At 74.5% G+C, this 55673-nt stretch carries 51 protein-coding genes, 2 tRNA genes, 1 pseudogene and 1 riboswitch (1 of these 55 running past the window's edge); of the genes and pseudogenes, 25 read left to right on the top strand and 29 right to left on the bottom strand.

The features are described from left to right. Positions 1 to 743: the 5' portion of a hypothetical protein gene (locus tag ACIO5D_RS22045; protein WP_400797158.1), read on the bottom strand. It extends 376 nt beyond the left edge of the window; only the first 743 of its 1119 coding nucleotides appear in the window; its start codon is at positions 741 to 743; its stop codon lies off the left edge, out of view. A gap of 74 nt (positions 744 to 817) precedes the next feature. Between ACIO5D_RS22045 and ACIO5D_RS22040 the strand changes: the two genes are divergently transcribed. Further along, complete coding sequence (locus ACIO5D_RS22040; RefSeq protein WP_400797155.1) at positions 818 to 1276, top strand: RICIN domain-containing protein; 459 nt, start codon at positions 818 to 820, stop codon at positions 1274 to 1276. A 49-nt stretch (positions 1277 to 1325) separates the two neighbouring features. On the opposite strand, the gene ACIO5D_RS22035 is transcribed toward ACIO5D_RS22040, so the two are convergent. Further along, positions 1326 to 2054 carry a tyrosine-protein phosphatase gene (locus ACIO5D_RS22035; protein ID WP_363611037.1) on the bottom strand — a complete coding sequence of 243 codons (729 nt, stop codon included), beginning with the start codon at positions 2052 to 2054 and terminating at the stop codon, positions 1326 to 1328. An 85-nt stretch (positions 2055 to 2139) separates the two neighbouring features. Next, the gene (locus ACIO5D_RS22030) at positions 2140 to 2910 is read right to left on the bottom strand and encodes an SDR family oxidoreductase (RefSeq protein WP_400797154.1); all 771 of its coding nucleotides are present in this window, start codon (positions 2908 to 2910) and stop codon (positions 2140 to 2142) included. 182 nt (positions 2911 to 3092) lie between these two features. Here ACIO5D_RS22030 and ACIO5D_RS22025 point away from each other — a divergent pair, with 182 nt between their 5' ends. The 11 genes from ACIO5D_RS22025 (at position 3093) to ACIO5D_RS21975 (ending at position 14882) form a co-directional block, all read left to right on the top strand. Further along, entirely contained in the window at positions 3093 to 3785 is a 693-nt protein-coding gene (locus ACIO5D_RS22025; RefSeq protein WP_400762973.1) for a DNA polymerase beta superfamily protein, read from the top strand. Between the two features lie 111 nt (positions 3786 to 3896). Then, positions 3897 to 3972, top strand: a tRNA-Lys gene (locus ACIO5D_RS22020). Between the two features lie 303 nt (positions 3973 to 4275). Next, positions 4276 to 5031 carry a hypothetical protein gene (locus tag ACIO5D_RS22015; protein WP_400797152.1) on the top strand — a complete coding sequence of 252 codons (756 nt, stop codon included), beginning with the start codon at positions 4276 to 4278 and terminating at the stop codon, positions 5029 to 5031. A 412-nt stretch (positions 5032 to 5443) separates the two neighbouring features. Then, on the top strand, positions 5444 to 7168 hold the full coding sequence (locus ACIO5D_RS22010) for an LCP family protein (RefSeq protein ID WP_400762970.1): 1725 nt from the start codon (positions 5444 to 5446) through the stop codon (positions 7166 to 7168). 109 nt (positions 7169 to 7277) lie between these two features. Continuing rightward, the gene (locus ACIO5D_RS22005) at positions 7278 to 7736 is read left to right on the top strand and encodes an SRPBCC domain-containing protein (RefSeq protein ID WP_363611027.1); all 459 of its coding nucleotides are present in this window, start codon (positions 7278 to 7280) and stop codon (positions 7734 to 7736) included. Between the two features lie 223 nt (positions 7737 to 7959). After that, positions 7960 to 8745 (top strand): VOC family protein, encoded by a 786-nt coding sequence (locus ACIO5D_RS22000; protein ID WP_363611025.1) that lies wholly within the window; start codon positions 7960 to 7962, stop codon positions 8743 to 8745. An 87-nt stretch (positions 8746 to 8832) separates the two neighbouring features. Next, entirely contained in the window at positions 8833 to 9582 is a 750-nt protein-coding gene (locus tag ACIO5D_RS21995) for an HAD family hydrolase (protein ID WP_400797149.1), read from the top strand. After that, entirely contained in the window at positions 9579 to 11987 is a 2409-nt protein-coding gene (locus ACIO5D_RS21990; RefSeq protein ID WP_400657194.1) for a glycoside hydrolase family 65 protein, read from the top strand. Before ACIO5D_RS21995 ends, ACIO5D_RS21990 begins: the two co-directional genes overlap by 4 nt. Positions 11988 to 12142: 155 nt before the next feature. Then, the gene (locus tag ACIO5D_RS21985) at positions 12143 to 13876 is read left to right on the top strand and encodes a pyruvate dehydrogenase (RefSeq protein ID WP_400797146.1); all 1734 of its coding nucleotides are present in this window, start codon (positions 12143 to 12145) and stop codon (positions 13874 to 13876) included. 119 nt (positions 13877 to 13995) lie between these two features. Continuing rightward, positions 13996 to 14631, top strand: coding sequence for an XRE family transcriptional regulator (locus ACIO5D_RS21980; protein WP_363611017.1), 636 nt, complete (start codon positions 13996 to 13998; stop codon positions 14629 to 14631). 32 nt (positions 14632 to 14663) lie between these two features. Continuing rightward, positions 14664 to 14882, top strand: a complete 219-nt coding sequence (locus ACIO5D_RS21975) for a DUF6126 family protein (protein WP_363611015.1) — start codon at positions 14664 to 14666, stop codon at positions 14880 to 14882. A gap of 8 nt (positions 14883 to 14890) precedes the next feature. On the opposite strand, the gene ACIO5D_RS21970 is transcribed toward ACIO5D_RS21975, so the two are convergent. The 3 genes from ACIO5D_RS21970 to ACIO5D_RS21960 form a co-directional block, all read right to left on the bottom strand. Beyond that, complete coding sequence (locus tag ACIO5D_RS21970; RefSeq protein ID WP_400657172.1) at positions 14891 to 15478, bottom strand: NADPH-dependent F420 reductase; 588 nt, start codon at positions 15476 to 15478, stop codon at positions 14891 to 14893. Positions 15479 to 15540: 62 nt separating this feature from the next. Further along, a complete protein-coding gene (locus ACIO5D_RS21965; protein ID WP_400797143.1) occupies positions 15541 to 16983 on the bottom strand; it encodes a PLP-dependent aminotransferase family protein in 1443 nt (480 codons plus the stop codon). Between the two features lie 111 nt (positions 16984 to 17094). Then, a complete protein-coding gene (locus ACIO5D_RS21960; RefSeq protein ID WP_400762964.1) occupies positions 17095 to 17724 on the bottom strand; it encodes a maleylpyruvate isomerase N-terminal domain-containing protein in 630 nt (209 codons plus the stop codon). A 98-nt stretch (positions 17725 to 17822) separates the two neighbouring features. On the opposite strand from ACIO5D_RS21960, the gene ACIO5D_RS21955 reads away from it, so the two are divergent. Further along, positions 17823 to 18524, top strand: coding sequence for an alpha/beta fold hydrolase (locus ACIO5D_RS21955; RefSeq protein WP_400797140.1), 702 nt, complete (start codon positions 17823 to 17825; stop codon positions 18522 to 18524). Positions 18525 to 18594: 70 nt separating this feature from the next. Here the strand turns inward: ACIO5D_RS21955 and ACIO5D_RS21950 are convergent, their stop codons facing one another. Beyond that, entirely contained in the window at positions 18595 to 19386 is a 792-nt protein-coding gene (locus ACIO5D_RS21950; RefSeq protein WP_363611005.1) for an NRDE family protein, read from the bottom strand. A gap of 248 nt (positions 19387 to 19634) precedes the next feature. On the opposite strand from ACIO5D_RS21950, the gene ACIO5D_RS21945 reads away from it, so the two are divergent. After that, a complete protein-coding gene (locus ACIO5D_RS21945; protein ID WP_363611003.1) occupies positions 19635 to 20108 on the top strand; it encodes a carboxymuconolactone decarboxylase family protein in 474 nt (157 codons plus the stop codon). Between the two features lie 18 nt (positions 20109 to 20126). Beyond that, positions 20127 to 20939 carry an isocitrate lyase/phosphoenolpyruvate mutase family protein gene (locus tag ACIO5D_RS21940; protein WP_363611001.1) on the top strand — a complete coding sequence of 271 codons (813 nt, stop codon included), beginning with the start codon at positions 20127 to 20129 and terminating at the stop codon, positions 20937 to 20939. A 58-nt stretch (positions 20940 to 20997) separates the two neighbouring features. Here the strand turns inward: ACIO5D_RS21940 and ACIO5D_RS21935 are convergent, their stop codons facing one another. The 10 genes from ACIO5D_RS21935 to ACIO5D_RS21890 form a co-directional block, all read right to left on the bottom strand. Beyond that, the gene (locus ACIO5D_RS21935) at positions 20998 to 21249 is read right to left on the bottom strand and encodes a hypothetical protein (protein WP_363610999.1); all 252 of its coding nucleotides are present in this window, start codon (positions 21247 to 21249) and stop codon (positions 20998 to 21000) included. 101 nt (positions 21250 to 21350) lie between these two features. Further along, complete coding sequence (locus ACIO5D_RS21930; protein WP_363610997.1) at positions 21351 to 22457, bottom strand: cytochrome P450; 1107 nt, start codon at positions 22455 to 22457, stop codon at positions 21351 to 21353. Next, entirely contained in the window at positions 22421 to 23905 is a 1485-nt protein-coding gene (locus ACIO5D_RS21925; RefSeq protein ID WP_363610995.1) for a cytochrome P450, read from the bottom strand. The genes ACIO5D_RS21930 and ACIO5D_RS21925 overlap by 37 nt, the downstream gene beginning before the upstream one ends. Continuing rightward, a complete protein-coding gene (locus ACIO5D_RS21920; RefSeq protein WP_363610993.1) occupies positions 23902 to 24528 on the bottom strand; it encodes an ATP/GTP-binding protein in 627 nt (208 codons plus the stop codon). The genes ACIO5D_RS21925 and ACIO5D_RS21920 overlap by 4 nt, the downstream gene beginning before the upstream one ends. Beyond that, the gene (locus tag ACIO5D_RS21915; protein ID WP_363610991.1) at positions 24506 to 24853 is read right to left on the bottom strand and encodes a DUF742 domain-containing protein; all 348 of its coding nucleotides are present in this window, start codon (positions 24851 to 24853) and stop codon (positions 24506 to 24508) included. Before ACIO5D_RS21915 ends, ACIO5D_RS21920 begins: the two co-directional genes overlap by 23 nt. Then, entirely contained in the window at positions 24850 to 25263 is a 414-nt protein-coding gene (locus tag ACIO5D_RS21910; RefSeq protein ID WP_363610989.1) for a roadblock/LC7 domain-containing protein, read from the bottom strand. The genes ACIO5D_RS21915 and ACIO5D_RS21910 overlap by 4 nt, the downstream gene beginning before the upstream one ends. Next, positions 25247 to 26566: a sensor histidine kinase gene (locus ACIO5D_RS21905; protein WP_363611065.1), complete on the bottom strand. Its 1320-nt coding sequence runs from the start codon at positions 26564 to 26566 to the stop codon at positions 25247 to 25249. The genes ACIO5D_RS21910 and ACIO5D_RS21905 overlap by 17 nt, the downstream gene beginning before the upstream one ends. 273 nt (positions 26567 to 26839) lie before the next feature. After that, positions 26840 to 27409, bottom strand: a complete 570-nt coding sequence (locus ACIO5D_RS21900) for a TetR/AcrR family transcriptional regulator (protein WP_400762958.1) — start codon at positions 27407 to 27409, stop codon at positions 26840 to 26842. Positions 27410 to 27467: 58 nt separating this feature from the next. Continuing rightward, on the bottom strand, positions 27468 to 28295 hold the full coding sequence (locus tag ACIO5D_RS21895) for an alpha/beta fold hydrolase (protein WP_400797137.1): 828 nt from the start codon (positions 28293 to 28295) through the stop codon (positions 27468 to 27470). A gap of 133 nt (positions 28296 to 28428) precedes the next feature. After that, the gene (locus tag ACIO5D_RS21890; protein WP_363610983.1) at positions 28429 to 28719 is read right to left on the bottom strand and encodes a YiaA/YiaB family inner membrane protein; all 291 of its coding nucleotides are present in this window, start codon (positions 28717 to 28719) and stop codon (positions 28429 to 28431) included. Between the two features lie 245 nt (positions 28720 to 28964). Beyond that, positions 28965 to 29123, top strand: a riboswitch (cyclic di-AMP (ydaO/yuaA leader). A gap of 12 nt (positions 29124 to 29135) precedes the next feature. Between ACIO5D_RS21890 and ACIO5D_RS21885 the strand changes: the two genes are divergently transcribed. After that, complete coding sequence (locus ACIO5D_RS21885) at positions 29136 to 29996, top strand: M23 family metallopeptidase (protein WP_363610981.1); 861 nt, start codon at positions 29136 to 29138, stop codon at positions 29994 to 29996. Positions 29997 to 30060: 64 nt separating this feature from the next. Here the strand turns inward: ACIO5D_RS21885 and ACIO5D_RS21880 are convergent, their stop codons facing one another. Next, complete coding sequence (locus tag ACIO5D_RS21880; protein ID WP_363610979.1) at positions 30061 to 30936, bottom strand: hypothetical protein; 876 nt, start codon at positions 30934 to 30936, stop codon at positions 30061 to 30063. 62 nt (positions 30937 to 30998) lie between these two features. On the opposite strand from ACIO5D_RS21880, the gene ACIO5D_RS21875 reads away from it, so the two are divergent. From ACIO5D_RS21875 to ACIO5D_RS21860, 4 genes are all read left to right on the top strand, one after another. Continuing rightward, complete coding sequence (locus tag ACIO5D_RS21875) at positions 30999 to 31607, top strand: GNAT family N-acetyltransferase (RefSeq protein ID WP_400797135.1); 609 nt, start codon at positions 30999 to 31001, stop codon at positions 31605 to 31607. Between the two features lie 112 nt (positions 31608 to 31719). After that, a complete protein-coding gene (locus ACIO5D_RS21870; protein ID WP_400657152.1) occupies positions 31720 to 32511 on the top strand; it encodes a sensor domain-containing protein in 792 nt (263 codons plus the stop codon). 114 nt (positions 32512 to 32625) lie between these two features. Further along, the gene (locus ACIO5D_RS21865) at positions 32626 to 33405 is read left to right on the top strand and encodes a hypothetical protein (protein ID WP_400797132.1); all 780 of its coding nucleotides are present in this window, start codon (positions 32626 to 32628) and stop codon (positions 33403 to 33405) included. A gap of 36 nt (positions 33406 to 33441) precedes the next feature. Next, complete coding sequence (locus ACIO5D_RS21860; RefSeq protein ID WP_400657149.1) at positions 33442 to 33888, top strand: GNAT family N-acetyltransferase; 447 nt, start codon at positions 33442 to 33444, stop codon at positions 33886 to 33888. A 20-nt stretch (positions 33889 to 33908) separates the two neighbouring features. On the opposite strand, the gene ACIO5D_RS21855 is transcribed toward ACIO5D_RS21860, so the two are convergent. The 8 genes from ACIO5D_RS21855 to ACIO5D_RS21820 all read right to left on the bottom strand — a co-directional run bounded on the left by ACIO5D_RS21855 (position 33909) and on the right by ACIO5D_RS21820 (position 43892). Then, positions 33909 to 34976: a hypothetical protein gene (locus ACIO5D_RS21855; RefSeq protein WP_400797129.1), complete on the bottom strand. Its 1068-nt coding sequence runs from the start codon at positions 34974 to 34976 to the stop codon at positions 33909 to 33911. 440 nt (positions 34977 to 35416) lie between these two features. Then, the gene (locus ACIO5D_RS21850; RefSeq protein WP_400797126.1) at positions 35417 to 36181 is read right to left on the bottom strand and encodes a hypothetical protein; all 765 of its coding nucleotides are present in this window, start codon (positions 36179 to 36181) and stop codon (positions 35417 to 35419) included. 190 nt (positions 36182 to 36371) lie between these two features. Beyond that, positions 36372 to 36445 (bottom strand) — tRNA-Met (locus ACIO5D_RS21845). Positions 36446 to 36509: 64 nt separating this feature from the next. Continuing rightward, positions 36510 to 37814 carry a PrsW family intramembrane metalloprotease gene (locus ACIO5D_RS21840; RefSeq protein WP_400797123.1) on the bottom strand — a complete coding sequence of 435 codons (1305 nt, stop codon included), beginning with the start codon at positions 37812 to 37814 and terminating at the stop codon, positions 36510 to 36512. Between the two features lie 115 nt (positions 37815 to 37929). Continuing rightward, entirely contained in the window at positions 37930 to 38760 is an 831-nt protein-coding gene (trmB, locus tag ACIO5D_RS21835; RefSeq protein WP_363610959.1) for a tRNA (guanosine(46)-N7)-methyltransferase TrmB, read from the bottom strand. Between the two features lie 122 nt (positions 38761 to 38882). After that, the gene (gene lhgO, locus ACIO5D_RS21830) at positions 38883 to 40118 is read right to left on the bottom strand and encodes an L-2-hydroxyglutarate oxidase (protein ID WP_400797120.1); all 1236 of its coding nucleotides are present in this window, start codon (positions 40116 to 40118) and stop codon (positions 38883 to 38885) included. Positions 40119 to 40276: 158 nt separating this feature from the next. Next, on the bottom strand, positions 40277 to 41854 hold the full coding sequence (locus tag ACIO5D_RS21825) for a TROVE domain-containing protein (protein WP_400797117.1): 1578 nt from the start codon (positions 41852 to 41854) through the stop codon (positions 40277 to 40279). A 610-nt stretch (positions 41855 to 42464) separates the two neighbouring features. Further along, positions 42465 to 43892, bottom strand: coding sequence for an MFS transporter (locus tag ACIO5D_RS21820; protein ID WP_363610952.1), 1428 nt, complete (start codon positions 43890 to 43892; stop codon positions 42465 to 42467). A gap of 719 nt (positions 43893 to 44611) precedes the next feature. Between ACIO5D_RS21820 and ACIO5D_RS21815 the strand changes: the two genes are divergently transcribed. The 3 genes from ACIO5D_RS21815 to ACIO5D_RS21805 all read left to right on the top strand — a co-directional run bounded on the left by ACIO5D_RS21815 (position 44612) and on the right by ACIO5D_RS21805 (position 48229). Then, a complete protein-coding gene (locus tag ACIO5D_RS21815) occupies positions 44612 to 46762 on the top strand; it encodes an asparagine synthase-related protein (protein WP_400797114.1) in 2151 nt (716 codons plus the stop codon). A gap of 113 nt (positions 46763 to 46875) precedes the next feature. Next, on the top strand, positions 46876 to 47397 hold the full coding sequence (locus ACIO5D_RS21810) for a universal stress protein (protein WP_363610948.1): 522 nt from the start codon (positions 46876 to 46878) through the stop codon (positions 47395 to 47397). 127 nt (positions 47398 to 47524) lie between these two features. Next, entirely contained in the window at positions 47525 to 48229 is a 705-nt protein-coding gene (locus tag ACIO5D_RS21805) for a DsbA family oxidoreductase (protein ID WP_400657140.1), read from the top strand. A gap of 69 nt (positions 48230 to 48298) precedes the next feature. Here ACIO5D_RS21805 and ACIO5D_RS21800 read toward each other — a convergent pair whose 3' ends face one another. Together ACIO5D_RS21800 and ACIO5D_RS21795 are read right to left on the bottom strand one after the other, a co-directional pair. After that, entirely contained in the window at positions 48299 to 50527 is a 2229-nt protein-coding gene (locus ACIO5D_RS21800) for a sigma-70 family RNA polymerase sigma factor (protein ID WP_400797111.1), read from the bottom strand. A gap of 338 nt (positions 50528 to 50865) precedes the next feature. After that, positions 50866 to 51795: a TetR/AcrR family transcriptional regulator gene (locus ACIO5D_RS21795; protein ID WP_400797109.1), complete on the bottom strand. Its 930-nt coding sequence runs from the start codon at positions 51793 to 51795 to the stop codon at positions 50866 to 50868. Between the two features lie 531 nt (positions 51796 to 52326). Here ACIO5D_RS21795 and ACIO5D_RS21790 point away from each other — a divergent pair. Beyond that, positions 52327 to 53790: an FAD-dependent oxidoreductase gene (locus tag ACIO5D_RS21790; RefSeq protein WP_363611061.1), complete on the top strand. Its 1464-nt coding sequence runs from the start codon at positions 52327 to 52329 to the stop codon at positions 53788 to 53790. Between the two features lie 173 nt (positions 53791 to 53963). Next, positions 53964 to 55241, top strand: a pseudogene (locus ACIO5D_RS21785) (PP2C family protein-serine/threonine phosphatase); the annotation flags it as partial. A gap of 205 nt (positions 55242 to 55446) precedes the next feature. On the opposite strand, the gene ACIO5D_RS21780 reads toward ACIO5D_RS21785, so the two are convergent. Further along, positions 55447 to 55673, bottom strand: a 227-nt coding sequence (locus ACIO5D_RS21780; protein ID WP_400797106.1) for a hypothetical protein, incomplete at its 5' end; no start/stop codon positions are given.

Raw genomic sequence — 55673 nt, 5'->3', positions numbered from 1 at the left:
AACTGGAAGTTGTCGCTCAGCCCGTCCATCCGCAGCAGGTACCCGGTGCCGGTGGGCCGGTCCAGCACCAGCAGCGGTTCGTCGTCGAGCGTCCTCGCCAGGTGGACCAGGCACTTGAGGTCGTGCCGGCCACCGCTGTACCGGTCGGCCAGTTCGACCAGGACGTCCGTCACCCCGGACGCCTGGGCCGAGGTGCGGACGGCGGCGTACGAGTACACCGCGAACGAGGCCATCTGCCAGAGGTGCAGCGTCCACCAGCCGATGACGGCCCGCTGGGCGTGCCACTCGTCCAGGCGGTCCGGGTCCTCGATCCGTCCGAGGGCTTCGGCCGGGTTGTCCCGGTCCGGGTCGGGCAGCTCGCCGCCGTCCGTCTCCTGCCAGCGCTCCACCAGCAACTGCGCGGCGCCGAGCGCTTCGCGCAGCCCGGCCAGCACGTGATCGGCGCAGGCCACCGGGTCGGCGCCGCGCTCCACGCACGCGCCCACCATCATCGCCAGCCGCGACCGGGGGAACGGCGGAGTGTCCGGCAGCAGGGTGGCCAGCCGCGGACCGACCGCCGCCGACTCGCGGGGCCCGGCAGGCCCCAGCAGGCCGCCCACCAGCCGGAGCACGTCGCCGAAGCGCTCGTCGTCGGCGGCTTCGACCGCCGCCGCCAGATCGGCCACCGCCTCGTCGAGGGTCGGCTGCTGACGGCCCGACGGGTCGGCGGACCCGCCGTGCGAGGGATTTCGGTCGGACACCATTCGCCGCAGCATAGGCGCCCCGTCGGACACCCGGCAGCGGGGGCTCTGTCGGACCCTGGTGGGACACTCCCACCGTGACTGACCATGTGATCGCGGACGGCCTGTACCGGGTGCGCAACGTCGGCAGCGGTCTGCTGCTGGAGGTCGCCGACGGCAGCCGCCGCAGCGGCGCCAAGGTCCAGCAGGGCGAGGACAGCGGCTCCGACGCCCAGCTCTGGCGCCTCACCGCCGTCCATCCCGGCGGTGCCCTCCACCACTTCGAGAACGTCGCCAGTGGCAAGCGACTCGACGTCACCGGCGCCTCCCCCGACAACGGCACGCTCATCCAGCAGTGGTCGGCCAACGCCTTCGGCGCCCAGGAATGGCTCCTCGAACACTACCTCGACGCCCCCGGCACCTACACCCTCACCAGCTTCATCAGCGGCAAGCCCCTCACCGTCCGCGACGCCGCCACCACCGCCGGCGCCCCGGTCCACCAGTGGGAGGACACCGACTCGCCCTCCCAGTGGTGGCTGCTCGAACGCCAGGGGTAGCGCGGGGAGGGCCTCAGACCCTCACCCCTCACCCCTCAGGCCGAGAGCCTCAGGCCGAGAGGTTGGCGCGCAGGGCGGCGAGGTCGTCCTCGGTGGCGCCGTGGGCGCGGAGGTAGTCCGGGACGGAACCGTGCCGGTCCCGGATCCAGGCGAGGGACGAGGCGAGGAGGGGAGCGGAGATGGGGCGGGAGACGCGTTCGGTACCGGTCTCGTCGAGATAGGGGGTGGGGCCGTCGAGGAGGCCGAGGCCGGCGTTGGAGAGCAGGAAGTCGGCGGTGATGTCGGCGTCGGAGGCCCCGAGGAGGGACTGCAGGACGGCGATGGTCAGGCCGGTACGGTCCTTGCCGACGGCGCAGTGGACGACCGCCGACAGGGTACCGGGGTCGCCGAGCCGGCGGACGATGGCGACCAGCGAGGGGCCGGCGGTCCCGGCCATGAAGGGGTAGAGCTCCTCCTGGTCCTCGGGCCAGGGACGGTCGACGTCCTCGCGGTTGGCGGGCAGGGTCGGGACGTGCAGGGTCTCGTGTTCGAGGCCGTGGTACAGGTCGGGCCAGACGTCGAGCTCGACGGGGCTGCGCAGGTCGATCACGGTGCGCAGGCCGAGGGCCTTGAGACGCTGAGCGCCCTCCGGGGTGAGGGTGTGGAAGGACCCGGAGCGGTAGAGCACGCCCCGGCGCAGGGCGCCGACACCGCCGGCGTCGCGGAAGTTGCGTACGCCGGGGATGTCGAGGAAGGCGGACGGCAGGTCGGTGGCACGGTCCGGCAGGTCGTCGGTCATGGCGTCCACCGTACGGGCGCGGGGTGGGCGGGGGAAGGTCGTTCGGGGAGCCGGACCGACGGCGGGGGCGACGGCAGGGGTGGGATCAGCGCCCGCCGGCGATGTCCAGGAAGGCGCCGGTGGTGTACGAGGAGGCGGGCGAGAGCAGGAAGAGGATCGCCTCGGCGACCTCCTCCGGCTGTCCGCCGCGCCGCATCGGCAGGTTCGGGGCGACCCGGTCGACCCGGCCGGGCTCGCCGCCGAGCGCGTGGATGCCGGTGTGGATCAGGCCGGGGCGGACGGCGTTGACCCGGATGCCCTCGGCGGCGACCTCCAGAGCCAGCCCGCGGGTCATCGAGTCGACGGCGCCCTTGGCGGCCGCGTAGTCCACGTACTCGTTGGGCGAGCCGAGCCGGGAGGCGGCCGAGGAGACGTTGACGATGGCGCCGCCCTGCCCGCCGTGCCGGGTCGACATCCGGCGGACGGCCTGCGCCGCGCAGAGGAACGGGCCGGTGATGTTGGCGGCCCAGATCCGGTTGAGCCGGTCCTCGTCCACCTCCTCCAGCCGGCACTGCTTCTCCAGCGTGCCGGCGTTGTTCACCAGAGCGGTGAGCGGGCCCAGTTCGGCGTCCACGGTGGCGAACAGCCGCTCCACCTCGGCGGTACGGGTGACATCGGCCCGTACGGCGACGGCCGTGCCGCCCTCGGCCCGGACGGCCGAGACGACGGCGGCGGCGGAGGCCTCGTCGGTGCGGTAGTTGACGCAGACCCCGTAGCCGCGCCGCCCGGCCAGCAGGGCGGTGGCGGCGCCGATGCCGCGTCCGGCACCGGTGATGAGAACGACCTCGGGGCGGTCGGAGCCAGGAGTGGAGTCCATGGCCGCAACGGTACCCAGAGCGTCGCGGTCGATCCACGGTCCGGCCCGCCGCCCGGAATTCGTTCGCGCGGCGCGGCCCGCTCCGGGCAGACTCCACGGAACGACCCCCGGGGCCGGCGGCCAGGGCCGTCCGCCCCGGTGGACAGCAGCCCAGCCCCGCCCCGACGAGAGAGGAGAGCCCCGTGGTACCCGCACCCGGCACCGCCCTGCTCGTCGGCGTCGTCGGCTCGACCGCGTACGGCTTCGCCCAGGCCGGCTCCGACATCGACCGGCTCGGCCTGTTCGCCGCCCCGACCGAGGACTTCCACGGCCTGCACCGTCCGGCCGAGTCCCAGGTCACCACCGGCCCCGACGTCACCCTGCACGAGGCGGCCAAGTGGTGCCGCCTGGCGCTCACCTGCAACCCGACCGCCTCCGAACTCGTCTGGCTGCCGGACGACCTGTACGAGGTGCGCGGCCCGCTCGGCGAGGAACTGATCGCGATACGCCGTTCCTTCCTGAGCGCCAAGGCCGTGCGGACGTCCTATCTCGGCTACGCCGACCAGCAGTTCCGCAAGCTGCTGACCCGCGACACCACCGACCCGGTGACCCGCCGCCGGGCCGCCAAGCACGCCCGGCACCTGGTCCGGCTGGTCGAACAGGGCGTCCGGCTCTACGAGACGGCCGAGAACGTCGTCCGCCTCCCCGACCCGGACCGGGTCCGCGACCTCGGTGAGCGCATCGCGGACCACCCCGCCACGGCCGAGGCCCTGCTCGCCTCGGCCGCCGAACGCCTCGCCCGCCCCGGCGTCCTCCCGCCGGCCCCCGACCCCCGCCCCGCCGAGGCCTGGCTCCGCCGCGTCCGTGCCGCCCACTACACCCCGCCCACCACCTGACCCCGCCCGCTCCGCCCACCACCCCCCGGCGCGCCCGCACAATCCACTGGCGGAGCCCTGGGTCCCACCGGGTAGGATCACCGTGGCCCGCCCCACACGGGGCCGGGCCACGGGCCGCTAGCTCAATTGGCAGAGCTGCGGACTTTTAATCCGTAGGTTCAGGGTTCGAGCCCCTGGCGGCCCACCACTGTCAAGGCCAGGTCGGACTGTTCCGACCTGGCCTTTTTCATGTTCTCCAGGCTGTCGGCGCTCCCCTTTCCGCCCCTGTAGGACGTCGTTCGGCGGGCTCCGTCTCCAGCGGGAGGTTCACGGACCGTCGCGGCACCCCTGCGTGGTACGTCGGCCGGACATGTCGCGCGGCGTCCTGTTCGAGGCGGGCGCCGGCGTCCGAGATCGGTCCGGGCGTCGGGTTCGGGCCCGCAGGTGGCTCGTGGGGGTGGAACATGTCAGGCTGGTCAACTGTCATGCAGGGGCGAGGGATGGGGGGTTGATGAGTGGATTGCGGTTCTCCGCGGCTGTTGGGATCGTGTGCGCGGCGGTCGTCTGCGCAGGCTGCACCTCGGAGCCGGCGGCGAAGCCGGCCGACGGCGCGCCGGCCGGAACGTCCGCCGCGACGGTCAGCGCCTCCGTCTCCAGCCCGTCGCCGGTGGCGCCCGCCACCCCGACGGTGGACCCGAATGTGGTGCCGGGGTCGGTTCTGAAGACCTATCTGCCGACCGGCGACACCCTGCCCGCGGGGTGGCAGCTGTCTCCCATCTTCACGGAGAGCGACAGCGGCCCGGCGCAGGTGCCGCCGTCCGCGGCTCCCAGCCCGACGCTGTTGCCCTCCTGCGAGCAACTGGCCTCCCACGGCACGGCGGCGGCGCTCGGCAGCCCGGCCGCGTACGCGTCCGAGGGGGTCGTCGGCCCGTCGGCCGGCGAGGTCGGGATCACGGTGAACTCCTACCACGCGGGTGACGCGGCGAGGGTCCTCAGCAGGCTGACGGTGCTCAAGGGCGTCTGCGGAAGCACCTATGAGATCGGTTCCTCCGGGGGATTCAATCCGGTGACGGTGACCGTCAGCGGGGTCGACGGCCTGGGGGCGGAGAGCGTCCTCGTCAAGGTCGACCGGAAGGCCTACGTCGGCAAGGAGTTCGTCGTGGCGCGGGTCGGTGACCGGGTGCTGTCCGTGAGCTCCGACAACAAGTACGGGGCCTTCCCCGATGTGGTGGCGCTGGCGAAGGCCATCGTCCCGCAGGTCAAGTGAGACCGGAGGCGGCCGCGGCCCCCGCCCCGAGGCGGACCGCGATTTCGGTGAAGTCCGTTGATCCGAAGCCGGTTCGGCCGGGTGGGCGGCCCCTTCCGGGGTGCGATTCGTTGCCCTGAAAGGTCCTTGCGGCGGGCGCCGGGGGCGGTGGCGGTGGTGTGGCGGAGGGGGTGGGAGGCCGTCGGAGGGGCTTCCGCGCAAGGCCCGAGATCAATATGACCGGCCTTGTATGCTCCCGAAGGGTCTCCTGTGACGGCAGGGGCTCGGGAGGGGTTCCGGAAGCGGTCGCGTGGGGCGTTCATCGGTCATTGCGACCTTCGGATGTGCAACCCGGGGGCGGTTTCGACCGTCTTTCTGTGTGCAGCGCGCCCGGACCGGGTGGGTGCCGCGTCCGCCGGTGAAAGGTTCACGCATGTCAGGTCAGTGGGGCGAGGGCCCGGCTCGTGGTGAGAGCGCGCCCGGCGCGGCCACGGCCGAGGGGACCGGCGACGGGGTACCGCAGCCGCGTGGCGGCGGACGGGCCGAGGCCCGGCGGGCGGCCCAGGGCGGGGCGAGCTCCCCGGTGGCGGCGGGCGGTGGCCGGGCGGCGGCGCGCAACAGCCGGAAGCCCGGGAAGAACGTCAAGAAGATCGTCGCCTGGTCGGCGGCCGGCGTGCTGGTGCTGATAGCCGGCGCGGGCGGCGCGATCTACCTGAAGCTGAACGGCAACATCAAGTCCTTCGACGCGGACGCGATCGCCGCCGACCGCCCGCCGGAGGCGCAGGCCGACGCGGACGGCAACAAGCCGGTGAACGTGCTGCTGATCGGCTCGGACAGCCGGGGCAAGAACAACAGCGACCTCGGCGGCGGCGAGGACGGCGGCGCCCGCTCGGACACCACGATCCTGCTGCACGTCTACGCCGACCACAAGCACGCCGTCGGCATCTCCATCCCGCGCAACGCCATGGTCGTCATGCCTCCCTGCAAGCTGCCGAACGGCAAGTGGACCAAGGGGAGTCCGAGCGCGATGTTCAACGAGGCCTTCTCCACGGGCGGTTCGGACGACGGCAACCCGGCCTGCACCCAGAACACCGTGGAGAAGCTCACCGGCATCCGGGTCGACCACACCATCGTGGTGGACTTCCAGGGCTTCTCCGCGATGACCAAGGCCGTGGACGGGGTGGAGGTCTGTCTGCCGAAGCCGATCTACGAGGGCGACGTCAACCCGAATCTCGGCAGGAAGGGCAACGTCGTCCTCCCGCAGGGCAAGCAGAAGGTGGCGGGCCAGCAGGCGCTCGACTACGTCCGGCTGCGGCACGGCATCGGCGACGGCTCCGACATCGGCCGGATGAAGCGTCAGCAGGCCTTCCTCGGCTCGCTCGCCACCAAGATCAAGGGCGAGGGGCTCAGCCCCACCACGCTGCTCCCGCTCGCCGACGCCGCCACCAAGTCGCTGCTCGTCGACCCAGGGCTCCGCTCCGCGGACAAGCTGCTCTCCTTCGGTCTCTCGCTGAAGAACATCGACATGCACGACCTCAAGTTCGTGACCGTACCCTGGCGTTACCGCACCCAGGACAAGAACATCGACCTCGTCCAGGCCGACGCCGCCAAGCTCTGGGAGACCCTCAAGGCCGACCGGACCATCGACGGCCAGAACGCCACCGGCGAGCAGCCGGCCGCGCCCGGCACGTCGGCCGCGCCCGAGACCGCGCCCCCCTCGCCGTCCGCGGCGGCCGACGAGGGCAACACGGCCGTCAAGGTGGCCGTGTACAACGGGACCACCACCGCGGGCGCGGCGGGCAAGGCGGGCGAGATGCTGAAGGCGGCGAAGTTCACCGTCACCAAGATGGGCACCGCGGCCAGCACCAAGTACGCGACCACGATGATCGAGTACGGCTCCGGACAGAAGGCGGGCGCGGAGAAGGTCGCCGCGCTGTTCCCGGGCGCGACCGTCGAGGCCGGCACCTCGCCGGGCGTCACCGTGATCCTCGGGAAGGACTTCGCCGCCGCCAACGGCGGAGCGGCCGGCTCCGGCACCCCCGGCACCTCGGCGGGGCCGCCGGCGGCGCCGCAGCCGCTGCCGAGCAGCGTCACCGGCGACTCCCGCTCGGCGGACGACGACATCTGCGCCAACACCACCTACGGCAGCGGCGGGTAGCGGCCGCCGGGTGGCACCGGCCCCTGTCCGGCGCGCCCGGGGCGCGGGTGTCCCGGGGCCGTGCCATGGTGGCCGGGAAGGGGGGCCGTAGGCCCGAGAGGCGGACCCCATGGCCGAGATCGCCCTGCAACTCGACATCGCCGCGCCCCGCGCCGTCGTCCTGGCCGCGCTCAGCACCCACGACGGGCTGACCAGCTGGTGGACGACGGCGGTGGACCGCGACGGCGACGACGTCCTGCTCTTCGACTTCCCCGATGTGCCCGAGCCCTTCCGGCTGCGCCGCGAGCGGGCCGACCAGGACCGGGTGGTGTGGACGAACGTCGGCACCTTCCCGCCGCACTGGGCCGGCACCTGGATCAGCTGGGACCTCGCCGAGCAGCCCGGAGCGCCCGGCCGCACCCGGCTGCTGTTCCGCCACGGCGGCTGGCAGCCCGGCAGCGAGGAGGGCGTCCCGATGGTGGCCGGCACCTGGGCCGAACTGCTGGTCCGGCTCAAGGACTACGCGCAGAGCGGCAAGGCGCAGCCGTACTTCGTGAAGCGGCCGCCGCACGAGGAGGCCTCCGGGTGAAGGGCCCCGGGGCCCCGGGGGACGCGCCCGGCGGGAACCGGCGCCCCGGGGCGACCGGACCGGCACGGGCGGTGACCGTCCGCCGCGAGGCCCGCCCGGGGTCGCCCACCAGGGCGCCGTCCGGTGGCGGGATCGCGGTGACGCGGCGATCGTGGGCGATGTACCCGCCGTCCGTGGCGGACGGCCGTCGTCGGCGGGGGACCATCGCTCTGGAGGCCCAGCCATGCCCGTAGTCACCGCTCCGTACAAGCCCGGCACCCCGTGCTGGGTCGACCTGATGGCGAGCGACCAGCAGGCCGCGCTCGACTTCTACCGCGACCTGTTCGGCTGGCAGGGCCACGTCGGCCCGCCCGAGTTCGGCGGGTACTCCGTGTGCTCGCTGAACGGCAAGCCGGTCGCCGGGATCATGGCGGCGATGGCGCCCGAGGGCGAGCCCCTCCCGCCCGTCGCCTGGACCACCTACCTGGCCACGGACGACGCCGAAGCCACCAGCCGGGCCATCGCCGACAACGGCGGCACGATCCTCTACCCGGTGATGGACGTCGGCTCCGTCGGCCGGATGCTGGTCGCCGCCGATCCGACCGGCGCGGTGTTCGGCGTCTGGCAGAAGGTGGACTTCGCCGGGGCGGGGATCGTCAACGAGCCCGGCGCACTGGTCTGGAACGAGCTCAACACCACCGACACCGAGGCCGCCGGGCGGTTCTACCACCAGGCGGTGGGCCTGCGCCCGGCGACCATCCAGGGCATGGACGGCTACTTCTCGCTCAACGTCGGCGACCGCACCGTGGGCGGCATGCAGAAGACCGCCGGGTACCTGGCGCCCGGCACGCCCCCGCACTGGATGACCTACTTCTCGGTGGACGACACCGACTCCACCGTGGACGCCCTGGTCAAGGCGGGCGGTTCGGTGATCCAGCCGCCGTTCGACATGCAGTCCGGCCGGATGGCGGTCGTCCAGGACCCGCAGGGCGCCGTGTTCGCGCTGATCGCCTCGCCCGACTCCCCGTGAGGGGCTGAGCAAGCGGAAGCCGCCCGTCCCGCGACGCGCCGCCGGGAAATGGGCGGCTTCCCCGTGTTCGCGGGTAAGACTGCACCCATGCTGGGGCTACCGGACGACATCCGCGCTTTCCTCTTCGACCTCGACGGGGTGCTCACCCAGACCGCCAAGGTGCACGCCGCGGCCTGGAAGGACACCTTCGACGCCTTCCTGCGCGCCGAAGCGGCCCGCACCGGTGGGCAGTTCGTTCCCTTCGACGCCGTCACCGACTACGACACCCACGTGGACGGCCGTCCACGCCTGGACGGCACCAGGGCGTTCCTGCACAGCCGGGGCATCGACCTGCCCGAGGGCACCGACGCCGATCCGCCCGGCGCCCGCACCGTGCACGGGATCAGCGCCGCCAAGAACGACACCGTGCTGCGCATGATCCGCGAGCAGGGCGTCCAGCCGTACGACGGCTCGGTCGCGTACGTGCGCCGGCTGCGCGCGCTCGGGCTGCCCAGCGCCGTGGTCTCGTCCAGCGCCAACTGCCGGGACGTGCTGCGGGCCGCCGGGATCGAGGAGCTGTTCGACGTGATCGTGGACGGCATCGTCGCCCGCCGCGAGGGCCTGCCCGGCAAGCCCGCGCCCGACACCTACCTGGCCGCGGCGAGGTCGCTGGGCGTCGCGCCGGCGCACGCCGCCGTCTTCGAGGACGCCCTCGCCGGGGTCGCCTCGGGCCGGGCCGGCGGCTTCGGCGCGGTGGTCGGTGTGGACCGCACCGGCCAGGCCGCCGAACTGCGCCGCAACGGCGCCACCGTGGTCGTCACCGACCTCGCCGAGCTGATCCCGGAGGAGGCGGCATGAACGGCCAGGACATCTTCGTCGTCGACCCCTGGCAGATCGCCGAGCACGGCCTGGACCTGGCCTCGATGGCCCGCGCCGAGTCCGTCTTCGCGCTCTCCAACGGGCATATCGGCCTGCGTGCCAACCTGGACGAGGGCGAGCCGCACGGTCTGCCCGGTACCTATCTGAACGGCGTCTTCGAGCTGCGCCCGCTGCCGTACGGCGAGGGCGGCTACGGCTACCCGGAGTCCAGCCAGAGCGTCATCAACGTGACCAACGGCAAGATCATCCGACTGCTGGTGGACGACGAGCCCTTCGACCTCCGCTACGGCGAACTGCTCAGCCACCGGCGGTGGTTGAACTTCCGCGAGGGCCTGCTGCGGCGCGAGGCGGAGTGGACCTCCCCGGCCGGGCGGACCATCAGGGTGCACTCGACCCGGCTGGTCTCGCTCACCCAGCGGGCCGTCGCCGCCGTGGAGTACACCGTCGAGGCGGTGGACGGGCCGGTGCGGATCGTCCTGCAGTCGGAGCTGGTCGCCAACGAGCAGCTGCCCGGCGGCGTCGACGGCGACCCCCGGGCGGCCGCCGTGCTGGAGGCTCCGCTGCTGGCCGAGGTGCACCATGCGAGCGGCACCAAGGCCGTCCTGGTGCACCGCACCCGCTACAGCGGCATCCGGGTCGCGGCCGGCATGGACCACATCATCGAAGGCCCGGAGCGGATGAACACCGTCGCCGAGAGCGAGGCGGACCACGGCCGGATCAGCGTCACCACCGTGCTCGAACCGGGCCAGCGGCTGCGGCTGGTGAAGTTCATGGCGTACGGCTGGTCGGCGACCCGCTCGCTGCCCGCCGTGCGGGACCAGGTCGAGGCCGCGCTGACCGCCGCCCGGTACACCGGCTGGGAGGGTCTGGTGGACGAACAGGCCGAGTTCCTGCGGGAGTTCTGGGACACCAGCGACATCGAGATCGAGGGTGACGTCGAACTCCAGCAGGCCGTCCGGTTCGCCGTGTTCCATGTGCTCCAGGCGGGCGCGCGCAGCGAGGAACGGGCCATCCCCGCCAAGGGGTTGACCGGTCCCGGCTACGACGGGCACAGCTTCTGGGACACCGAGACCTTCGTCCTTCCGGTGCTCACCTACAGCCTGCCGAGCGCCGTCAACCAGGCGTTGCGCTGGCGGCACAGCACGCTCCCGATGGCCCGTGAGCGCGCGGCCCAACTCGGCCTCTCCGGCGCGGTGTTCCCGTGGCGGACGATCCGCGGCGAGGAGTGCTCCGGCTACTGGCCGGCCGGCACGGCGGCGTTCCACATCGGCGCGGACATCGCGGTCGCCGTCGCCCGGTACGTACGGGCCACCGGGGACGTCGAGTTCGAGCGCGAGTACGGGCTCGAACTGCTGGTCGAGACGGCCCGGATGTGGCGCTCGCTCGGCCACCACGACGCCGCCGGCAAGTTCCGCATCGAGGGCGTCACCGGCCCGGACGAGTACAGCGCCGTCGCCGACAACAACATCTTCACCAACCTGATGGCGCAGACCAACCTGCGGGTCGCGGCCGAGGCCGCCGGCCGGCACCCGCGCGAGGCCGCCGCGCTCGGCGTGGACACCGAGGAGACCGCCGCCTGGCGGGACGCCGCCGCCGCGATGTACATCCCGTACGACACCAACCTCGGCGTCCACCCGCAGGCCGACGGCTTCACCGACCACCAGCTCTGGGACTTCGACGGCACCCCACCGGAGAACTACCCGCTGCTGCTGCACTATCCGTACTTCGACCTGTACCGGAAACAGGTGGTGAAGCAGGCCGACCTGGTGCTCGCCATGCAGGTCCGCGGCGACGCCTTCACCGACGAGCAGAAGGCCCGCAACTTCGCCTACTACGAGCGGCTGACCGTCCGCGACTCCTCGCTCTCCGCCGGCACCCAGGCGGTGATCGCCGCCGAGGTCGGGCAAATCGACCTCGCGTACGACTACACCGCCGAGGCCGCCCTGATGGACCTCCACGACCTCGGCGGCAACACCCGCGACGGCCTGCACATGGCCTCGCTCGCCGGGGCCTGCATCGCGCTGGTCGCCGGGTTCGGCGGGCTGCGGGACCACAGCGAGGCGCTCTCCTTCCGGCCCCGGCTGCCGGCCGGTCTGATGCGGCTCAGCTTCTCGCTGATGGTCCGCGGCCAGTTGCTCGGGGTGCGGATCACCCACGAGGGGACGACGTACACGCTGCGCCGGGGCGAGCTGATCCACCTGCGGCACGACGGTGAGGCGGTGCAGGTCAAGGCGGGTACGCCGGTCACCGTCCCGATCACCGTGCCGCCGGGGCAGGAGCGCTGCGTCCAGCCGCCGGGCCGCGAACCCGCCCGGCGGCAGCCGCAGGCCGGCGTGGCGGCGGGCAAGCTCGGCCCGGGACCGGACCACCTCGCGGCGGAGTAGCGGCGGAGCGGTAACGGCCGCCGAGCGGTGGGGAGGCGGGGAGGAGCGGCGGCTCGTGCTCACCCGTTCGGGCCCGCCCCGGGTGCGGGGCGGGCCCGGACCGCCGAGGGTGCTGGTGTCCCGTGGCAACCGGTGGCCGGTGAAGGAGAACCCCCGTGGTGAGTGTGGCCGAGCAGATGGTGGAGGTGCTCCGGCAGGCCGGGGTGGAGCGGGTCTACGGGGTGGTCGGCGACAGCCTCAACCCGGTGGTGGACGCCATCCGCCGGGCCGAGGGCATCAGCTGGACCCACGTACGCAACGAGGAGGCCGGCGCCTTCGCGGCGGCCGCCGAGGCCGAGCTCAGCGGCCGGCTCGCGGTCTGCGCCGGCTCCTGCGGTCCCGGGAACACCCACCTGATCCAGGGCCTCTACGACGCCCAGCGCAGCGGTCTGCCGGTCCTGGCGCTCGCCTCGCACATCCCGTCCGGCCAGATCGGCACCGGGTTCTTCCAGGAGACCCACCCCGAGCGGGTGTTCACCGACTGCAGCAGCTGGTGCGAGATGGTCTCCACGCCCGCCCAGCTGCCCCGGCTGCTGCGGGTGGCGATCCAGCACGCGCTGGGCGCCCACGGCGTCTCGGTGCTGGTCTTTCCCGGGGACGTCGCGGCGCTGCCCGCCGCCGGACCGACCGGCACCAGCCACTTCCTCACCGAGCAGGCGGTCGCCGCGCCGCCCTGGTCCCAGGTGCAGGCCCTCGCCCGCGCGCTCAACTCGGCCCGCAAGGTCGCCCTGTTCTGCGGCGCGGGCGTGCGCGGGGCGCACAGCGAGGTGATGGAGCTCGCGGCCGCGCTGCACGCACCGGTCGGGCACTCCCTGCGCGGCAAGGAGTGGATCCAGTTCGACAACCCGTACGACGTCGGCATGAGCGGCCTGCTCGGCTACGGCTCCTGCCACGACGCGCTGCACTCCGCCGACCTGGTGCTGCTGCTCGGCACCGACTTCCCGTACGACTCCTTCCTCCCGCAGGCCCGCACCGTCCAGGTGGACCACGACGCCACCCGGCTGGGCCGCCGCACCCCGCTCGAACTCGCCGTCCACGGGGACGTCTCGGCCACCCTGCGGGCCGTCCTGCCGCTGCTGGAGCCCAAGGACGACCGGAGCTTCCTGGACGAGCTGCTGCGCAAGCACTGCCGCGCCCTGGAGGACGTGGTCGGTGCCTACACCCGGGACATCGAGAAGCACCTGCCCATCCACCCCGAGTACGTGGCCTCGGTGCTGGACGAGGTGGCCGCCGACGACGCGGTGTTCACCGTGGACACCGGGATGAACAACGTCTGGGCCGCCCGCTACCTCCAGCCCAACGGGCGCCGCCGGGTGATCGGCTCGTTCCTGCACGGTTCGATGGCCAACGCGCTGCCGCACGCGATCGGCGCCCAGCTCGCCTGCCCGGGGCGGCAGGTGATCTCGATGTCCGGCGACGGCGGCCTCTCCATGCTGCTCGGCGAGCTGCTCACGGTGGTCAAGCACCGGCTGCCGGTGAAGACCGTGGTCTTCAACAACGGCGCACTCGGCATGATCAAGCTGGAGATGCTGGTCTCCGGCTACCCAGAGTCGGAGATCGACAACGGCGATGTGGACTACGCCGGGATCGCCCGGGCGATCGGCATCCCGGCGAAGCGGGTCACCGACCCGGCGCGGGTCCGGGAGGTGCTGACGGAGGCGCTGGAGCGCCCGGGGCCGGCCCTGGTGGACGTGGTCACCGACCCGAACGCGCTGTCCATCCCGCCGGCGATCACCGCCGCCCAGCTGAAGGGGTTCGCGCTGGCGGCCGGCCGGACGGTGCTCTCCGGCGGGGTCGGGCGCATGATCGATCTGGCCCGCAGCAACCTGCGCAACATTCCGCGGCCGTAGCGCCCGAGGATCTTTCCCGGCCGTTCCGGGGTACCCGGGCCACCGGGGCGGCTCTCGGGGAGATTTGCCTCTGAGGCAAGTTTCTTGCCCCTGCGGCACGGCGGGTGTCCACTGGTCACATGACCACCAGCCCGACCGGCCACTCCACCCCTGGCGAGCAGCTCGACGACCAGGAGGTGGCCGGCCTTGCCGCCAGGCTGCGGGAGCACCGGCTCAGCAGCCGCCTCACGCTGGAGGTCGCCGCCGGCCGGATCGGTCTCTCACCAGCCTATCTGTCCCGACTGGAGACCGGCAGGCGGCAGCCCTCGCTGCCCGTCCTGCTCGGTCTCGCCCGGGCCTACGGAACCTCCGTCTCCGGACTTCTCGGCGAGGCCATGGTCGAGCCGGACCCGGTGGTGCGCGGCGGCGTGATCGAACCCGGCCGCGCGGGCGGCTGGGGCTACCGCCGGGCCGGCGCGCCCGGCCGGGCGATGCAGGCGCTGCGGGTCCATGTCCCCCCGGGCGTCCAGGACACCGTCGTCCGGGTGCACCCCGGCGAGGAGTGGCTGTACGTCCTTCAGGGCCGGCTGAAGCTGACCCTCGGCGACCGCGTCCACCTGCTCGCGGAGGGCGACTCCGCGCACTTCGACTCGCTCACCCCGCACTGCATCGCCGCCGACTCGGCGGACGGGGTGGAGCTGCTTTTCGTGCACACCCTGCTGCAGAGCCCCGGCGGCGAACTCTGCCTCGGCGGCGGCCCTGTAGCACCGCACTGACCCACCGTCAGAAATCTTGGAGGAGATCTCCCATGGCTGATCCCACCACCACCGCAGCCACCGCAGCGGCCACCGCGGCCGTCGCCGATCCCGCCGCGCCGGTCGTCCCGGCCGTCGCGCCGAAGACCGTCGACGCCGGCAAGTGGGCCAACCGCCGCGTCGGCATCCGGGTGCTGATCTACATGGTCGCCACCCACGCCTTCGCGGGCTTCATCATGCTGCTGTTCGAGCTGGGCAACCGGAACAAGTAGCCGCGCCCTCAACCGGAGACGATGCGCCACCCCAGATGGCGTCCGCCGCCCCGGACCTGCGTCAGCCGGTACCAGAGGCGCAGCGAGGCATCGAGGTCGTCGTACTGGTCCGGCCCGACGTACGCCGGGCGCAGGCCGACCGCCGTGATCAGCCGCTCGACGGCCGAGCGGTCGGCCTCGGACGAGGAGAACAGCAGGTCGGCGGGCACGCCGTCGAACAGCGGGCGGTCGAACAGCTCCACCCCGACATTGCTGAACGCCCGCGCGTAGCGGGCGCCGGGGGCCAGCCGGGCCACGGTGTCCGCGCTGTGCAGCACGCCGCCCTCGCCGATCCGGTTGGTGGCGTCGACGACCAGGGCCCCCGCGAGCGCGCCGCCGTGCTCGGTGAGCAGCTCCTCGACGGCCGTGCCCATCACGGCCAGCACCACGGTGCCGGCGCCCGCGAGCGCCTCGGCGATACCGACCGCCCGCACCGGCCCGTCGGGTACGGCGGCCGGGTCGCGCGCGCCGAGGACGACGCCCAGCCCGGCGGCGTGGAACGCCCGGGCGAGGCTGCTGCCGACGCTGCCCGCGCCGATGACGGCGACACCGGTCATGAAGGCCCCCTCCACTGAAGACTCCTGACGTTCGGAAACCCCGATGCCCGCCGTGGAATTCCTCAGGCCCGCCCGCCGGGGGCGGAGGTCCGCACCAGCTCGCAGAGTGCGTCCAGGGCCGCCGGGAACGCGTGCTCGGGCGGGGTCGCGTACCCGACCACCAGGGCGGGCGGGGCGTCCGGGGCCGCCGCCGGGTCGGCCAGGCACCAGGTGAGGCCGGTGAGGGCCAGCCCGGCGGCCTCGGCGCGGGCCAGCAGCTCCGTCTCCGGGACGGACCCGGGCGGCAGCCGCAGGACGGCGTGCAGCCCGGCGGCGATGCCGGTCACCCGGACGTGCGGGGCGCGTTCGGCGAGCACCGCGACCAGCCGGTCCCGGCGGCGCCGGTAGTGCAGCCGGCAGCGGCGGATGTGGCGGTCGTACGTCCCGGAGGTGATCAGCTCGGCGAGGGTGAGCTGGTCCAGCACCGGGGACATGCCGTCCGCCAGCCGCTTCTGCCGGGCCACCGGCTCGACCAGCGCGTCCGGCAGTGCCAGCCAGGCCAGTCGCAGGCCGGGGGCGAGGCTCTTGGCCGCGGTGCCCGCGTACACCACCCGCTCGGGGTCGAGCGCCTGCATCGCGCCGAGCGGCTGCCGGTCGAAGCGGAACTCGCCGTCGTAGTCGTCCTCGATCACGTACCCGTCGTGCTCGCGGGCCCAGGCGACGGCCGCCGCCCGGCGCTCGGGGGCCAGCGGTACGCCGGTCGGGAACTGGTGGGCCGGGGTGAGCAGGACGGCGCTCCACCGGGGGCCCAGCAGGTCGGTCCGGGCGCCCGACTCGTCCAGCGGCAGCGGCGCCGCGGCCAGCCCGGCGGCCCGCAGGACGGCGAGCTGCGGCGGCAGCCCGTACGCCTCGACACCCATCGTGCGGGCGCCGCGCTCGCGCAGGGCGGCGCAGAGCAGGCCGAGGCCCTGGGTGAAGCCGGCGCAGATCAACAGGTGGTCGGGGTCGGTGCGGACCCCACGGACCCGGGCGAGGTAGTCGGCCAGCGCCTCCCGCAGCTCGATCCGGCCGAGCGGGCTGCCGTATCCGAACGCCTCGTGCGGTGCGGTGGCGAGCGCCCGCCGGGTGGCCGTCAGCCAGGCGCCGCGCGGGAAGAGCGAGACGTCCGGCCGCCCGGGCAGCAGGTCGTGCCGGGCGGGGCGGCGGTCCTGCCGGGCGCCCGCCGTCCGGTGGCCGGGGCGCGGGGCGGCCCGCTCGGCCACCGTGGTGCCCGAGCCCTGCCGCGAGGTGAGCCACCCCTCGGCGCTGAGCTGCCCGTACGCCTCGACCACGGTGTTCCGGGCGATCCCCAGGTCCTCGCCGAGCGCCCGCGAGGACGGCAGCCGCGTCCCGGGCGCCAGCCGTCCGTCCTGCACGGCCTCCCGCAGCGCCTCCTCCAGCGCCGCCCGCAGGCCGGCTCCGGCGGCCCGCCGCTCGGTGAGGTCGAGGTGCAGATCGCCGCCGAAGGCGGTCCAGGAGGTGGTCATGGGGGCCGTTCCGTGCGGGCGTGCTGTCCGTACGGGAATTATCGTTCCTCCCGCGGACGCCGGCCGCCGGGCAGCCGGTCCGGCGCGGGCCTCAGCGGATTTCGGCGGATCTCAGCGGACGACCGGGAGGACCGGGGTGTCCGTGCGGCCGGTGGCGGCCTCGATGAAGGCGACCGGGTCGGCCACTTCGGCGAGCAGGGTACGGGTGGCGTGCAGGGCGGCGGTGGCCGGGGGCGGGCCGCCGATCGCGGCGATCAGGTCGAGCAGGTGGACGGTCGCCTCCATCACCGCCACCTCGCGGAGCGCGCCGATCGTCACCGCGCCGAGCAGCGGGTGGGCGATCACGGTGGCGGGTGGCAGGTCGGCGATCGCGGCGAGTGCGGCCGGGCCCTCGGTGGCGAACCGGGCCACCAGCGCGGCGGGTTCGGTCGCCCCGGCCGTCTGCCGGGCGCTCTCGGCGATCCGTTCCGCCGCGGTGTGCGCCAGCCCGCCGGGCCGGTTGTAGGCGCGCAGGATGCCCGCGCCGCTGTCCACCGCCGCCGGGGCGTCCGCCACGGCCCCCCGCAGCTGCGCGAACTGCGCCGGGTCGGGCGCCACATGGGCGTACAGGTCCTGCACCGACCACCCGGGCAGACGGGTCGGCCGGCCCCACCCCTGGGGGTCCAGTGCCGCGCCGCGCTCGGCCCAGGATTCCCACAACCCGGTCAGCAGTGCCAGGTCGTGGTCGATGTGATGGGGCATCCGGTACTCCTTCGGGCCGGTGTCACTGATCTCGGCCCACCGTAACGGGCCGGGGCCTGGGCGCGGGGATCGTCGGACCCCGTCGCCAGGGTGCGGCCATGGCGAACTATGTACTCGTGGCAGGCGCGTGGCTCGGAGCGTGGGCGTGGGACGAGGTGGCGGCCGACCTGCGCGCGGCCGGGCACACCGTCCATTCGCTGACGCTGTCCGGCCTCGCGGAGAGGCGCGGCGGGGCGGCCGGGCAGCAGGCCCATGTGCGGGACATCGTCGACGAGGTCGAGCGGCTCGACCTGCGGGGCGTCGTCCTGGTCGGGCACAGCTACTCGGGCATCCCGGTCGGGCAGGCCGCCGAGCGGATCGGCGACCGGCTGGCGCAGGTGGTGTTCGTCGACGCCAACGTGCCCGCGGACGGCGAGTCGTTCGTCTCGGGCTGGCCGGACGGCCGGGCCGAGGTGGAGGCGTCGATCGCCGCGAACGGCGGCTTCTGGGCGCCCCTGACCGCGCCCGACTACGCGGGCCAGGGCCTCACCGCCGAGCAGATCGAGCGGATCGTGGCCGGTTCGACCCCGCATCCGGGCGCCACGCTCACCGAGCCGGCCGTCCTGGCGGGCCCGCTCACCGCGCTGCCGGCGACGTACGTCAAGTGCCTGCTCGACGGCGCCGAGCCGAACCCCGACGTGGCCGAGCTGCTGAAGAGCGCGCACTGGCGGCTGGTCGAGCTGGACACCGGTCACTGGCCGATGTTCTCCGGGTCGCGTGAACTGGCCCGTCTCCTGGGTGGGTTGGCGGCGGAGGAGTAGTGGTCGGACCGGCAGGCGCACCGCGCTGCCGCCGCCGGACGTGTCACCGCCGGACGCGCCGCCCGGTGGGTCACCCGTCCAGGGGGATCCGGCGCCAGGCGCCGCCGTCCGGTACCGGGGCCGGGCCGAAGTCGTACCGCACGCCGCCCGGTCCGAAGGCGAGCAGGGAGATCGAGGACGAGCCCCAGATCCGCCCGTCGCCGAACTCGCGGCGCTGGACGAGGGCGGCCGGATCGTCCAGCGGCAGGCCGTCGCCGGAGACGACCGGCAGCCACGCACCCCATGCCGCCCCGGTGGACCCTTCGCCCGGTTCGGGCCGCACCGCGGCCTCGAACCGGGCCCGGAAGCGGGCGGCCCGGGCGGCCATCAGGGTGCGGATCAGCTCCGAGGTGGTGCGGCTCTCCGCCTCCCCCTCCAGCCCGTCGTTGAGCACCACGTTCAGGCCGGCCGGCAGTTCGCGGTCCTCCAGCCCGGTGCCGCCCCAGCTGAGCACACGGGCGCCGGCCGACCGGACGAGGACCAGGTGGAACGGGTCGTACCGGGCCAGGTCGAGCCGGTCGAGGCCGTCCTCCCGGACGGCGATCAGGGGCAGCTTCCCGCGCGACAGGCGGGCCCGCGCCGGGGCCGGCGCGCCGAAGCCGTTCAGCAGGCAGGCCGCGGCCGCCGGCCGGTCCGGGGCGCCCGGGTCGACCGCGAGCCAGGTGCCGCCCGCCGCGAGGTCCAGGCCGCCGACCAGCGACGGCCGCGCGGGCCAGTGGCGGTCCGGCGGCAGCCACCGCCGGCCGGCGTACTCGTCCCGTACGGAGAGCAGCAGGACCGGCACGGCCGACGACGGCTCGATGCTGACGAACGCCGTACACATGGACCGGCCCCCTGCCCTGGACTCCGGGCGGTCGGCGGTGCCGCCCTGCCTGCGATCCTCGCACGCCCGTTCGTCGTTCGGACCGGTCTGTACCCTCCCTTTTCCGGGGCCGCCGTGCCACACTCGGCCGGACCGGGAAGCGTCGGCCGGATCCGGTCGGGCGGCCCGGGGCCGACCCCAAGTGGCCCGAGGTTTCGTGGTTCAAATGAACCAGGGATGTGGTCCACTCCGCCCCTAGGCTGGTGGCCATGACGACGAACGAGAACGCCACCGTCCCCGCCCCCGAGCAGCGGCTCTCCCTGCCCGACCTCGCCCCGGACTTCTACCGGGCGATGGCCGGTCTGGAGCGCGCCTCCCGGCAGGGCGTCGACCCGAAGCTGGCCGAGCTGGTCAAGGTGCACGCCTCGATGATCAACGGCTGCGCCTTCTGCATCGACATGCACTCCACCGACGCGGTGAAGAACGGTGAGCAGGACCACCGGCTGCTCTCCCTCCCGGCCTGGCGGGAGACCCCCTGGTTCACCGCCAGGGAGCGGGCCGCGCTGGCGCTCACCGAGTCGGTCACGCTGCTGACCCAGGGTCATGTGCCGGACGCCGTCTACCAGGAGGCCGCCGCGCAGTTCGAGCAGGCCGAGCTGGCCCAGCTGATCGCGCTGATCGTCACCATCAACGCCTGGAACCGGATCGGCGTCACCTCCCGCCTCAGCCCGGCCGCCAAGTAGGCCGGGGGAGCAGCGGACATGACGACGAACCAGCAGGAGAAGGCCCGGCTCCTCCACACCCTGCACCGCCCCGGCGAGCCCCTGGTGCTCGCCAATGTGTGGGACGCGGCCGGCGCCAGGCTGGTCGCCGCCGCCGGGGCGACGGCCGTCGCGACGGCCAGCGCGAGCGTCTCCTGGGCGCTCGGCTACGCGGACGGCGAGGCGGCGGACCGGGACGAGGTGCTCGCCCAGACCGCGCTGATCGTCCGCTCGGTGGAGCTGCCGGTCACGGCGGACCTGGAGAGCGGTTTCGCGGCGACGGCGGCCGGGGTCGGCGAGACGATCACCGCGCTGCTCGCCACCGGCGCGGTCGGCGTCAACCTGGAGGACGGGGACCGGACCGCCGCCGAGGCGGCCGAGCGGATCGCGGCGGCCCGGGCGGCGGCCGACGCGGCCGGTGTGCACCTGTTCGTCAACGGCCGCACCGATGTGTTCCTGCACGGGATCGGCGACCCGGCCGGCCGGCTGGACGAGGCGGTCCGCCGCCTGCGCGCCTACGTCGAGGCGGGGGCGGACGGGGTGTTCGTGCCCGGTGTCGCCGACCCGGAGACGATCGCCGCCCTGGTCGCGGCCGTCCCCGCACCGCTGAACGTCGTCGCGGGACCGGGCTCGCCGTCCGTGCCGGAGCTGGCGAAGCTCGGCGTGGCCCGGGTCAGCCTCGGGCCGGGCCTGGCCAGGGTGGCGTACGCGGCGGTGCGCCGCGCCGCCGAGGAGGTGTACGCGAGCGGCACGTACGGCGCCCTCGACGGCGGGCTCACCTACCAGGAGCTGAACGCCCTCGCCGAGGGCTGAGCGGCACCGCGGGCGAGGGCGGCGGCGAGGGCGCCGCGCGGGGGAGGGGGCGCCGGCCTCAGCCGATCTGCCCGCTGAGGCCGGGGTGGGACATCTGGTTGGTGCCGATGGCCTCCACCTCCTGCGCCGCGTGGCCGACCAGCGGGAGCTTGCCCGCCTCGCGGAGGACGAGGTCGCCGGGGGAGAGGTCGAGGCCGCTGGACAGGCCGTCGAGGGCGTCCGCGGACGTCGCGGAGGCCGCGGACGCGGCCGGGGTGGCCAGGGCGAGGCCCGCCATGGTGAGGGCGGCCAGGGTCGCGAGTTTCTTCATGAAACGCCAACGACCCCGGCCGCCCTCAGGTCACCCGGTTCACCCCACCGCGTGGGCACCCGGGCGCACGCCGGTCGCCCGGTGCGGGCGGCTCCGCCGGCTCAGACCGTGACGCGCAGCGTCCGCACACTGTTGCTGACGAACGAGCCGATGGGCTCCGGCGCCGTCCCCTCCACCAGGGCCAGCCCGGGGAAACGGCCGAACAGCGACCGCAGCGCGGTCTCCGCCTCCAGCCGGGCGAGGCCCGAACCGAGGCAGAAGTGCGGACCGTGGCCGAGCGAGAGGTGCCGGTTCGGCTGCCGGGTGATGTCGAAGCGGTCGGCGTCCTCGTAGTGCCCGGCGTCCCGGCCGGCGGCCGCGTACGAGGCGAGCAGCGCCTCGCCGCGCCGGATCACCACGTCGCCGACGACGATGTCCTCGATCGCGTAGCGCAGCGGGAACTGCCCGACCGGCGAGTCGTACCGCAGCGTCTCCTCGACCACCGCGGACCAGGGCTGCTCGCCGTCCAGCACCAGCCGCAGCTGCTCGGGGTTGGCGAGCAGGGCGCGGACGGCGTTGGTGATCAGGTTGAGCGTGGTCTCGTGCCCGGCCACCAGCATCAGCAGCAGGGTGCCCACCAGCTCGCGCTCGCTGAGCCGGTCGTCGGACTCCCGGGCGGCGATCAGGTCGGTGGTGAGGTCGTCGCCGGGCCGGGCGCGCTTGGCCTCGACCAGCCCGGCGAGCAGCGCCTGGAGGCCCTGCTGGGCGGCGACGGCGGCGGCGGGGGTCGCCGAGCTGGAGACCATGGTGTCGGACAGCTCGTGCAGCTCGTCCTGCTGCTTCGGCGGCAGGCCCAGCAGCTCGCCGATGACCTGCATCGGCAGCGGGTAGGCGAAGTGCTCGCGCAGGTCGAAGTCGCCTTCCAGAAGGGCGACCTGGTCGAGCAGCGCGGTGGTCCTGGCCTCGACGGCGGGCTGGAGCTCGGCGATCCGGCGCGGGGTGAACGCCTGGCTGACCAGGCCGCGCAGCCGCCGGTGGTCCTCGCCGTCGGCGGTGACCATGCCCGGCACGGTGACGAAGTTCAGCAGTGGCCAGCCCTGGGGCAGGCGGTTCTCGGTGAAGGTGCTCCAGAGCTGCGGGTTCTTGCCGACGCGCGGGTCGGCGAGCAGTTCCTGGAGGGTGTCGTGGTGGGTTATCGCCCAGACCACCACCCCGCCAGGGAGTTCCACCAGGACCGCCGGGCCGGCTTCCCGGAGTCGGGCGTTCTCGCCGTGCTGGTCGCGTCCGAAGGGGTCGAGTCTGACGGGCTGGCGGTCGTCGGCGGTGTCCATGCGGGCCTCTCGGGGGCTGGCGGGCGGGGCGGGGTGAAGGCGCTGTAGAGCACCGGCAGGCTGACCAGGGCGCGCGACCAGGGGGACGGCCGCCAGGACAGTTCTCCTGCGGGGACGGCGAGCTGGAGATCCGGCAGGCGGTGCAGCAGGGTCTCGACGGCGGTCTCGACGATGATCCGGGCCGGCTGCTGGGCGGGGCAGACGTGCTTGCCGGCGCCCCACGCCAGATGGGCCCGGTTGCCGCCGAGGGCGCCGTGCACGCTGGACGCGTTGCCCTGGGCGGCCGGATCGGCGTTGGCCGCGGCCAGGCCGAGGACGAGCATGTCGCCCTCGCTGATGTACTGGCCGCCGAGGACGGTGTCGCCGGTCGCCCACCGGCCGGGGAAGTTCTGCGTCGGCGGGTCGCGCCACAGCACCTCCTCCAGCGCGTCGGCGACGGTGAGCCGGCCGCCGGTGAGGGTGGCCCGGAAGCGGCGGTCGGTGAGCAGCAGCCGCAGCGTGTTGCCGGTCCAGTTGATGGCGGTCTCGTTGCCCGCGACCAGGATCACCACCAGGTGGTGCACGGCCTCCTCGTCGGTCAGCGCGGCCGGGTGGGCCAGCAGCCAGGAGGTGAGGTCGGCGCCGGGTGTGGCGCGGCGGCGCCGGACCAGGTCGACCAGGAGCGCCTGGAACTCCGCGTTGGCCCGCACCGAGTCCCTGCTGCTGTCCACGAAGTGGCTGATCAGCTCGATGAGATGGGGGCCGGCCTCGGCGGGCAGGCCGAGCAGCTGGGTGAAGACCAGCAGCGGCAGCCGGCGGGCGTACTGGGCGATCAGGTCGGCGGTGCCGTCCGGTCCCCAGCTGTCGATCAGGGCGTTGGCGGCGGCCTCGGTGGTCTCGCGCAGCTGGCGGTGGTCGATCTGGGCGAGGGTGTCGGCGACGGCGGCCCGCAGCCGCTGGTGCTCGGCGCCGTCCAGGTTGAGCAGGGTGGGCCGCCACGAGGTCATCGGCAGCAGCCGTGAGTCGGGGGCGAGCCGGCCCTCGGCGGGGACCTTCCAGCGGCGCGAGTCCTTGGAGAACAGCGCTTCGTTGCGGGTGAGTTCGAGCAGCTCGGCGTAGCCGATCACCAGCCAGGCCTCGACCCCGGGCTCCAGCTCGATCGGCGCGACCGGGCCGTACCGGGCGCGCATCCGGGAGTAGTGGCCGTGCGGGTCGTCGGCGACGGCGGCGCCGTACAACGGGGTGGGCGGGACTCCCGCGGGGATGCCGCCGCCCCCCGCGACGTGCATCGGGCAGCCCGGCGGGGGCCCGGCCTGCGAAGGCCCGGGGGAGGCCGGAACGGCCCTGCCGGGATCGGGAGTCGTCATCGCTGGAGCTCCAGTACGGCGGTGGAGTGCAGATGGTCGACGAAGTCGATCAGCAGGTCGTAGGCGGCCCGCCGGTCGCGTGCGTCGCAGTACAGGATCGGCACCTCGGGCAGCAGGTCGAGGGCGGAGCGCAGCTCGTCCTCGGGGTAACTCGGCGTGCCAGGGAAGGTGTTGACCGCCACCGCGAACGGGATGCGCTGCTCCTCCAGCCGGCCGAGCACGTCGAAGCTCTCGTCCGGGCGGCGCAGGTCGACCATGGCGATGGCGCCGAGCGCGCCGCGCGACAGGTCGTCCCAGAGCGGCCAGAACCGCTGCTGCCCGGGGGTGCCGAAGAGGTACAGGGCGAGCCGGGCGTTGAGCGTGATCCGGCCGAAGTCCAGGGCGACGGTGGTGGTGGTCTTGTCGCCGCGCCCGGTGAGGTCGTCGATGCCGCTGCTGGCGGCCGTCATGGTCTCCTCGGTGCGCAGCGGGGTGATCTCACTGAGCGAGCCGACCAGGGTGGTCTTGCCCACCCCGAACGGGCCGGTGACCAGGATCTTCACCGCGCCCTGGACCGAGGACGGCAGGTACTGCGGCTCGGCGGGCAGGTCGGCCGGGGCTTCAGCGGAGTTGGCGGAGGCCAACGAGCACCTCTTCCAGAAGGGTTGTGGGCAGGCGTTCGGCCTGCGGTACGGGTGGGAGCACCTGGACGGCGCCGAGGTCCCAGAGGTCGCCGACCAGCACCTTGACGACGCCGAGCGGCAGGGCGAGGTGGGCGGCGACCTCGGCGACCGAGAGCAGTCTGCGGCAGAGGTCCAGGATGCGCTGGTGCTCGCGGTTGAGCAGCGCGTCCTCGGGGAGTTCGGGTCGGTCGGGTAACGCGCTGACCAGGCTCTCGATGGCGAGTGCGGCCCGGGTGGGCCGGCTGCGGCCACCGGTGATCACATAGGGCCGGACCGGCCCGCTCACCGCTGTCCCCCCGCCGCGTGGTCGACGCGCGGCGGGCTGGTGAGGTGGCTGCCGATCCGTTCGACCAGGACCTGCATCTGGTAGGCGACCAGACCGGCGTCCACGGCCTCGCCGGTCACCACGGCCAGATGGGCGCCGGCTCCGGCGGCGACGATGAAGAGGTACCCGCCGCCGTACTCGATGATGATCTGGCGGGTGGCGCTGCCCTGGCCGCCGAAGCCCTGGGCGACCCCGCGGGCCAGGGACTGCAGGCCCGAGCAGGCGGCGGCGAGCCGCTCGGCGTCCTCACGCACGATGCCCGCGCTGCGGCCGATCTCCAGGCCGTCGTTGGACACCACGACGGCGTGCTGGACCTCGGGGACGGAGATGATGTCGGCGAGCAGCCAGCCGAGATCAGGGGTGGTGGTCATGGAACTCTCCGGAGCGCTGGGGAAGTCGGGGGGAAACGGGAAGGGAAGGGTCGGGCTGTGCCTGGGCCTGGACCCGGGCCCGGACCGCCGAGCGGCCGCTGGCGGTGCCGGCCTGGAACATCGCCATGAACGCCTGCGCCTCCCGGGCCGAGCGGTACGGAGGCGTGGGCGGGGGCGTGGGGGCGGTGCCCTGGGCGGTGCGGTTGCCGCGGTCGCGCCGGTGGCTCCGGCGGGGCAGGGGCGGCGGGGTGGGACCGGCCTCGGGGAGCGGACCGGCCGGCGGGGTCTCCAGCAGCGGGTGCACGGAGCCGTGCCCGGAGCCGTGCACGGACGGGTACGGGTACGGGGGAGGCACGGCCTGGCGGGGGCCGGCCGTGAACGCCCGGTCGTCCGGGCCCAGGCCCGGGACGGTCGGCGGCAGCGGTTCGGTGAGCAGCGCGTTCGGCAGCAGCACCACCACCCGCACCCCGCCGTACGGTGACGGCGCCGAGCTGAGGGTGACCCGGAAGCCGTACTGCTCGGCGAGCCGGCCGACCGCCGCGAGACCCAACTGCGGTACCTCGCCGAGGCGGGAGACCTCCAGCGAGGTGCCGCCGGCCAGGGCGGAGGCCGCCTTGGCGACGGCCTGCTCGGGCATGCCGACGCCGCCGTCGTCGATCTCGACGACGGCGCCGTTGTGCACCGGCATCAGGGTGACGAACACCTGGGTGCTGGGCGGGGAGTAGCGGGTGGCGTTGTCCAGCAGCTCGGCCACGGCGTGGATCAGCGCCTCGGCGGCGGCGCCGACCACGGCGGTCTCGATCCGGCTGCGGACCACCACCCGCTGGAAGGGCAGGATGCGCGACTGGGCGCCGCGCACCACGTCCTCCAGGGAGACGGGCTCGGGCCAGTGCCGTCCGGCCCTGGCGCCGCAGAGGACGGCCAGCGTCTGGGCGAGCCGGGCCTGTTGGGCGGCGGCGTGGTCCGCCTTGAGCAGGCCTTCCAGCAGCGCCGGGTCGTCGTGGGTGCGCTCCATCTCGTCCAGCAGGGCCTGCTGGTCGTGGGCCATGACGAGGATCCGGCGGGCCACGCTGAGGAAGGCCCGCTGGGTGGAGGCGTTGAGCTCCTGCTCCTGCTGGACGGCGGCCAGTTCGGAGCCGCGCCGGGACAGTTCGGCGTCGAGCCGCTCCGTCAGCCGGGCGATGTCGCGCCGCTGCTGGTCGGCGCGGCGGCGCTGGGTGGCGGAGACCGCGCGGTAGCGGGCGGCGGCCACGAGGGCGAGGGCGGCGATTACGCCGGTTGCCGTTGCACACCACTGAGTCATCGTCACGCCGCGAATTCTAGGGTGATGATCCTACGAAGGTGTGAACGGATCTCGCCAAGTGACTGGATCTCGTCAATATCCCGTCAATACGGCGTCAATCAGACGTCCTTCGGGCCCGATCGGCCAGGTGGCGGGCGCTGCGGGGCGGTCGGACGGGACCGGCTGGGAGCGGGCTGGGTACGGGCTGGGCGCGGGCCGGGGCATCGTGCGGGTGCGAACGGGCGGGTCGGGGGTGGCGCGGAGCGGGGCCGTCCGCCCCCGCGGACGGCCCCGTCAGGCCTTCGGCCAGTCGCGGAGGCCGCTGGTGAGGACCGCGATCAGACGGTCCTGGGTGACCGAGAGGTCCTCCGCGAGCTGGAAGCCACCGCCGATGGAGAGCGAGGCGAAGCCATGGGCCACCGAGCGGACGGTGCGGGCGGCGTGGATCGCCTCGGGGCCGTCCAGCCCGTACTCGCGGAGCACCGCGACGATCACCCCGACCAGCCGGCCGGCCGCCCGGGTCAGGTCGTCGTCCGGCCGGGGGGCCTGCGGCAGCGCGTTGTAGCGGTGCGGGTGCTCGGTGGCGTAGGCGTGGTAGGCCCGCAGGACGGCGGCCACCGCGTCGTCGCCGCCGCGGCCGAGGGCGGCCTCGGCGAGGCGGTCGGCCAGTTCCTCGGTGACCCGGACGGCGACCAGCCGGCGCAGCTCGGCGAGGCCGCCGCTGACGTGCTTGTACAGCGAGGGGGTGGCCACGCCGGCCCGGCCGGCGACGGCGGCCAGGGTGAGGGCCTCGGGGCCCTGCTCGTCGATGAGGGCGAGGGCGTGGCCGACGACCTGGTCGGGGGTCAGTCCTACTCGGGGCATGCGCGGTCTCCGGGGGTTCGTGGGGCGGGGCAGGGGTGTGTGGTGCGGGGGCCGGGGCTCAGGAGAGTTCGGCGAGGAAGGGCAGCAGCGCGTCGGCGGTGGCCTGCGGGTGGTCGGCCATCGGGTAGTGCCCGGCGCCCTCGATCATCACCTTGCGGGCCCCGAGCGCGGCCGTCTGCCGGTCGGCGACCAGCTCCGGGTTCGGGAAGTCGGGGTCCTTGGCGCCCATCACGACCAGCGCCGGGCACCGCACCGCAGCGGTCCAGCCGACCGGCGACGAGTCCCCGCGGAGCTGGCCCCGGACGGCGGTCCGGCGGCCGGGCGTGCGCAGCGCGGCGACCAGGCCGTCCACGTAGGCGTCGAAGTCGGCCGGCTTGGCGGTCGGGAACGCCATCTTGCGGTGGTAGAGGCCCCAGGAGGCGGGGACGTAGGTCAGCAGCGGGCCCATCAGGCCGAACACGGCGCGCTGCATCAGGTTCGGCGGCGGGTTCTCGACGAAGGCGTTCAGCAGGACGATCCCGGCGACCCGCCCGGGTGCGTCCCCGGCGGCCTTGACCACGGTGGCGCCGGTGTACGAGTTGCCGACCAGCACGGCGCTCCGGATGCCGAGGTGGTCGAGCAGGGCGATGACGTCGGTGGCGACCGCGGCGGGCGAGTAGTCGTCCCAGGCGATCGAGGACTCGCCGAAGCCGCGCAGGTCCATGGTGATCACCCGGCGGCCGGCGGCCACCAGCAGCGGTCGCAGGTGCCGGTACGCGGCCCGGCTGTCGAGCATCCCGGGGAGCAGGACGACCGGGGTGCCGTCGCCCCGCCCGGTGTCGTCGAAGGCCAGCCGGCCGCCGGGGACGTCGAGGTACTGGGTGGTGGGGGTGGTGATGCCGGACATCGTGGGTCTCCTCGGGCCGCCGGGGCGTGTCATCGGCGGTGCTGCCGATAGCCATAAAGCTAAGGCTAATAGCCTTAGCCGTCAAGCTATCGATGCGCGACGGCTTCGGAGGTGCCCGTTCCGTGGTGCCCGCTCAGATCCCTTCCACCTTGAACGGGTCGTGCTCGCTGAGCAGCTTCTCCAGCCGGGCCTGGTCCACCCGGGTGACGATCTCGCTGGTCTCCTGCTTGTCCCGGACCACCTTGGCCAGGGTGAACGAGGAGGTGACGGTGTAGAGCAGGCCGAGTCCGAGGAAGGCCCTGGTCCACCCCCCGACCGGGAGGTAGGCGATCCCGATCGCGAGGGCGGCGGCGGACAGGGCGAAGGAGAGCACGGCCTGGACGTGGTACGCGGCCGTGGTGCGGGACTGCATCGGTGCGTTCATGGCGTCAGGATGGCGGCGCCCCGAGTGGACGCACATGAGTAGAACTACTCAAATGGGGGGTCGTTCGTTGACGTCCAATCACGTTCGGTAGTGTCAGTTGTCGTCAATCGTCCCAAAACGCCCATCGGGTCGCGTGGTGCCCGTGCTGTATCCGGTTGTCCCGAACGGATGGCTTGGAATCAGGGGCGCCTAGGATTAACGTTTGATAACGCAGCGCGGTTGTCAACGCCGTACCCAGACGGCACCGTGCGCCGTCGCCTAATCCCGACGACCCGCCCCCGGGCAGGTCAGGGAGCCGGGGAACCACGTTCCTTGGGGTGAATCGGCCGGGCCCAGGCCCAGCCGTAGGAGACCTTCCTGCTCCGAACCCGTCAGCTAACCCGGTAGGCGCGAAGGAAGGAAAGGAGCGCGCCTCCGTGGCGTCGACGTACTCTCCGGCACACCTGCCCGGCTCCGCCGCCGGCACCCAGCTGCTCGACCACCCGCGGCCCGCCGCCCACGAGGGCGGCTACGGCGGCCCCGCGGACGAGACCGGCCCGCAGCCCGCCGACGCCAACCGGCACCGGATGCCGCGCCAGGCCCGCGGCACCGCTCCACTGCTCGGCGTCACCGCCGTGGCCGCCACCCTCGGCGCCACCGGCTTCGCCTCCGCCACCCCGGCCGCCGCGCCGGCCATCGAGGCCCCGGACGAGACCCCGGTCGCCCTCTCCGCCGACCCCGGCCTCGCGCTCGCCGCCCGCATCCAGCAGCAGGCCGACAGCCAGCGCACCGCCGCCGAGGAGAACGCCCGCGTCCAGGCCGCCCAGGAGGCCGAGGCCAAGCGCGCCGCCCAGCAGGCGGAGGCCAAGCGGGCCGCCGAGGAGGCCGAGAGGGCCAAGCTCGCCGCCATCAACCTGCCGGTGCGCGACTACAACCTCTCCGCCCACTACGGCCAGAGCGCCTCCTACTGGGCCCACCTGCACACCGGCCTGGACTTCGCGGCCTCCACCGGTACCCCGGTCTACGCCGTCGGCCAGGGCACCATCACCTCGGCCGGCTGGTCCGGCTCGTACGGCTACCGGATCGTCGAGACGCTGCCCGACGGCACCGAGATCTGGTACTGCCACCTCTCCTCGATCATCAAGGGCACCGGCAAGGTCGTCCCCGGCCAGCAGATCGGCAAGGTCGGCGCCACCGGCAACGTCACCGGCCCGCACCTGCACCTGGAGGTCCGCCCCGGCGGCGGGGCCCCGGTCGACCCGGAGACCTGGTTCGAGCAGCGCGGCATCACCCCCTGACGCCCGGAGGTGCCCCGGTCCGAGCAGCGGCCGGGGCACCTCCGCGTTCCAGGACCCGGAGGGCTCAGGCCCCGTCGGGCAGCCCGGCCAGGTACGCGTCGATCTCCTCCTGCCCCGGCTCCGGCGCCAGGTCCGGGAACTCCGCCACCAGCAGCCGCGGCAGCCCCGGCACCGTCCACCGGCCGGCCAGCTCCAGCGCCGCCTCGGCGGCCGCCTCCTCGAACGCCCCGAAGTCCCCGGTCAGCTCGTCCGGCATCGGCCGGCCGAGCGCGGTCAGCTCCGCCAGGTTGCGGTAGCTGCGCCGCATCAGGCCCTGCTCCAGCAGCCGCCGGGCGCCGTCGGTGGCCATCCCGACCGTGAGCACCCGGGCCGGGCCCCAGCCCTCACCGGCCGTCTCGTCCACCCAGCCGGCCGGCTCCAGCGCCGCGAACGCGGCCAGCCGGTCCTCCTCCGCCAGCTCCCGGAACCCCTCCAGCCAGGCCCGCACCGCCGCCTCGTCCGCGACGTCCACCCCGTAGGCGTGCAGCAGCAGCGTGTACAGCCGGGGCCAGGTCACCAGGTCCGCCCGCCGCAGCAGGCCGGCCGCCACCTCGCCCTGCCACTCGGCCTCCGCGTGCAGCCGCTCCTGCCGCTTGGCGTTCAGCCGCTTCGCCGCCCGCTGGCGGTCGATCAGCAGCCGCACCGCCTCGCCGTACGCCAGCGGATCCTCCTCCGGCGCGGGCTGGACGTACAGGTAGAGCCGCTCGACGAGCAACTGCTCCACGGCGTTCGAGGTCAGCTCCGGCCAGCCGTCGTGCATCCTGCCCTCGCCCAGCTCCAGCAGCGCCAGCACCGTCCGCAGCGGTTCCTCGGCCACCGGCGCGCGGCCCTCCGCCTCCGCCCAGGCGAGCAGTTCGGCGGCCTTGGTGCGCGGGGCGAGCCGCAGGTCTTCGTCTTCCATAGCCTCGACGGTAGCCGCTGGCCGCCCACCGGACGGACCGGGCCGGAGTAGGGTCGACGGACATGGTCCCCGTACGACTCACCGGCCCCCGGCTGGCCATTCGCGAGTTCCACCACACCCCGGGCGACATCGACGCGCTGTACGCCGTCTTCGGCGACCCGGTCGCCACCCGCCACCTCCCCTTCGGACCGTACGACCGGGAGAGCTGTGCCGATCAGGTGGCGCAGTACCTGGAGGAGGCCCTGCGGGACGAACGCACGGTCTACCGGCTCGCCGTCACCCTGCGCGCGGACGGCACCGACTCCGCCGACCCCGCCGACGGGGGCGCCCCGATCGGCAGCGCCGCCCTCACCCTCGGGGAGCACCGCTCCGCAGTCCTCGGCTACGCGCTGCGCCCCGACACCTGGGGCCACGGCTACGCGGGCGAGATCACCGGGCTGCTCTGCGACCTCGCGTTCGGGACGCTCGGCGTGCACCGGCTGGCCGCCCGGGTCGACGTCGACAACACCGCCTCCAGCCGGGTGCTCACCCGGGCCGGGTTCCAGCTGGAGGGCCGGATCCGGCACGACCTCCACCTGCGGGACACCTGGTACGACTCCTTCCAGTACTCCCTGCTGGCGGACGAGTGGGCGGGGGCCGGGACCGGGGCGGGGCAGCGGGCGGGGGGTTAACCCCACCCCTTGTTCGGCGGGGGGCCGGATGTCCACCGGGCCCGCGCTTTGACAGGGTTGAGGAGTCAGCAGGACACGCCCCCACCACAGAACCGAGGACCGAGGCCCGGCCATGAGCAGCAGCCACAGCATGCAGCGCGGTGCGTACGACCGCGAGGACAGCCGCGACTCCCACGGTTCCGGCGACACCTACGGGACCTACGGCACCGACGAGGCCGACCCGAAGCACCGGCCCGCCCGGGCCCGCCGGACCGAGGAGCCGCCGTACGTCTGGCGGGCGCCGTTCTCCTCCTACACCTACAAGGAGATCGGCTTCACGCTCAGCGGACTGCCGGTCGCCATCGTGGGCTTCGCCTTCGCCGTCACGCTCTTCGCCCTGGGCCTGGGAACCTTCGTCACCGTCCTCGGCCTGCCGGTGCTGGCCGCGCTGACCAGCGGCGCCCGCGGCTTCGGCCGGCTGGAGCGGGCCCGGACGCTCAGCATGCTGGCCCTGGACGTGCCGGGCCCGGCGCCGGTGCGGCGTGCCCGGCCGGGCAGCTGGGGCGCCGTCACCGCGCGGCTGGCGGACGCGGCCGGGTGGAAGGCCGTGCTGTACCAGGTGGTGATGCTGCCGTGGGCGGTCTTCAGCTTCACGATGTCGCTGGTGTTCCTGCTGGTCGGCTGGTCCCTGACGCTCTACCCGCTCTACCACTGGGTCTTCCCGACCTACACCGACTGGCCCGGCTACCGGCTTTTCAACTTCTACGACAGCCACGGCGTCGAGCACGTCTACTACGTCCAGTCGCCGCTGCAGATCGCCGGGGTCTCGCTGCTCGGGCTGCTGTTCGTCTTCCTCACCCCGCAGCTGGTGCGCGGCCTGACCAACGTCAACCGGCTCGCCGTCCGGGGCCTGCTCGGCCGCTGAGCCCGCCTCGCCGGCAGGCCGCCCGGCCCGCTGCCGCCACCCCGGAGCCGCCCGGCCCCGTTCGTGCCCGGTCCCCCGGATGCGGACGGGGCCGGGCCGTGTTCGGATGGCCGGGTGGCCGCCGCCGAGCTCCCCGACCCGGCCGACCTCGCCGACCCGCGGAGGTCCACCGACCCCGCCGCCGCCGGAATCCTGATCACCTCCCGCCCGCTGGACGAGTACTGCGGGCTCTTCGGCCTCACCCGAGCCCGGCTCGCCGCCCTCCCCGGGCCGCTGCTCGACTGCCCCGGTGGCGCCTCCGGTCTGGCCGCCGAGGCCCGCGGGCTGGGCTGCCGGGTGATCGCCGCCGACCCGGCGTACGCCCGGCCCGGCCCCGAGGTCGCGGCGGCCGCCCGGGCCGCCCGGGCGTCGATGGCCGCCGCGATGGCCGCCCGCCCCGAGCTGTACCCGAGGCCGCGCCACCGCCCGTACGACCGCTATCTGCGCAGCTGGGACCGGGCGTGCCGGCTGTTCACCGCCGACGCCGCCGCCCACCCGCAGCAGTACGTGGCCGCCGAACTGCCCCGGCTGCCCTTCACGGACGGCACCTTCGCCCTCACCCTCAGCGGGTACCTGCTCTTCGCCTACCCCGAACGCTTCGGCCCCGCTCGGCAGGTGGCCGCGCTGACCGAACTGGTCCGGGTGACCGCGCCCGACGGCGAAGTCCGGGTCCATCCCCTGCACGACGGCCGCGGCCGCCGCTGCCCCCACCTCGACGCCCTGCGTCACGCCCTCGGCGAGCGCCGGATCAGCAGTGAGATCGACTGCTTCCCGCGCCCCGGGGACGGCCTCACCCGGCGTGTCCTCGTCCTGCGGGCGGCAGATCACCGCAGGCGCCGTGACCAGGAAAGGTAATGGTCAGTAGTGGCATTCGGTCCTATACTCATCGCCATGACCGAGACGATGATCAAGCGGGCCGGGGCGGCGGACGCCGAGCGGCTCACCGGGCTGATCCAGGCCTCCAGCACCTATCACGGCGAGTACGCCGCGATGATCGCCGGCTACCGGGTGACGCCCGAGTACCTCGCCCAGCACGAGGTCTTCCTCGCCGCGGGCGCCCAGGGCGACCGGCTGCTCGGCTTCTACGCACTGATCCTCGACCCGCCGGAGCTGGACCTGATGTTCGTCGCCGACGAGGCGCAGGGCCTCGGCATCGGGCGGGTGCTCATCGGGCACATGCTCGGCCGCGCCCGGGAGGCGGGCGTGACCGGCGTCCGCGTGGTCTCCCACCCGCCCGCCGAGCAGTTCTACCGAAGGATGGGCGCCGAACGCGTCGGCACCTTCCCCGCCCGCCCCCCGATCGGCTGGGACCGCCCCGAACTGCGCTTCACCGTCTGATCACCGTCCGGCGGCGTCCGCTACGGATCCTGCCGGGCCTGCGACCGCTCCGCCGGGCCGGCCTGCTGGGGGAGGAACACCGCGGACTCCAGGCGGGACAGTATCTTCTCCGCCAGCCAGCTGCGGTCCGACCCGTACGGGATGCCGTCCGGTGCCACCAGCCGCCCGGCCACCGCGTCGCGCAGCCGCTGTGCCCCGGCGGCGGGCAGCCGGGAGAGCAGGCCGCGGGCCGCCAGCAGCGCGTGGTACTGCTCGAAACCGGAGCGCGGCCGCTCGATCGCGTCCAGCACGCTCGGCAGGTCGGCCAGCGCGGGGTCGCCCTGCATCAGCGCCAGGGCCTGCAGCCGCTGGGCCTCGGAGCCGTCCGCGAACAGCTCCCGCACCTGGTCCGCCGTCAGCGCCGAGCGCCGCGCCGTCGAGCGGACCTCGGCCACCACGTTCTCCGGCCCGGCCGCCGCGCCGGCCGGCAGCTGCCGGCTCAGCCGGTCGCCCTGGTCCGCGCTGCCGCCCAGCAGCCCCAGGTGCTGCATCGCCCGTACCCGCAGATCGTCCGCGCCGACCTTGTCGCCCCGGCGGTCCCGGTCCTGGCCGGCCAGGAAGAGGTCCAGCGCCTGATCGGCGTCGGAGAGCACCTGCGGCAGCGTCAACCGCGTCACCAGCCAGCCGGCCAGGAAGCCGAGCACCAGGAAGTACAGGACCAGCGCCGCCGCGAACGGCACCGCGCCCTGCTCGCCGCCCAGCGCGGGCGCCAGCGCCGTACCGACCTGGTGCAGCCGCTCGCCGAGCGAGCCCAGCTGGGTCAGCCCGACGCCGAGCAGCACCTTGGTCAGCCAGTCCGAGACCTGCTCCAGATTGGTGTTCGGCGCGTAGGAGCCCTGCGGCTCGCCCGCTCCGGTCCCGCCCCGCGCCCGGGGTACCCCGAACAGGAAGCCCAGCGCGCCGCCGAGCACCGCCGAGGCGCCGGAGATCACCAGTCCGCCGCCGAGCGCCTGCCAGGCCTGCTCCCGGCCGAGCGAGAACAGCAGCAGCCCGAGCACCCCCACCCCGAGCAGCGTTCCGGCCGCGGTCCGCTGTGCCGTGCGCAGCATCGCCGCGCTTCCGCCCCGTCGCGTCCGCGCCATCGCCTACCCCCTGTGTGCGTACCGATCCGCCCCGGAATCCGGGCCGACTCTAGCGCCGTGGCGGGGGGACGGGAACGCGGACGGTGCGACGGGCGCACGGCCGGAAACGCCTCGGGAGACGCTCCGGGAACGCGGACGGCCCGTGGGCTGCTCCTCCGCGCCGGGCCGTGTGACGGGCCGGGCGCCGAGGCACCGGGGATGTTCCGGTGAGCCCACGGGCCGGGTGACTGCTTGGGATTTCGCCTGCCGGAGGCCTGGGGCCCCACCCTGCGCAGGCAGGGGCGGCTCTAGCGAGCAGCCACCTCACACATCCTGACGGTACTCAACTCAGGATCACCTCCTTTCAGTGTGCGACCACCTTAGGCAGCTCACCGGAAGGGGGGCAACGGATTATTCGCGGCCGCTGCTCAGGCGCTCTTGAGCTCGTCCTTGAACTTGGAGAAGTCGATCACGTTGTCGGCCGGCGGGGCCTGGACGGTGAGCGGCTTGTCGAAGTCGGTGAAGTCCGTCTGACCGGTCTCCGTGCCCTTGTTCTGCTCGACCCGCACCGGGTAGAACTTGCCCTCGGTGGCGACGTGGATGGTGGCCTGCTGACCGTCCGGGCCGGTCGACTTGAGGCTGAAGGTCTTGACGCCGTTCACGGTGCCGGCCGAGCCCTTGGCGACCGTGCTCTTCTTGCTGTCGTCCTCGACGATCTTCTTGCTCAGCTCCTTGAGGTTGCAGACCGTGGTCAGCTCCTTCATGTCCGGGTCGCCCTGGAAGCCCGACAGGTAGCGGCCCTTGAACAGCTCGGCGGCCTTTTCGCCGGCCGGGCCGGCGACGGCCGTCCAGAAGTCCTTGTCGGGCTTCAGGTAGGTCTCCTTGCCGTCGCTGATGATCTCGAACTTGCCGGTGCCCGGCATGCTCAGCGAGCCGGTGCACTGGCCCTTGGTGTCGAGGGCCAGGCTGATCTCCATCTTCCCGTCGCCGTCGACCACATTGCCGACGATCTTGACGGAGGAGGCGCCGGCCAGCGCGTCCTTGGCCTGCTTCTCGATCTCCTGGGCGCTCAGCTTCTCGGTGTCGAGCTTGGGGGTGGCGGAGGCCTTGTCCTTGTTGTCGCCACAGGCGGCCGTGCCCGCTGCGAGGAGCAGACAGATCGCGGCAGTGCTGGCAAGGCGCTTCGACAGCATGGGAGTTTCCTAACCCGGCGCGACGGAGCGCAGCCGAACGGGTGAAGTTCTCCTCAGTATGCTTGAGCCGCCATTTGCCGGATCTTGGAATCTCTTGGCGTTACCGCTTCGTGCCCTGACCGTGGCCTCCATGAGGCCGGGAACGCGAAAGGCCCGGAGGACTGATCCTCCGGGCCTTTCGGCTACTGAGTAGCGGGGACAGGATTTGAACCTGCGACCTCTGGGTTATGAGCCCAGCGAGCTACCGAGCTGCTCCACCCCGCGTCGGTAAACACAACAATACGGGGAAGTCGCCTGGATGGGAAATCGCTTCTTCCCCGGCCCCGGATCAGCGCTTCGCGCGGCGGACGGCGTGCCGAGCCGTCCGGGCCCTGGCCCAGGCGGCGAAGCAGACCAGCGCGGCGAAGCAGGGCACCATCAGCACCCCGTACACCAGCAGGAAGCCGTGGGTGCCGAGGTCGGCGGCGGCGTTCCAGACACCGTGCAGGGTCATCGCCAGCAGCAGCCCGGTCGGCGCGGCCAGCCGGGCCAGCCAGTGGCGGGCGGTGGTGAGGGTGACGGCCAGCCCCAGCCCGGTCAGCGCGGTGAACAGCGGGTGGGCGAAGGGGGAGAGCAGGCCGCGCAGGACGAAGGTCTGCACGGTGCTGTCGAAGTCCCGCAGGCTGGGCGTCTCGCCGAGGCCGATGCTGTCCAGCCGCTGCTGCTGGTCGCTGGTGAAGGCCCGGCCCAGGTAGAGCACGTTCTCGGTGAAGGCGAAGCCGCAGGCGGTGGTCCCGCCGAGGACGACCCCGGCGGCCAGCGTGCGCGGCCGGGACCGGGCCCGGAGGCGGTCCCGGCCCGGCGGGCCGGGGTGCGGATACGGCAGCGGGCGCGGACAGGGGCGCAGCCGTGGCCGGTACCGGCCGTGCGGGCGGCCGGCGGACGCCCGGGGGTGCCGGCCGCTGGGCAGCGCCCGCAGGACGGTCGCGCCCGGGCGCCCGGTACGGTCGCCGCGACACCGGAGCCGCGGCGCGAGTGGCAGCAGCAGGACGAGCAGGGCGGCGCCCTTGGCGCTCTCCTCGATCACCGGGGTGACGATGTCGGCGCCCAGCACCTCGCCCAGGCTGCCCTGGTGGGCGGTCAGATAGCTGCTGGTCCAGCCGTTGGCGAGGATCGCCACGGTGGTCGCCGCGAACGCGCCCCAGCCGAGGCAGAACACGGTGTGCCGCAGCGCCACCCGGGCGGTCTGGTTGAGCCAGGCGAGGCCGCCGAGCACGAAGGGGAGCGGGACGGTCGCCAGGCCCAGGCCGACCAGCAGCCCGGTGGTGCCGGTCTGGCGGCGTACCAGGTGCAGGATCAGCACACCGCAGCCGATCAGGGTCAGGACGGTGGTGGCGGTGACCGAGGAGAGCGCGACCGAGCGCACCGGACGTGCCGGACGTGCCGGACGTGCCGGGCCGGCGAGGTCCGGGGACGGGCCGGCCGGGGCGGCGGCCGGCGGAGCGGGGAAGGCCGGCCAGGGCACCAGCAAGCGGGCCCGGCGCCTCCGGGGCCCCGGGATGGCGCGGGTGCCGACGGTACGCGTGGGCATCTCTCGGTCGTCGGCGGAGGCCTGGACCGAGGTCCGGTACCCGCCGCCGGACGGGCTGCTCACCCGGCACAGGGTAGGCCACGGTACGGGTCCGCAGGGAGGATCCGGAACGACGTATCCCGCCGGACCCGGCCCCCGCGGTCACCGCGGGGGCCGCCGGTCGAACGCCGCCCGTGGTTCAGCGGCGGCGGAACAGCAGGTCGTGCACCACGTGGCCCTTGGCGAGGCCGGCCCGCTCGAATTTGGTGACCGGCCGCCAGTCGGGCCGGGGCGCATAGCCGGGGACGCTGCCGTCCGGGTGGTCGGCGGGCTCCAGCCAGCCGGTGCCGTCGCCCTCGGGGTGCAGGTTCTCCAGCTCGGGCGAGGCGGAGAGCACGGCGAGCATCTGCTCGGCGTACGGCTCCCAGTCGGTGGCGCAGTGCACCAGCGCGCCGGGTGCCAGCCGGGGCAGCACCAGGTCCAGGAAGGACGGCTGGACCAGCCGGCGCTTGTGGTGCTTGGGCTTGGGCCACGGGTCGGCGAAGTAGACGCGCAGCCCGGCCAGCGAGGCGTCGGGGAGCATGTCGCGCAGGAGTATGACGGCGTCGCCGGCGGCCGCCCGGACGTTCTCCGAGCCGTCGCGCTCCAGCATGCCGAGCAGGTTGCCGTGGCCCGGGGTGTGGACGTCGGCGGCGAGGATGCCCATGCCCGGGTCGGCGGCGGCCATCGCGGCGGTGGTCTCGCCCATGCCGAAGCCGATCTCCAGGGTGACCGGCCGGCCGCCGAAGAGTTCGCGCAGGTCGAGCGGGCTCCCGTCGATCGCGATGCCGTGCCGCTCCCAGCCCCGGTCCAGCGCGCCCGCCTGGGCGTTGGTCATCCGGCCCCGGCGCGGCTGGAAGCTGCGGATGCGCCGCTCGCTGTGCTGGGCCTCGGTGGCCCGGTGCGGGTACATCGGCGCGGGGTAGCCGGCGGGCGCGGCGGAGAGCCGGGCGGAGGGCGATTGCTGGGGGATCGGGGCGGTGGCAGTCACAATTCCCCGAGTCTACGGGGCCGCCGGGGGCGGTCCGCAGAGCCTGTGACGCACCCCGCACCGCCTCCGGGGGCCGCTTTCCCGCACCGGTCCCCTGCGCCGTCCTTCCCCGCGCCGGTCGGTCAGCCGCCGGCCTCCAGCGCGGCGAGCGCCCGGCGGGCCACCTCGCGGCCGATCGGCAGCGAGGCGGTGGCGGCGGGGGAGGGTGCGTTCAGCACGTGCACCAGCCGGCGGGCGGAGCGCGGATCCTCGGGATCGAAGCCGGCGAAGGCGAAGTCGTCCAGCAGCGAGCCGTCCCGGGCCACCGCCTGGGCCCGGACCCCGGCCGTGGCCGGGACGAGGTCCTCGGCGGTGACGGCGGGCAGCAGCCGCCGCACGGCGGCGGTGAACGCCCGCTTGGACAGCGAGCGGCGCAGTTCGCCGACCTCGTACCGCCAGTGCCGGCGGGCGATCTGCCAGGTGCCGGGGAAGGCGATCGTTCCGGCCAGGTCGCGCGGGCGCACCGTACGCCAGTCGTACCCTTCGCGGGCCAGCGCGGGGACGGCGTTGGGGCCGACGTGCACGTCGCCGTGGATGCCCCGGGTCAGGTGCACCCCGAGGAAGGGGAAGGCCGGGTCCGGTACCGGGTAGACCAGGCCGCGCACCAGCTCCCGGCGCTCCTTGGTGAGTTCGTAGTACTCGCCGCGGAACGGCACGATCCGCACCCCGGGGTCGTCGCCCGCGAGCCGGGCGATCCGGTCGCTGTGCAGGCCCGCGCAGTTGACCAGCACCTGGCAGCGCAGCTCTCCGGCGGACGTCTGCACGGTCACCCCGTCCGCCCGCCGGGCGACCGCCCGCAGCTCGGTACCGGGCCTGAGCACCGCGCCCGCCTCGCGGGCCAGCCGGGCGTAGGTGCCGGCGACCGCCGGGTAGTCGCAGATGCCGGTGGTGCCGATGTGCAGCCCGGCGAGGCCGGTGACCTGCGGCTCGTACGCCGCGATGCCGCCGCCGTCCAGCTCGGTGACCGGGATGCCGTTCTCCCGTCCGCGCTCGGCCAGTGCCCGCAGCCGGGGCAGCTCGGCCCGGTCGGTGGCCACGATCAGCTTGCCGGTCACCTCGTGCGGGATGCCGTGGTCGCGGCAGAACTCCACCATCTCGGCGGCGCCCGCGACGGCGTACCGGGCCTTGAGCGAGCCCGGCCGGTAGTAGACGCCGCTGTGGATGACCCCGCTGTTGCGGCCGGTCTGGTGCGCGGCGAAGCCGGCCTCCTTCTCCAGCACCGCCAGCCGCAGCCCGGGCTTGGCCCGGGTCAGCGCGTACGCCGTGGAGAGCCCGACGATCCCGCCGCCCACCACCAGCACGTCGAAGTCGTACGCCACCGTTCGCTCCTCGATTCGCCCGGCACCGGCCCTCCTTGGGGCCGGCGCCGCCGATGCTGCCACGGCGGGCGGTGCCGGTCGAGGGGGCCTGGTGGCCGGTCCTGCGGAGCTTCGCCGGGACCGGGCCCCGGTCCTGCGAAGCTCCGCAGGACCGGGCCCTACCGCTCCCAGGGCCAGCCGGCCGACTCCCCGGCCTCCAGCAGCGGGATGAGCCGGAACGCGGCGTCGCCGAGCCCGCCGAAGGTGTGCCGGTTCGCCGAGCCGCTCGGGCCGTGGCCGGGGGCGTAGCCGGCCAGGTTCCAGGTGTAGACGGGCACGTGGGCCGGGACGGCGGTCAGCGGGTCGCCGCCCCGGTGGCCCGGGTCGGTCTGCTCGTCGGTGATGACCACGACCCGGTCGTGGCCCCGGTAGTGGGCGCGGACGGCTTCGGCGGTGGCGGTGCCGCCGAGGTCGCCGAAGCGCTCCAGCACCCGCAGCACGGCCTCACCGGGCCGCACCTCGACGACCCGGCTGGTGGTGCCGAACTCGACCAGGTCGGCCGCGGCGGCCCGGACCTTCAGCGCGGTGCCGAAGATCGCCGCCGAGTCGGCCCGGTTGAGCAGGGTCTGCTGGCTGGGCCGGTCGAACATCGAGCCCGAACGGTCCACCAGGATCAGCGTCCGGCCGGCCAGCGCGGGCACGTTGGCGAGCGAGTGGGAGAGCGCCGTCTCCAGCGCGTGGCCCCACCGCAGCGACGGCGCGTGCCGGTACGCGGCGAGATAGCGGAACGGGAACTGCCGGGAGCGGTGCACCTCGCCCTGGTCGCCGATCCGCCGCGCGACCTGCTCGGCGGCCTCGTCCGAGACCCCGGCCCGGTCGAAGTTGCGCAGGTTGCGGACCAGCGCCATCGAGCCCATCGAGGGGATGACCGCCTCCCAGACGGCCGCGTCCATCGGGCCCTGCAGCCACCCGGCCAGCGCCTCCCAGGTCAGCCCGGCCGCGGCCAGCCGCTCGGCGCCGCCCTCGGCCGTCACCGCTGCCCGCCGCTCGGCGACGGGCAGCGCGAGCAGCTCGCGGTTGGCCGTCAGCAGCCGGTCGGAGGAGGGCGGAACGGCCTCGTCCGGCCGGTGCCGGCGGTCCAGGGCGTAGGCGAACAGCCCGCCCTGCCACGGCTTGGCCGGGTCGGGCGCGGGGTGGGTCAGTTCCAGTACGTCGCCGAAGCGGTAACCCTTGGCCGCGGTGTCGTACTTGAGCAGCGCCCGGCCGTCGTAGAGCCGGCGCACGGCGTCCGCGACCCCGCGCTTGAGCGGCTTGGGCAGCGCGCGGCCGTAGCGGGAGGTCCAGTAGGCGAGCAGCTCGCCGGGCTCGTCCGCGCGCTGGAGCACCGCGTCGACGGCCTGCCGGGAGAAGCCGTGCGCCCCGGCGTCCAGCCGGGCCCGGGTGAACTCGGCGGCGCCGACCAGCGCGGCCGTCCGCAGCCGCGCCTCGTGGCGCAGCCAGCGCAGCAGGCCGAGGGTCCACTCCGGGTCGCTCACGGCAAGCTCGCGTACCAGCGCGGTGTAGCGGTCGTCGCGGGTGCCACCGTGCTCGTAGAAGGTGTCCTGCCCCACCAGGTTGGCGACGGCCAGCAGGAAGAGCTCGGACTTCCGGTCCCGGACGTGGCCGGTGCCGCCGTTGTGGTTGGCCGTGCGCCGGCCGGTGGTGGTCACGGGCGAACTCGGACCCGGCTTGGTCGTGCGGACGTTGAAACGCGACATGGTGGGCCCCCTGGTGGCTGGTGGAACGCGCGGGAGGCAGGGCGAAGAAGGGGTGCCCGAGATCGTGCCGGCCGGACGGCCGACATCGGTGGGGGTTTATGCCTTGTGCTCTGTCCGATTGAGCTAGCGGTCGTGCTCGCGCACGGCCCGCCCGGGACTCGAACCCGGAACCGCAAGATCCGGAAGTAACCCCCGCCTGCGCACCGGGCACCCCGGCGCCGTGCCTCCCGAGATCAGGATGGCGGCGGTGTTGTTGGTCGCTTCTACGTGCCCCGCTGGGGGCACTCCACGGAGTAACCGCTGCCGACGCACCGGGAGGTGCGGAAATCTGTTCAGATATGGGTGTTCACGTATGGGTGTCCAGAGATCGAAGGCGGCTGAGGTACACAGCCGCTCTACCGACTGAGCTACACCGGCCCGGAGCCGGTGACGGGACTCGAACCCGCGACCCGCCCATTGACAGTGGAAGTAACCTCTGCCTGCGCACCTGGACGAGAGAGACCATAGCCAGGCCTCTCCCGTCGGTGCATCCGAATTACCGTCAGGCGCCCGCGTCCCGGCCCCGCGTCCCGGCCCCGCGTTCGGGCTTCACAGCCCGGCCGGCCGGACGTCACGCCGGGGCGACCAGGATCGAGCGGGCCCGTTCGGTCAACTCCCGTACCCGGCGTTCACCCTGGAAGGGTTCGAGGCGGCGGAGCATCTCGACCACGTACTCGCGGCTGCGCTGGGAGGAGATCCGGCCGGCCACCTCGACGGCGCGCTCGCCGGCGGCGACCGCGGCGTCCAGGTTGCCGGCCTCGGCCTCCGCCATGGCGGAGACCACCAGCCGCAGGCCGTGTGATCGGACGAAGCCCTCGGTGGGCCTGGCCAGCGCCTCCCGGGTGAACTGGCGGACCTTGGAAGGCACTCCGAGGTCGCGGAAGCACTCGGCGGCGTCGGCGGCGAGCCGGTCGTAGGCGTAGAAGTCGATCCACGCCGGATCGGGATCCCCGGCGCGAGCCCGTTCGAGTGCGCTCTCCGCCGCGCCGAGCGCCGTCGCACACGCCGCCGCGTTGCGGGCCTTGGCCTGGGCCCGCGCCTCCACCAGGTGGAAGAAGCTCATGGTGCGGGTGGTGGCCAGCCCCCGGTTCCGCTCCAGGGCGGCCTGTGCGAGGTCCACCGCCTCCTCGGCGAAGCCGCGGTAGCCGGCCTGCAGGCTCATCGAGGCCAGCACATAGCCGCCGAGCGGGACGTCGGCGGCGGCGCGGGCGAGCCGCAGCGCCTGGATGTAGTAGCGCTGGGCCGCCTCGTGCTGGCCGGTGTCGAACGCCATCCACCCGGCCAGCCTGGTCAGTTCGGCCGTCGCGCCGAACAGTGCCCGGCCGACCGTGTCGCTGTAGGAGGCCAGCAGCAGCGGCGCCGCCTCCACCCGCAGGCACTCCGGCACCATCGAGGAACGCCAGTCCCCGCCACCGTACTTGGAGTCCCAGCGGCGGGCCTCCTGGGCGGCCTCGCGGAGCTTGGCGGCGTCCGAGTGGCCGACCCGGTACGAGCCCGGCTCGGCGGGCGCGCGCGGCGCCTCACGGGCCACCGAGCCGTCCGCCGGGGTGATCAGCCAGCGTGAGACGGGCGTCGCGTAGGCCGCCACCGAGAAGGTGCCGGCCAGGCTGTCGCTCCAGCGGCCGCCACCCGGGCCGCGCCGCAGGTCGAGGTCGACCCGCCAGAGGTCGGTGGCGGAGCGGACGGCCTCGGAGACCTCGCGCGGAAAGGCCAGGCCGAGTTCGGGCGCCGGGTCGGTGTCACCGAGGCCGATCTCCTCCAGCGGCACCGGTCGGCCGAGCTTGCCGCCGATCGCGGTGGCGATCAGATGCGGGACCGGGCCCTGCGGGACCATGCCCTTGCTGACCCAGCGGGCCACCGAGGTCTTGTCGTAGCGGAGCGTCAACCCGCGCTGTGCGCCGAGGTCGTTGACCCTTCGGGCCAGCCCGGCGTTGCTGATCTGGGCGAGGGTCAGGAGCGTGCCGAGCCGTTCGTTCGGTCCTCGTGGGCTGACGGTCATGGTGGCGGCGGCACCTCCTGCGGCCTTGTGCGCGGGGCCCGGGCGGCACCGGGCCGTAGCTGCTGTACCTAGAGTAGTCGGACGCGTTCCGACGGTTAAGAGGCCGCATTCCGGATGGCGGGATCGCGCACCCGCCGGTGGTCGGCGCGCGCCGCGGCGGAGTTGGTCCGGACCGCCCGCCGGTGGCCGGACCGGTGCGGGTCGGCCGCGCGCCGGAGCGTTGTGCTCCGGTCCCGTGTCCATGTGCGCCCGGCCGTGCCCCCTGGCCCGACCGGCTGGTCGGCGATTCGCTGGTGGTCGTGGGTCGGCCCGTCGTCGAGGACCCGGCGGGCCGGGGGATGCCGCCGCCTCAATCCCCGCGGGTGGTGGCGAAGTCCGGGAGGGCATGCGGATGCCCTCCCGGACCGGGCGATGCCTTTCAGCCATTTCGCGATGGGCATGACAAGAGTTGTCGCCCCGGCGGTCCGGGCCGAGGAGGGGGAGGCCCGGCCCGCCCTCCGGGTACCCGCCGAGGACGCTCCCCGGGCCGGTGGGCCGGGCCGGGCGCGGCGGACCGGAAACCAGAACTCCGGTCGCCGGGCGTCCGACCGGTGGCACCATGTCTCCTGACGGTGCGCCGGATCGCGGTGGGCAGCCGCCGCAGCGTGCCACGGGCCGGCGGGAGGCGGCCCGGTGGCGGGTGCGCCACGCGGTGCAGGTCCTCGTCCGGTGGAGGCGCGATGCGGTGGCTGACGGGCTGGAGCACGGGCGTGCCCCGGGCGGGCACACCGGCGCACGAAGCACTCGCCCTGGTGACACCGATCGCCGCGCGCCCCCTCTGGACCGGCCCCAACCCGCTCTGGGCGGTCGGTGACTGGCGGCCCGAGGAGATCCGCCTGGTCACGCTCCGCCCCGGTGCCCCGGCGATCGTCACCACCGGCTCCGGCGGGCCCGATCCGGCCGACGACACCCCCGCCACCATCCGGCTCGCCGTCCTCGGCCACTGCGGCGCCTCCGACGCCGAACTCGCCGCCGGCCTCGCCGCCGCCCGCGGCGGCGCCGTCCGCCACCTCACCGCCTGGCCCGGCAGCCACACCGTCGTGCTGCGCAGCGGCACCCGCTCCACCGTGCTGCTCACCGACCTGGCCGGGGCCCGGCCCGTCTTCCACACCCCCTGGTGCGGCGGCACCGCGTACGCCACCGCCGCCCTCCCGCTCGCCGACCTGATCGGCGCACCCCTCGACACCGGCCACCTCGCCGCCCGGCTCGCCTGCCCCGAGTCGCCGGAGGCGCTCGGCACCGGGACGCCCTACCTCGGGGTGCAGCGCGTCCCGCCCGGCCACGCGCTGGCGGTCCGCGGCGGCCGTCCCTACCTCGCCGCCTACGACGAGCCCGGGGGCGGCCCGCCGCCGCGCGGCGAGGCGCCGGCCGTCCGCGAACTCACCAGGGCCCTGCTGGAATCCGTCCGCTCCCGGGTCCGTACCACCGGGCCCGGCCCCGACGACGCCGGACGGGCCCGGCTGGGCGTCGACCTCTCGTACGGGACGGCCTCCGCGACCGTGGCCCTGCTCGCCGCCGCCGTCCCGCTCGCCCCCGCCGCCCCGGGTGGCGGTGAACGCCTGCCGGCCGTGCGCGGGGGCGCCAGGACCGGCGCCGTGAAGGGCTCCTGGGCCCGCCCGGCGGTCCGGGAACAGCCGGGGCCGGAGCGGTTGGCCGCCGTCACCCTCGACGAGACCGACGGCCCGGTCACCCTCGCACTCGCCCCCGACACCCCCCGGCTGCGGCACACCGTGCTCGCCCCCGGCCCCGGCACCCTTCCGTACGCCGGCCCGGGCGCCGACCCGCGGGCCGGCCGGCTCACCGACGAGCCCGGTCCCGAACTGGTCGCCGCCGCCCGCGCCGAGGCCCGCTTCGACGCCGGCGGCACCGACCACCTGACCGGCTACGGCGCCCGCCAGGTCCTGGACGGGCACCCCGCCCGGCTCGCCGACCTGATCCGGGCCGGCCGCCCGCGCGAACTGCTGCCCCCGGTCGCCGCGCTGGCCGGTGCCGACCGGGCGGCGGTGGGCGTGCTGGCGGGCGCGCTGCGCACCCCGCTCACCGTGGTCCGCGCCGCCCACCGGCTCTCCCGGATCCGCTACGCCGACGCGCTCGACGACGCGGCGGTCAGGCTGACGGTCCGGCACATCGAGGACGAGCGCGGCACGGCGGGCGCCCGCTCCGCCGGCGACCTGGCCTGGTGCGTCCCCGGCCCGGCGGCCCGCTGGCTCTCGGACGAGGCGCTCTCCGCCGTCGCCCTGCGGCTGCGCCTGGCGGCGCGCGAACCGGCGCCCGCCGAGAACCCGGGCGCGCGTCGGGCCAGGCACGCGCTCCACCGGCATGCGCGCTCCTTCCGCACGCTGGTCCACGCCGCCGAGCAGCCCGGCCAGCGGCTGCACGCGCCGTTCCTGGACAACCAGGTGGTCCGCGCGGCCCGGCTGCTGCCCGACGACGTCCGGCTCCAGCCCGGCGCCCGGCACGCCCTGCTGCACGCCGTCCTCACCGGTGTCGGCCGCACCGACCTCCCGCCGGACTGGGGCCGCGGCCCCCGCCCCGACCGCGCCGCCCCCGCCCGGGCCGGACTGCGGCTCGCCGCCGACGGGCTCGCCGAACTCTTCGACGCCCCGCTGCTCGCGGAGGCCGGCCTGATCGACCTCCCCGCCGTCCGGGCCGGCCTGGCCGGCTCCGCCGACCCGTCCGCCGTCCTGCCGCCCGGCACCCTGGAGGGCCTCGCCGACCTGGTCTCCACCGAGCTGTGGCTGCGCCGCGTCCGCGCCCGCCGCCACGGCGCCTGCTGGACCGGCCTGCCGCTCGCCGAACGCACGGCCCTGACGGCGGCGCGCTTCGCCTGAGCCCGCGGGGCCCGAGGCCGTTGGAGTGTCCGGCGCGGCTCGCCGGTGCGGGTGGGCCGGCGGGCGATCATGGCGAGCGTCCCGTCCCGTACCCCCGCCCCGAGGAGGCCGTGGTGACCAGCGCCAGCCCGGATCCGTCCGTCCCCGTTGTGCTGTCGGTGCTCGGACGCCCGCCGTCCGGCCGTCCACCCGGGGTGCTGGCCGCCTGCGACGGCTCGGACGGTTCGCTCTGGGCGCTGGACCGGGCGATGACCGAGGCCGAACTGTTCGGTCTGCCGCTGTACGTGCTCGCCGTGGTCAACCCGGCCCCGGCCGGTTATCCGCCCGGCATGGCCGAACTGGTGCAGGAGAGCGTCGAGACGCTGGTCGAGAGCATGGCGGACGGCCTGCGGCGCTCGGTGGCCGCCGTTCAGCGGGCCCGCCGCCGCCCGTACGCGGGGGAGCTGTCGCTGCACGTGGTGCTCGGCAACGTGATCGAGGTGCTGCTGGCCGCCTCGGCCCGGCAGCACACGCTGGTGGTCGGCACCCGGGGCAACGGCGGCTTCACCCGGCTGCTGCTGGGCTCGGTGAGCTCGGCGGCCGTCCACCACTCGGCCTGCCCGGTCCTGGTCGTCCCCGCGCCCCCGGACCACTGAGCCGCCCGGCCGCCGAGCTTCCGGACGGCGGGGCGGTGCGCCGGGCGGGTGCCGGGAATGTACCGAGATGGTTCATCGTTCACCTATCTCGACACGCATCCTCCCCACCCCCTGGAGAACCCCCGTCATGAAGGTCGAGATCTACTCCGACATCGCCTGCCCCTGGTGCTACATCGGCAAGCGCCGCTTCGAGGAGGCTCTGGAGGGCTTCGCGGGCAAGGAGAACGTCGAGGTGGTCTACCGGCCGTACCAGCTGGTGCCGGACGCGCCGGCGACGGCGAGCCCGCACCGCGCGTGGCTGGCCGAGCGCTACGGGCCGCAGTCGGTCGCGATGGACGCCCGGGTGGCCGAGCTCGGCCGCGCCGAGGGCATCACGTACGACTTCGACGCCGCGCTGCACGCCAACACCTTCCTCGGCCACCGGCTGCTGCACCTGGCCGAGACCGAGTACGGCGTGGCGGTCCAGGGGCGGCTGAAGGAGGCGCTGCTCAAGGCGCACTTCACCGACGGCGTGGACGTCGGCGACCGCGAGGCGCTCACCGAGGTGGCCGCGGCCGTCGGCCTGGACCGCGAGCGGGTGGCGGCGTACCTGGCGGGCGACGAGGGCACCGCCGAGGTCCGCGCGCAGCTGGCCGAGGCCCGCGAGCTGGGCATCAACGCCGTGCCGACCTTCGTCTTCGAGGGCAAGTGGGCCGTCCAGGGCGGCCAGGAGGCCGAGACCTTCCGCAAGGTGCTGGAGGAGGTCGCCACCGAGATCGGCGAGCGCCGCCCCGCACCGGTGCAGGTCGCCCCGGCCGGCGAGACCTGCGCGGACGGCTCCTGCGCGATCTGACCGGTCCGCCCGTCCGTTCGGGCCGGCAGCCCGGCCCGGCCGCTCCGACCAGCCCCCCCGAGGCCCGCTTCAGTCGCACCTGAAGCGGGCCTCGGCCCAGTCGGCCACGTTCAGCGTCGACCAGACCCCGTGCACCGGCGTGACCACCAGCCGGACCGACGTCTGCCCGGTCAGCGGCACGTGCACGGGCACCGCCGCGTCGCCCGTGCCCATCACGGGCGACGTCCACAGCGTGCGGCCGTCGCCGCCCTGCACGGAGAAGACCACGCCGCCGGGTGAGACCGTCAGATCGTCCACCCCGGCCACCGCGTCGAAGGACGTGCAACCGCGGTTGAGGTCGATCAGCGTGGTGGCGGGCGCGTGCACGGTGATGCCGTGCGCGTGGTGCTCCCCGCCGATCGAGACCCCGGCCCGCTGCCAGAACCAGTCGCTGCCCTTCTGCCGGATGCTCGGGACCGGCGGCGGCACCCGGTTGTTGCCGGGCTTCAGAACCGGCAGGGAGTCGGCCCAGAAATCGGAGGGCTTCGGCGGCACGGTCGGGCTGACCGTCGGGGTCGGCACCGTCGGGACGGTCGGTAGTGGCGGGACGGTGGGCATCGGTACGACCGGCACCTCGGGGGTGGGGATCGACGGTACGACCGGGGTCGGCACGACCGGCACCGGTGGCCTGGGCACCGAAGGCTTCGGCGCGGTCGTGACCGGGGACGCCGGCGGCTTCGACGTGGCCGGTTGGCCGGCCGCGGGCACGGGCGCGCCCTGCGGCTGAGGGGACGGCGACCCGGCCGGGGACGGTGGCGTGGCGGCCGGGCTCGTGGCCGGCTCCGGTGCCGACGTCGGTTCGACGCCGACCGGAGCCGGGCCCGGTGCGGGCGGTACCGGTGCCAGGGACGGCGCGGGCACGGCCGGGGAGGAGACCGGGGGAGCGGCCACCGGGGGCTTCGGCTCCGGGGAGCCGGTCAGCGCGTACGCGGCGACGGCGGCGGCGGCCACCGCGACCGCGGCGGCGATGCCGGCCTTGGCCGCCGAGCCCAGGCCCTCGCCCGCGGCCGCGCCGGCCCCGGCACCGGTACCGCCCGAGGCCGCACCCGCGCCGCCCGCCGCCGCACCGCCCGAGGCGACGGCCGCCGTTCCGGCCGCCGCACCACCGACCGCCGCCGCACCGCCCACGGCCGCCGCGGCGGCGCTGAAGCCGCCCACGCCGACCCAGACCAGCACGCCGCCGGGCAGCAGCGCCCGCAGCCCGTGGTTGATCTCGGACAGCTCCAGGCAGGCGGCCGTGCAGCGGTCGCACTCCCTGAGGTGCCGGCCGACCTCCGCCGAGGCGCGCTTGCGCAGTGACCCGCGCGCGTACGCGCCGAGCCGGTTGGCGTACGTCTCGCAGGCCCGCTCCTGGCTGCCCGACACATGCGCCTGCAGGAAACCGGCGGCCAGCCGGTCGCGGGCCCGGTGCGCCTGGACGGCGGTGGCGTTGGCGGTCTTGCCGAGCATCACCGCGACGGTCTTCGGGGACTCCCGCTCGACCTCGGTGTGCCAGAGCACCATCCGGTCGTCCTCGGGCAGTTCGGCGTACGCCTGCATCACCATGCGCTGGTCGGCCAGCGCCATCGCCCAGGCGTCCGCGCCAGGATCGGCCAGGTCTAGGTCCACGGTGGCGGCCGAGGTCTGCGCGAACACACTGAAGTCGTCGACCAGTTGCTCGCGCCGCTCGCTGCGGGTCCAGGCGGCGGCGACATTGCGTACGGCGGTCAGCAGATACGCGCGGACGGCGAACTCCGGCCCCTTGCCGGCCCGCAGCGCCTGCAGCGTGCGGGCGAACACCTCGCCCGCCAGGTCCTCGGCGGTGAAGCTGTCCCGGCAGCAGGTCCGCGCGTAGCGGCGCACCGAGTCGGCATGCCGGCGGTAGATCTCCTCGTACGCGGTGTCGTCGCCGGCCCGCACCCGGGCGGTCAACTCGGCGTCGGAGGGCGGGCGCTCGCCGTCCACCGGGTCGGCGGGGGCGGGCACGGTCGGGCGGGCCGGCCGGCCGGTGCCGACGAAGGCCTCCGGGGCGACGCCGCCCTGGCCGGCCGGGGCCTGGCCCGGCACCCGGTTGGACGGCAGCGCGGCGGCGGAGAACGACTCGCGGCTGGGCATCCCGGCCTGGTCCGGCACCTGCCCGGACCCCAGCCCCGGGCCCGGAGCCGGTCCAGGCGCGGGGGAGCCCGCGGCCGGACCCCCGGACCGGCCCTCAGGCCCGCCCGCGTCGGCCCGGCCGAAGTCGAGGCCGTAGCCGTAGTCGTTCTGTTCCTCGGCGCTCACAACGGACCCCAGATTCCACGACAGCCCCCGTAGTGTGGCAGGGCGTGCGGGAGTGCGTGGGCGCACGGTTCCCCGCTGCACGGCGCCGAGAGCGCTCGAACGGCGCGCATCGGGACATTGGCTCCAACCACGGGCAAAGGATGGCATAGCGCAGAGGCGGGCGGTAGCCGGACCGGCCGCGACCCACTCTTCCGAGGAGCCGTCGCGGATCTGTTCGGCCCGGGTGAGACGCCCGCCGCGATATCGGCCGTACCCGGCGCGCGACCGCTCCGAGCGCGCCGGGAAGCCGTCAACTCCCAGGTATGCCAAGGGTGGAGAGCGCCACCCGGGAACGCCGCTCAGCGCACCCGCAGGCCGTCCAGCAGAATCTGCAGCAGCCGGTCGGAGGGCCCGTCAGCGGGTTGACCGTCCGCCTGCCCGCCTTCCGCCGCCGACGGCCCGCCGGTCGCCGGGACCGGGGCCACCGCCGAGGCCGGAGCCGGAGCCGGCGGGGTGCGCGCGGCGTGCACCGGCACCGAGGCGGTCAGCACCAGCACCACGTCCGCGACCGTCACTCCCGGCCGCAGCTCACCGGCCGCGCCCGCCCGCGCCACCAGGGCGGCGAGGAGTTGCAGCAGCAGCCGCGGGTCCGCGTCGGCGGCCGTCGACGCCGGGTCGCCGACGGCACCCGGCTGCGGCTCGGCGCCCAGCGACTCGTACCGGACGCCGCCGGGAACGGCGCCCGGTACGGCCGGATCGACCGCGCGCTGCCCGGGCACTCTTCCCAGGTCCTCCGCGTACCGGAACGCCTCCGGCGGAAGCAGCCGCCCGGCACCCGTACTCACCGCCCGCGCCAGATAGCCGGCCAACGCCTCCCAGGCCCCGCCGCCGCCGTACAGCGACTCGCGGGCCTGCGCCGTCAGCCAGGCGACCTCCTCGGCGGCGATCCGCTGGACCAGCACCTCCTTGCTCGGGAAGCGCCGGTACACCGTGCCCACCCCGACCCCGGCCCGGCGCGCGACCTCCTCCATCGGCGCGCCGTAGCCGAACTCGCCGAACACCTCACGGGCCGCGCGCAGCACGCTCTCCAGGTTCCGGCGGGCATCCACCCGCAGCCGGGCCCCCGGCGCCGGCCCGCCGCCCTGTGGCGGCTCGGCCCGGTACGGCATGCCGGGGTACGGCATGCCGTGCTGCGGTGGCAGATCCGCGGGGCCGCGCTGCTCCGGCACCACGCCCTGGCCTGCGTGCGACCCACCCGCTCGCCCCAACAGTCGCTCCTGCTCCATCATCCCAACTCTCCCCCGCAGGCGTCCGATGCCGGACCCTGTCGGCGCCCGCCCCTGCACCCCCCGGTGCAGCTCCGTCTGTAAGAAATGACCCGATGACCCATCGCTCGTGCCGCTCGTGCCGTCCAGGTGACGCATGACCACTCACGCATGACGACGCCGACTCCACCACGGCTGGTGCAGCCGGGCCGGGTTGCGCGTCCGGCTCGGCGCGTCGGCACCTCCGCGGGGCTTCGTCCGGGAACTACCCTTCCCCGGATGACTGTCCCGCAGTCGGGTTCTCGCGCCAACACTAGAACTGGCCGTAGTGGCCGCTCCACGGTGCGTCGCCGCCAGTTGTCATGGCGATGGCCGCCCCGAGACACAATCCGACCATAGTTCACGGCAGTTCGCGGCCGAAAGTACGTCAGAAAGTCACCCCGACAGCACATTCGGTCCCAGGAGCCGCTCTCCGCCCCGTCCGCCCCGGCACGGACTGTGGACAAGAGGGCCCCCGGCGGTCCTTCATTGAGGGCGTAGTCCGGGCAGAGCCACATCGGCAGGGGGCGCACCATCAGAATTCTGATCGTCGGCGGCGGCTGCGCCGGGATGTCCGCCGCGTTGCACCTTCAGCGCGGCCTGGGTGAGCGGCTCCGCCGGGGCGAGGCGGAGATCACCGTGGTCGAACCGCAGCCCTATCTGACCTACCACCCGCTGCTCGCCGAGGTCGCGGCCGGCTCGATCGACCCCCGGCACGTGGTGGTCCCGCTCCGCCGGACCCTGCCCGACTGCCGGGTGCTCACCGCCCGGATCACCCGGATCGAGCACGCCACCCGCCGGGCCTGGGCCGACCCCGCCGCCCGCGGCGAACCGCCCGCGCCGGTCGAACTCGACTACGACATCCTGGTGGTGGCCCCCGGCTCGGTCTCCCGGACGGCGGCCGTCCCCGGCCTGGCCGAGTACGGGCTCGGGTTCTCCACCGTCGGGGAGGCGGTGGGTCTGCGCAACCACATCCTGGAACAGCTCGACCTCGCCTCCGCCACCCGGGACCCGGCCCTGCGCCAGGCCGCGCTCACCTTCGTCTTCGTCGGCGGCGGCTACGCGGGCGTCGGCGCGCTCGCCGAACTGGAGGACATGGCCCGGTACGCCGTCCGCGGCTACCACAACATCAGCCCCGAGGACCTGCGCTGGGTCCTGGTCGAGGCCACCGACCGGATCCTGGCCGAGGAGTCGCCCGAGCTCGCCGCGCACACCCTGGCCCAGTTGCGCGAGCGCAGCGTCGACGTCCGGCTGCGCACCACCCTGGAGTCCGCCGCGGGCCGGGTGACGGCGCTCTCGGACGGCAGCCGCTTCGCCGCCCGCACCCTGGTCTGGACGGCCGGGGTGCGCCCGGCCCCGCTGCTGCGCGACACCGACCTGCCGCTGGACACCACCGGCCGGATCCGCTGTCTGCCCACCCTGCAGGCGATCGGTCCGGACGGGCGGGCGCTGCCCGGGGTCTGGGCGGCCGGGGACTGTGCCGCCGTGCCCGACCCGTGGGGGGACGGCGCGCCCTGCGCGCCCAACGCCCAGCACGCCTTCGCCCAGGCCGAGCAGCTCGCCGCCAATGTGCTGGTCTCGCTGGAGGGCGGCCCCCGCGCGGCCGGGATCGCCGAGTACCGGCCGGACCGTGCCGCCTGTTCGACCTCGCTCGGCATCGGCCGGGCCGTGGCCCACAGCCGGCGCGGCGGGCGGCTCACGGGCCGGCGCGCCTGGTGGCTGCACCGGGCGCGGCACCTGCGCCGGCTGCCGAGCGCCGACCGGCGGGTGCGGGTGCTGATGGACTGGGTGCTGGGCGGGCTGTTCTCCCGCGAGGTGGTGTCGCTGGGGACGCTGGAGCATCCGCGGTCGGAGTTCGAGGCGGGCTTCGGCCCGGGGGCGGGCCCCGGGCCGCGCCCTCGTTCCGGTCCGGGTTCCCGTCCCGGCACCGGAGCGGATCCGGAGCCGGGGCCCGGGCTCGCGGACGAGCGGCCGGCCTGAAGGGGGGCTCCGGAGAACCTGCCGTGACCGATCCGACGGCCGTGCCGGGCGCGCGTGACTTCCGGAATCGGGCCTCCGCCTGACAGGATCTGCCCAACCGAGTCATTACCCCGTGTGCTGCTACGCACACAAAAAGTGATGATATGCCTGAAACCCGAGGAAACGGCCGTCGTTTGAACCTCATGCGCTGGAGCGCGCGGCTCACCGGAGTCCCTTGGCGTGCCGCCCTGCCGACCGGGGCCGACACCCACCAGGGCGCGGCGTCCGGCGACGGCGTCGTGGTCCCCAGCCCCCGCGACCCGACGAGCCCGCTCTGCCCGCAGCGGCCTCAGGACCTGCGCGAGGTGCTGAACCACATCCCCGCGCCGGTCGCCGTCACGTACGGCCCGCTGCACCAGCTCGGCTATGCCAACCGCGCCTACCGGGAGCTCTTCGGCGACCGGCCGACCGGCCTGCCCGCCTGCGACGCCCTGCCCGAACTCGGCGCCATGGGCGTCCTGCCGCTGATGGACCAGGTCATCCGCGGCGGCCGGCCGCGCAGCGTCAAGGCCCGCTGCATCCTCGGCCTCACCGGCAACCGCTACTACAACGTCTCCTGCGTCCCGCTCGGCCGGGACGAGAACGGCCACGACGCGGCGGAGCCGGGGGACGGCCAGGACGGGCCGCCCGCCGGCGTCCTCGTCTTCGCCGCCGAGGTCACCGACCAGGTGCTCGCCGCCACCCGGCTGCGGGAGTCCGAACGCCGCCAGCGCGAGGCCGCCGTCACCCTCCAGCGCAGCCTGCTCCCGCAGAAGCTCGACCAGCCCGCCGACCTCCGAGTCGCCGCCACCTACCAGCCGGGCGGGGCCGAGGCCGCGGTCGGCGGGGACTGGTACGACGTCATCGGCATCGGCGGCGGCCGCACGGCACTCGTCATCGGCGACGTGATGGGCCGGGGGCTGCGGGCGGCCGCGGTCATGGGCCAGCTCCGTACCGCCGTGCGCGCCTACGCCCGTCTCGACCTGCCGCCCCACGAGGTGATGCGCCTGCTCGACGGCCTCGCCATGGAGATCGACGCCAACCAGATCGCCACCTGCACCTACGCCGTCTGGGATCCGCGGCCCCGCACCCTCACCTATGCCTCCGCCGGACACCTCCCCATGCTGCTGCGCTCCCCGGACGGCACCGTCCTGCGCAGCGAGGAACAGAACGGCCCGCCCCTGGGCACCGGCGACGGTGTCCACGTCTCGCACACCCTTCGACTGCTGCCCGGCACTACCGGCGTCCTCTATACCGACGGCCTGGTGGAGCGCAGGGACGAGGACATCGACGAGGGCCTGGACCTGCTGGCCCGTACCCTCGCCGGGGCCGCCGGCGCGCCGGCGGTGATCTGCGCCCGTCTGCTGCGGGCCATGGGCGTCACCTCCGAGCACGACGACGACGTCGCCGTCCTCGCCTTCCAGCTGCCGGCCGGGGAGTCCGCCCCCGGGCCGAAACCCGCTCTTGACTCGCCCTCCCGAGAGGTCTAGTGTTCTTCGAGTTGCCCGACAGGGAGCACCGGACACGCATCGGCGCGGACGGTCCCGGGGCGGCCAATCCACGAAACACCACTTCCCGGTTCTGCCGGGTCGCGTCTTCTTTTCGGGTCGCGGCTCGGGGTGAATTCGGCGTGCGCGTTTATATGGATTGTGGCTGGATTCGCTTTTCGGGGCGGGGATCGGCTAGAGTTTGGAACGTCGGACGGGCCGTCAGGTCGCGGAAGACAGCAGCGAGTTGGGTGAGTGAAACTCCGGAAAACGGAGCGGAAAACATCTGATAAGCTGAGAACACGAAAGAACGAAGCGCCCGGAGGGCCCGCTGGAAGGCGGCCTGAAGGAAGTGTCCGTTCCTTGAGAACTCAACAG

It is taken from the genome of Kitasatospora sp. NPDC087315, assembly GCF_044744345.1.
Classification (GTDB): Bacteria; Actinomycetota; Actinomycetes; order Streptomycetales; family Streptomycetaceae; genus Kitasatospora.
Note: the sequence above shows the minus strand (reverse complement) of the source record. Positions and strands in the feature narration are given on the sequence as shown.

Bases quoted from the DNA above. Each gene is read 5' to 3' on its own strand.
- ACIO5D_RS22035 (WP_363611037.1), bottom strand. From the start codon at position 2,054: ATGACCGACGACCTGCCGGACCGTGCCACCGACCTGCCGTCCGCCTTC.
- ACIO5D_RS22030 (WP_400797154.1), bottom strand. From the start codon at position 2,910: ATGGACTCCACTCCTGGCTCCGACCGCCCCGAGGTCGTTCTCATCACC.
- ACIO5D_RS22015 (WP_400797152.1), top strand. From the start codon at position 4,276: ATGAGTGGATTGCGGTTCTCCGCGGCTGTTGGGATCGTGTGCGCGGCG.
- ACIO5D_RS22010 (WP_400762970.1), top strand. From the start codon at position 5,444: ATGTCAGGTCAGTGGGGCGAGGGCCCGGCTCGTGGTGAGAGCGCGCCC.
- ACIO5D_RS22005 (WP_363611027.1), top strand. From the start codon at position 7,278: ATGGCCGAGATCGCCCTGCAACTCGACATCGCCGCGCCCCGCGCCGTC.
- ACIO5D_RS22000 (WP_363611025.1), top strand. From the start codon at position 7,960: ATGCCCGTAGTCACCGCTCCGTACAAGCCCGGCACCCCGTGCTGGGTC.
- ACIO5D_RS21995 (WP_400797149.1), top strand. From the start codon at position 8,833: ATGCTGGGGCTACCGGACGACATCCGCGCTTTCCTCTTCGACCTCGAC.
- ACIO5D_RS21990 (WP_400657194.1), top strand. From the start codon at position 9,579: ATGAACGGCCAGGACATCTTCGTCGTCGACCCCTGGCAGATCGCCGAG.
- ACIO5D_RS21980 (WP_363611017.1), top strand. From the start codon at position 13,996: ATGACCACCAGCCCGACCGGCCACTCCACCCCTGGCGAGCAGCTCGAC.
- ACIO5D_RS21975 (WP_363611015.1), top strand. From the start codon at position 14,664: ATGGCTGATCCCACCACCACCGCAGCCACCGCAGCGGCCACCGCGGCC.
- ACIO5D_RS21970 (WP_400657172.1), bottom strand. From the start codon at position 15,478: ATGACCGGTGTCGCCGTCATCGGCGCGGGCAGCGTCGGCAGCAGCCTC.
- ACIO5D_RS21965 (WP_400797143.1), bottom strand. From the start codon at position 16,983: ATGACCACCTCCTGGACCGCCTTCGGCGGCGATCTGCACCTCGACCTC.
- ACIO5D_RS21960 (WP_400762964.1), bottom strand. From the start codon at position 17,724: ATGCCCCATCACATCGACCACGACCTGGCACTGCTGACCGGGTTGTGG.
- ACIO5D_RS21955 (WP_400797140.1), top strand. From the start codon at position 17,823: ATGGCGAACTATGTACTCGTGGCAGGCGCGTGGCTCGGAGCGTGGGCG.
- ACIO5D_RS21950 (WP_363611005.1), bottom strand. From the start codon at position 19,386: ATGTGTACGGCGTTCGTCAGCATCGAGCCGTCGTCGGCCGTGCCGGTC.
- ACIO5D_RS21945 (WP_363611003.1), top strand. From the start codon at position 19,635: ATGACGACGAACGAGAACGCCACCGTCCCCGCCCCCGAGCAGCGGCTC.
- ACIO5D_RS21940 (WP_363611001.1), top strand. From the start codon at position 20,127: ATGACGACGAACCAGCAGGAGAAGGCCCGGCTCCTCCACACCCTGCAC.
- ACIO5D_RS21935 (WP_363610999.1), bottom strand. From the start codon at position 21,249: ATGAAGAAACTCGCGACCCTGGCCGCCCTCACCATGGCGGGCCTCGCC.
- ACIO5D_RS21925 (WP_363610995.1), bottom strand. From the start codon at position 23,905: ATGACGACTCCCGATCCCGGCAGGGCCGTTCCGGCCTCCCCCGGGCCT.
- ACIO5D_RS21910 (WP_363610989.1), bottom strand. From the start codon at position 25,263: ATGACCACCACCCCTGATCTCGGCTGGCTGCTCGCCGACATCATCTCC.
- ACIO5D_RS21905 (WP_363611065.1), bottom strand. From the start codon at position 26,566: ATGACTCAGTGGTGTGCAACGGCAACCGGCGTAATCGCCGCCCTCGCC.
- ACIO5D_RS21900 (WP_400762958.1), bottom strand. From the start codon at position 27,409: ATGCCCCGAGTAGGACTGACCCCCGACCAGGTCGTCGGCCACGCCCTC.
- ACIO5D_RS21895 (WP_400797137.1), bottom strand. From the start codon at position 28,295: ATGTCCGGCATCACCACCCCCACCACCCAGTACCTCGACGTCCCCGGC.
- ACIO5D_RS21890 (WP_363610983.1), bottom strand. From the start codon at position 28,719: ATGAACGCACCGATGCAGTCCCGCACCACGGCCGCGTACCACGTCCAG.
- ACIO5D_RS21880 (WP_363610979.1), bottom strand. From the start codon at position 30,936: ATGGAAGACGAAGACCTGCGGCTCGCCCCGCGCACCAAGGCCGCCGAA.
- ACIO5D_RS21875 (WP_400797135.1), top strand. From the start codon at position 30,999: ATGGTCCCCGTACGACTCACCGGCCCCCGGCTGGCCATTCGCGAGTTC.
- ACIO5D_RS21870 (WP_400657152.1), top strand. From the start codon at position 31,720: ATGAGCAGCAGCCACAGCATGCAGCGCGGTGCGTACGACCGCGAGGAC.
- ACIO5D_RS21860 (WP_400657149.1), top strand. From the start codon at position 33,442: ATGACCGAGACGATGATCAAGCGGGCCGGGGCGGCGGACGCCGAGCGG.
- ACIO5D_RS21855 (WP_400797129.1), bottom strand. From the start codon at position 34,976: ATGCTGCGCACGGCACAGCGGACCGCGGCCGGAACGCTGCTCGGGGTG.
- ACIO5D_RS21850 (WP_400797126.1), bottom strand. From the start codon at position 36,181: ATGCTGTCGAAGCGCCTTGCCAGCACTGCCGCGATCTGTCTGCTCCTC.
- ACIO5D_RS21825 (WP_400797117.1), bottom strand. From the start codon at position 41,854: ATGTCGCGTTTCAACGTCCGCACGACCAAGCCGGGTCCGAGTTCGCCC.
- ACIO5D_RS21820 (WP_363610952.1), bottom strand. From the start codon at position 43,892: ATGACCGTCAGCCCACGAGGACCGAACGAACGGCTCGGCACGCTCCTG.
- ACIO5D_RS21815 (WP_400797114.1), top strand. From the start codon at position 44,612: ATGCGGTGGCTGACGGGCTGGAGCACGGGCGTGCCCCGGGCGGGCACA.
- ACIO5D_RS21805 (WP_400657140.1), top strand. From the start codon at position 47,525: ATGAAGGTCGAGATCTACTCCGACATCGCCTGCCCCTGGTGCTACATC.
- ACIO5D_RS21795 (WP_400797109.1), bottom strand. From the start codon at position 51,795: ATGATGGAGCAGGAGCGACTGTTGGGGCGAGCGGGTGGGTCGCACGCA.